The following is a 57,671-nucleotide window of genomic DNA, read 5'->3' as shown; positions in this document are numbered from 1 at the left end:
GGTATCCTTCTTATTTAGCTTCTCCTTTTCTATAATAGACTCTAATACATCAGTGTTCTTATGAGGAGTTATGTATATTCTATCTTTAAAAAAAGCTTCCACTCCTACTATATCTATCTTCTTTTTTTGAGTTTCTGAATTTCCTCCTGTATATAAATACAGGTTATGATCTGCTTTTTCTAAGGCTTGTAGTATGTCCATCATGAAAGGATAAGGCTCAAAATTTTGCTCATAGGCACTTTTGCCTAGGGCTCTTATCCAAAGTTGCTCCTCTTCATTGATTTCTCTTCCAAACTTCTCAGAGAAATATACATAGGTCTTTATTAAGGAATCCTTAAAGTGCTCTGCAGCAAAGCCATGATGAGTTACACCTAATATATCAATTTCTTCTTGCTTCTTTTTAACTTCTTCAATACTTAGGTTATGATTACTAAACCATTCACTTACCTTTTCTGAAAAAGCATCTATAACTGCATGAAAATATTTATTGCAATGAATTAATGTATCATCTAAATCAAATATTATATTCTGTTTAAACATTTATTTCTCTCCCTTGTAATTATTTAAGCTAGTACAATTTCTTTAGTGGCTTTTACCAGCAATTCTATTATACCATCATAGCATTATATGAGCCTATTATTTTTGCTAATTCTAAGTTCATAGTGTAATTCCTTCTGTATATGCAAAAATTAAAGTATATAGAAGCAGATAATCTATATTTATATGTCGCCTTGCAAGTTATTGAAAATAATTGTAAAAATGGTTACAATTATACATAACTGATATAACCAGATGTATTCATTAAAAAAAGGAATGGTGAGGATGAAGAAAATCGTTTTAATAATGTTAAATATAATAGTACTCACATCTTTAATAATAGGATGTGATACTTTAGAAAGCACTAATAGCATTAGTCAAAAGGATATTGTAATTCAACCTAAAGAACCAGTAATTTCTTTAGAACAAACTATAGGTGCTGATATGGCACAACTTGATTATGCTTCCGATGATATTATTATCTTTCATGGGTACTTTGGCCTCTTCATATACAATGTTAAAGAATCTAAAGTAGTTAGGAGCGTGGATTTAAAGGCAATCAATTGTAGTGCCACTCAAGGAGATAACTATTGCGAAGTGTCTGTTAGCATGGACGGTTCCATAATTCAGCTGCATGATGTATCCAGTAAGGAAATGTATATATACTCAGTTATAGATAATTCTTTAGTAAAGACCAGTTACAAGGCTATGGAAAAACCTTTTAACCTAATACCTACAATAGAATTATCTAAAAAAGATACTTATATTTATAGTGCGGAAAGTGTTAAATTTGATAATGGGAATTTAGGATATTTGGTTTGCGAGGACTTTACCCTTGGAACATTAAAATATATTCGTAATGATAAGGTCTACTCTATTTTTAGCAAACAATAAAAAAGGAAGTATCAAAGCATTCTCCATGCCTTGATACTTCATTTTCATTGGTCTATAGGAGGCTGTGAAAAAAGGTGTTCTATAGGTTTCCCTACACCGCGCGTGGAGCCCCACAAGCGGCCCGTGAAAAAGAACACCTATGTTTTTCACGTCCTCCTATAGATTCTCTTTAATTATTTTTTCTACTTCCTTTAAATATCCCTTACGAACCTCATCAGATACATGAGGCACTGCTCCAAAGAAAGCATGACTAACCTGTTCTATGCCGCAGAAATTAAATATTCCTTGGTCTGTAGCCTGCTTCATTGAATTATGCATACCATTGGCAGCATACATTTCACTTGGTGCACCTGTAGTAGAGAACAATAGAGCTTTCTTACCTTTTAATAATCCATTTGGAGTTCCCTCTACATACTCGTAAGCAAAACCATAGGAAAATACTCTATCCACATAGCCCTTTAGTATGGCTGGCATAGAGGTCCACCAAACAGGATAAACAAAAGTTATAACTTCAGCCCATTTTACGTGCTCCTGTTCTGCACCAATATCTTCTGGAACCTTGCCGCTTTGGAAAGCCACAAAGTCTGAGGGCTTCAATATTGGATCAAAGCCTATTTGATATAGGTCTCTAACTCTAACACTGGCTCCTTTTTCCTCTGAGGCCTTTACTACAGTATCGACTATTCCTTTTCCAAAGCTTTTGGGATTTGGATGTGCAAAAACTACTAAATGATTCATATGAATTTCCTCCTATAATATAGAATACTATGTTAGTATTTGCTTGGACATCGACGTTTATTCTAAAAAGTTATTGCACTGTCATTTGCACATCCTTTAAAAATAACTAGCTAATCTAACCGTCTATTTAAACAGCTATTTTTTAAGGCATCTTATTAAAATAAATGTGGCAAGGTAAAACGTCCGAAACCACTGAAAAAGTACCTGTTTCATTAAACTGAAATTAAATTTTCAGCTAAAAATAGAACTCTAGCACTTTTAGCTATCAAAAAGTTTAATATATTTAGCTTTAAAGAGGATACCATGTTAGCTATCCTCTTTAAGTTTACTGCTAACGCAGTTAGCAGAGCTTGCATGGACATACTTCTTAGACCGTACCCCTTGGCACGGTCTAACCCATGGAACCTCTTCATTTCACCATTTTTCCACTCATGGCATGCACGGTTTTTATATTTATCTAAAAACTCCTGTGTCTTTGCTCTTTGACTATATTCGTAGAATTCAGGAGTGTTTATTCCTACTTCGAGTTTCTTTGCTACTATTTTGCCTGAGATACACGTAGACCGATGAGGGCAAATTTTACATATGTTTTTATCGAAAGTATATAGAAAGCTTTTTCTTCCACGCTTATCTGCTTTGGGGGATTTTTTGATTGTACAGTTTCCAAACTGACAGAACCATTGATCTGAATCTTTGTTGTAGCTATATTTACTCTCATCAAGTCTATATACTGATTCACTTATTGGTATATAGCTTTTAGCACCGTCGTGAACTACTACCGCAGTTATAAGCCTTGACTTTCCAGTGGTCATTACAAACTCAGTTTTATATCCAAAGAAATCTTGAGTTTTTGACTTGTGTCCAACTCTTGCATCCTGGTCTATCAAGGATCGTACTCCTTTTTGCTGTATAAACTTTTCATCTTGCATTATATCCCTGGCATTCTTAATAACTTCTGCTACCGCAGAAGTTTCACCATTGTCAATATATTGTTCAGTCTTTTCAATTAGATTCTCTACATAGTTTTGCATTGTTTCTTTTACTTCTTTATGATCTTCAATAGCTTTATAGTCAGGTATATTTTTATCAATATCATCTGGGAGCATACCTATCTCTTGCTCTAGGCCTTTTAGAATATGTTTTGCTATGTGCTTTAGTATTCTTTCAGGTGTTTTCTTCGCAGTATTAGCTTCTGTATGCGTAGCATCAATGCTTATTGACGTTTCTTTTATGAGACCGTTTTTTATGCACTGCTTTATAACTTCCTTTATGATATCGTCCATAGTAACAAGCTGAAGCTTATGTACTCTGAACTTAGCTAAAAGACTTGGATCAGGCAAGTCTTCTTCTGGATTTATACCAATAAACCAGCTATATGCCAGATTGTATCTAGTCTCTTCAATAACTTTGATATCTGACAGATTATATAGATACTGTAACACAAGCAGCCTAATCATCATTTCAGGTTCTTTAGCTGGGCGCCCATAGTATTTACAATATGACTTCTCAAGCATTTCATTTATAAAACTGAAATCAACAGCTTGATTTATTAACTTTAGCATATGATTTTGAGGAATTCTGTTGTATAATATAGAATACAGACTATATTGTTTTGGTTCACATCTTAACATATAGTTTACCCCCTTCTTTTGGTTATGGTTCATGCAAGTCCATTATACCATTTTGAGGGGGTTTTTCCTACGCATTTTCAGCATAATATTACATAAATGTTAATTTTTATTGCATGTTTTTCAGTGGTTTCAAACGTCCCCTTGCCACTTAAAACTAATAAAAGCTCTTATAAATTTTTTCTATACTATGAAAGCCTAATATGCTTATGCCATTTTCCTCCACCAAACTTTTTATACTTTCTTCATCCTTTTTGTCATACTCTATAGATATGCCACAGCAAGTGGACAGCTCCCGAGGTGTAGGAACTATAACATATTTTATTTTTCTTGATTTAAGTAGTTGTTCTAGAGCTAGTCCACTACTGTGAGAGGGAAATAAAATATAGTTTTTAATCATTTAAATCACTCACTACAGCATTTCAAGGAAGGCTTCAATTCTTGTTTTTATTTGTCCTGCATCCTCTGTGGAGTAATCAGTTTCTATATTTATCACAGGAATTCCCGCTTCTTTTAAAGCCTCTTCTACTTTTTTATATTCTACAGAGTAAGTATGGCAGAAGGAAAGATTTGAGTAAACCACTCCGTCCACTTTATACTCTTTTACATATCTTAGTATGTCTTGTATTCTTCCATCATTTGGAGTAAAGCACGCACAGTTGATTTCTAAATATCTATCAGCTAAGTTTTTGATTAGATCTTCTATACTTTCTCCTTCAGTGCTTACTTCATTTTCAAAGTATCTAGTTCCTGTACAAGTTTCTTCTACTACCACTTGTGCTGGAAGATTTTCTATTATATGATGAAGTTTCCAGTTTGGAAGAGCCATAGGCGTTCCTGTAATCATTAATCTCTTTTTATTATTTTGTGCTTCTACTTTTATCCTTTGCTCTAATTCATCGCATAATTCATTTACCTTTTGAGTAAATCTTGCCGGATTATCGTAAAAGGCTATTTGCGATACTAAAAGAGCATCAAGTCCACTTATTGGAGAAGGTGTAAACTTTCTAAGATCATATAATCTTTTAAGGGCCCTTCTCTTCTCATTACAGACTTCCATAGCCTTCTTTAAGCCTTCTACAGTAACCTTAACTCCGGTTAACTTCTCTACTTCCTCTATAAATAGCTTTATTTCTTCCATCCACATATTATAGTCTTTATTTCTCTTCATTTGTGGTAAATCCATCACATGCACTGGCACGTATTCATTTAGGATTTCCCAAGCCTTTTTCTTTCCATCACAAGTAGTCTCTCCTACTATCATATCGCAGGATTGGAAGTAAGGACAAGTTCCGCTTACCTTTGCTCCTACAGCAGCTTTTATAAGAGGGCATAAATTTCTTGGCAATAGTTTTTCCCCATCCTCTACCCAAAACTGAGAACCAGCACATAATCCAACGGAAATAGCGTTAGCTGCCAATATTACTTCATCTGGCACGAACACACAGAAAGTTCCTAAAACTTTTCCGCCTTGAGCCTTATGATCATTCAATTCTTGAACTCTCAATCCATGAACTTCTGATATTACGAAATTAAAGTAATTCATGCCCTCTGGCCTATTTTCTTGAGTTAAATACACTCCTCCATATAGTTCTGGTAAAACAGCACAAAGTTCATCATGCTTCTCCAAATCCATATTCAAGTTTTTCCATAGTTCTCTGTAATCTGCCATTAGTAAATACCTCCTAATATTTTTATATAAGGCATCTCCAAAAAATAGCTAGTCAGTCTACTCGGATATTTGACTAGTTATTTTTTACGATGTCTAAATTTATTTTTTACCCATCAATGCCGCACCTATGGCGCCTGCATACCTAGCTAAACTATTTGTATTTAACGGTTTTCCTAACCTTTTTTCAAGGCTTTCCAGCATATAAGGATTATCACATAAGCCCCCGGTTAAAAAATACCTGTCTGCCCTGCCATGTTTTTGACACAGGGAATTAACCTTTCCAGATATGGACTCTATGACTCCATGAGCAATATTTTCTCTTTTTTCCCCTTGCCCTATTAAGCTTATTACTTCAGACTCTGCAAATACAGTACACATAGAGCTTATGACAACACCTTGTCCACTTTTCCAAAGTTCACTCATTTCCATGATCTCCAGGCCTAAGGTATTCGCCATCATCTCTAAAAACCTGCCCGTACCTGCGGCACATTTATCATTCATAGTAAAGGAGGTTACTCTTCCTCCCTCTAAGGTTATTACCTTTGTATCTTGACCGCCTATATCAATGACAGTACAATCCTCCTTTGAAAGATAATAAGCTCCCATGCCATGACAAGTAATCTCTGTTAAAGTCTTATTAGCAAAAGGTACAGATACTCTTCCATATCCCGTAGCCACAATGAAACAATCCTCTAAGCTATCCTTAACATAGCCATTACTAATTAAATATTCTTTTATGTTATTAGCAGTTTCTTTACTGCTCCACCCTGTTGCAAATACAGAAGTATTAATTAAATTCTTCTCTTCAAAAATTGCTAACTTAGATGCAGTAGAACCTATATCTATGCCAATATATTTCAACTCAGCTTCATCCCTTCAACCACATTGTTAAGTAAGTATCGGATTTTGTAAACATTTGCAATATCCTATTAAATTATACTTTAGTTTATAGTCCAATTCTAATTGATAATTCCTATAGACAATTATTTCACTATCAGGATTATAAATTGATAAAATATCAATACTTCTTTGATATTATCAACTCAAAACTTATTGACAATTTTAAACGATTACATTATACTAAATTTACGTGGTAATAACGTGGCGTTATACATAGTCATTCTTGTAAACCCTAAACTGATGAGCAATCATGGTTTAGGTATTTTTTTTACCTTTATGCAAGCTCTATGCTATGAATTTTCAATCTACAATTCTATAAGCTTTCTCTTATAAATCACATAATTCTCATGTTTACAGTATTCTAAACCTATCAGTGAAAATCCCTCTTTGCCATAATTTATGAAAAATGACTTTAAAATTTGTTATATCTTACGAAAATACTACCATGCCACCAATTATAAGAAAAATCTGTTATAATTTATATAATGCAAAGGATTTCATTATTAAGCACAAGGAGGGTAAGATATGGGCAAGCCTTTATTTAAATTAAAGAAGCCTAAAATAGCCAAGGAAGGTAAATTTAAAGAGACTAAAGAAAAAAGAAATAAAAGTAAAAAGAATTATTTTAAGGGCAAAAACTCTATATTTAAAAATCTTATAAAATCTACCACTACTATTGTTCTATTTTCATTGCTATTATCCAGCATAGTTATATTTTTAATTACAAAAAATACTGTAACCGAAGATTTTAAAAACTCAACTATTCAAATACTTAACCAAAATAAAAATTACATAGAATTAATTAATAAAACCGTAGAGTCTACCTCTATGCAAATTTTTACTAATAATAAATTAGTATCTAAAATTTATGCTAATTACGAAACCTTCTATGATAGATTTAATGCCAAGCAGGAAATTCTTCAAGATGTTAAAGCTATTATAAATTATGGAAATCTAAATCTGATTAAAAGCATTCGTATTTATAGTGATGATTATGACTTCAACTTAGATACCGATGGCACTTTCATGTCTGATGAAAAGCTTGCAAAAGTCAAAGAAGAAGCTTGGTATAAAAAGGCCGTGTCCGATAGTGGTGCAGCTTCTTGGAGCATCCCACATAAAAATATTTTTGCAAATACTGATGAAACCATAATAAGCTATAGCAGAGTTTTAAAAAATGTATCTCTAAATAAGGCAGTGGGTGTACTTCAGGTGAATATTTTAGCTGAAACATTAAATTCTGCACTGAAAAACGCTAAGATAGGTCATAATGGTTATATTTATATTGTTGATGAAAATGGTTATGTTATATCCCACAAAGACCCTAAGCTTTTAGGAACTCAGCTTACAGGGGACTATGTAGAAAAAATCAAAAGTGAAAAGGAAGATTATTTCAAATTCGCTGATGGAAATACAAAGATGTTTGGAGTATTTACCACCTCCGAACTTAGCGGCTGGAAATTTGTTGCTGTAGTACCTGAAGCTGAGCTTTCCTCCTCTGCTAAGACCATTGGGATATTTACTATATTAATAATTTTTGTTTGTCTCGGAGTTTCTATTGTTATGTCCATACTAAACAGCACCAAATTCACAAAACCAATTGGTGAAATAATCGATGTAACAAAAGAACTATCAAAGGGAAATTTCAGAGTGAAATGTAAAGAAAATAAGATTTACGAAATAAATGAGTTAAATAATTATTTCAATGAGATGATAAAAAACTTAAGAGATATGTTCTCTACCACAGCAGAGCTGGCTATTGCTACAGATACCTCAGCTAAGAACCTTCTTAATATCTCAGAGGAGATAACTCACAGCTCTGAAGAAATAGGTGCTGCTTCCGGTGCCATAGCCAAGGGATCTTCAGAACAAACAGAAACTGCCATGATCTGCGTTGAAATATCCTCAAGCTTCAATTATGAACTAAGCAGTGCTGTGGATATATTAAATGAAGCAAATAAAGCTACAGATAATTCTAAGGAGATAATAGCCACTAACGAAGTAGTAATAGCTAATTTAAATAAAACCTCTTATGCAAACTCTCAGGCTATGTCCGAGGTTTCAAAAACCATATCTGAACTAAATAATAATACTAAGGACATTCTTATTATATTAAAGAAGATTCAAGACATTACAGAACAGACCAATCTACTATCCTTAAATGCATCTATTGAGGCAGCTAGAGCTGGAGAGGCCGGGAGAGGCTTCGCTGTAGTAGCAGAGGAAATAAGGAAATTAGCAGAACAATCTCAAAAGGCTTCTAAGGACATAAAAAGCATAATAGATAATGTAAATGGCTCCATAAAATTAACTTTAAATATTTCAGACCAAGCGCAAAATGCTTTCAAGGAAGAGCTTGACCAAGTTAATAAAACCATAGAATCCTTTGATTCCATAAAGAATTCTATAACTCATATAACAGAAGCTATGGAAGATGCCACAAAATCTATTAAGCTTATAGATACTGGCAAGGACATACTAAATAAATACATAAATACCATTGCAGAAATATCTCAAAGAAATACTGCTTCTACGGAGGAAGTTACTGCTTCCATTGATACTCAATCTATGTCCAATAATGAAATGTATCAATTAGCGCAGGTGCTAAATGAAAATGCTCATAAATTAAAGGATGTAGTAGACAAATTTGAGTTTTAAACAGTTCAAGGGAACGATCCAAGGGGACGTTTCCATTGCCACCTATGACAATGGAAACGTCCCCTTGGCACATCTACTCAATTATATAGCAGCTTCCATGCATTCTCTTGCATCTTCCTTTAAGCTCACTTAAGTATTCACTCAAGTCATCGCTAGAAATAAATTTGTGTTTAGCAACATTAGTGCCGGCTATAGATATGCTGACTATAGGGAAACACTCTACTTCACCTTTACGATTATTAGATGTTATACACCCTCTTGCCAGGTCATCATAAGAATAAAAGTCTTTTATTTTACTATCAAAGGCTTCAATTATATTTTTTAATATATCCTCTATTCCTTCACAGGCGATTATAGATATAAAATCATCTCCACCTACATGTCCAACAAAATGATACTTGGTTTCGGCTTCAGATATATTTTCTTGTATTATATCAGCTTGAAGCTTCAATATCTTATCTCCATTTTCAAAGCCGTAAACATCATTATAGGCCTTAAAATTATCCAAATCATAATAAATTACATAGCAATCTTGCCTTTCATGTATAATCCTCTTCAATCTATCCTCAATAATCACATTTCCAGGTAATCCCGTAAGTGGATTGGAATGTTTTGCATTATCTAGCTCTAACTTAGTGGTATAATCTAATAATTCTTTTACCGTTATAACTCCATAATACTTCCCTTCCTTAGTTATAATAATGTAATCATATAGATTTTCATCTTTTCTATTCATAGCGATGTTAGAAACCTGAGCTAAGGGGGTTTGATAGTCTACCTTTAGTGGATTACCATTCATAAGAAGCTTTATTGCTCTATTCATATAAACCGCATTGCCATACTGAGTAGCCAACCTAGCATAAAACCCATTTCTCATAACTAAGCCCACTACGCTGCCTTCATGATCCGCTACAGGTATTCCTTGAATATACGCATTATTTGAAAAAATATCATTCGCTATTTTACTTGGACTTTCAGGGCTTATGAACTTTTCTACTCTTGCTAAATTACCTATAGGTATATTATTAGAACTACAATAGGCTAACATATGCTCAAGCTTTTGAAATTTAGCCATGATATTTTTCACCTCTAGAGTTATCTCCCCTAACTCTTCACTAGGCCTTTGAAGTAAGAAGCCCTGTCCATATTTAACACCTAAATTTATTACGGTCCTTAATTCATTTATAGTTTCGATGCCTTCTGCTATAATATCCATGTTAGTAGCATTGGCAAATTCTCTTAGAGCCTTTACTAAAGCCTGATTTATAGGCTTTTTATCGATATCTCTTATAAGCTCCATATCTATTTTTATATATTGAGGATTGGTTTCTGCGATCATCCTTAATCCTGAATAACCTGCTCCAGTATCGTCTAGGGCAATCTTGTATCCTTGATTAGTGTAATTATCCATAATATTCTTAAAGGTTTTATAATCTTCTATTAATGTTCTTTCCGTAATCTCAAAGATAATATTTTGAGGATTAAGATTATACTCCGTTATAAACTCTCTTGTAAAGCCGCTTTTAAACTTTTCATCATATATTACCTTAGGATCTACATTTATAAATAGCATTTTAGATATCTTTTGCTTTGAAGCATTTTCTAAGGCTTTTATCCTGCAGAGATATTCTAGTTCCCATATTAGCCCATAATCTTCAGCCATTTTAAAGAGTATATCCGGTCTTTCTAAGCTGCTATCCTTAGGTCCTCTGCTTAAGGCTTCATAGCCTAATACATCCCCATCTACCAAGGAAACTATAGGCTGAAATAGGGTTCTTATACTTTTATTTTTTATTATTTTTTTAAGAGTATGTAAATTTATACTTTGTTCTTCTATTTTCATGGTGACACCTCATAAGGCATCTCTAAAAAATAACTAGTCAGTCTACTCGTCTATTTTTTGCGATACCTAAAAAATTTACAAATAACCTTATATTATAAAGTATAGCTAACAAAGTATGAGTAAATGTTAAAATAAGGTTAAGAATATTTTATTTTTAATTAACCTTCTTATATGATACTCTAAATACTTAGTTTAATATTTTTAAATATATTTTAACAAAACTTTTTTAATGTTTTTTACAAAAACTCTCTAGCATTCAGATCTCATTTTCCTTAAGTTTTGTCTATTCGTGTATAATTTTGCAGCTTTTCGAGCAATTGTTCGATAGAACTAGCTAATTTCATAGAATATGGCATAGCGCCTTTGTAAATACTATAATAAGGTTTTACTTTATTTTAAATGATAACTATAATATTTTTGTTCTATTTCTATATCTTAAAGAGGTGAAATTATGTTTTATAAAATAAAAAAATTGCTTATTGGTGAACCTTTGAAATCCTCCCAGTTACATCATGAAAAATTTGGTATCTTTAAAGGTTTAGCGATATTATCTAGTGATGCTATTTCTTCTGTAGCCTACGCTTGCGAAGAAATACTATGGGTTTTAATCCCCATAATGGGCTTGCTAGCCTATCAATCCTTATTTTATGTTACTATATCTATCTTAGTTTTATTAAGCATATTAATATTTTCCTATAGGCAGACCATAAATAGTTATCCTAAGGGCGGAGGCTCCTACATGGTGTCTAAAGAAAATTTAGGCGAGCTTCCAAGCCTTGTAGCAGGATCAGCTCTAACCATAGACTATGTTTTAACTGTAGCGGTAAGTTCCTGCGCGGGCTCTGCAGCTATAATATCCGCTGTGCCTGCGTTATTACCCCATAGAGTAACTTTAACAGTACTCATAATAATAATGATGACCTTAGGAAATCTAAGGGGTGTTAGAGAATCTGCAAGAATCTTTAGCATACCTACTTATTTTTTCATATTTATTACCATAATTATGATAGCTATTGGTATTATTAAATACCTTTTTCTTGGTTATGTACCACAACCTCCAGTAGGTATGCCAGAGGTTTATGGAGATTTAACAATAATACTATTTTTAAAAGCCTTCTCTGCAGGTTGTACTGCTTTAACAGGTATTGAAGCCATAAGTGATGGAGTGGCTAATTTTAAAGCCCCTGCTCCTAAAAATGCTAAGATTGTTTTAGGGTTATTGTTTTTAATAGTAGTAATAATTTTTGGCGGTGTATCCTATCTCTCTACTATTTATCATGCAGTGCCAAACCTTGAAAAAACAGTAGTGTCTCAAATTGCGGAAATGGTTTTTGGAAAAAGCAGCTTAATGTTTTATCTTATGCAAATAGCTACTACTTTAATTTTGATAATGGCTGCTAATACTGCCTTTTCGGATTTACCCCTATTGCTATCCTTTATAGCCAGAGATGGTTACGCTCCAAGGCAGTTTACAAAGCGTGGAGATAGACTAAGTTATTCTAACGGTATACTAGCATTAGCCTTATTAGCTTCCCTATTAGTTATAATATTTAATGGGGAAAGTCACTTTCTATTGCCGCTATATGCTGTAGGCGTATTTATGTCCTTTACTTTATCTCAAACAGGCATGGTAATGAAATGGATAAGGAGTAAAGAAGCTGGTTGGAGACATAAGGCCTTTATAAATGGTTTCGGAGCCTTTATCACTTTGATTGCTACAGTGGTTATAGGAGTAAATAAGTTTGTCCACGGAGCTTGGATGGTGTTTATACTAATTCCTCTAGGGGTGTTTATAATGAAAAAAATTAAAAGACACTACGATACCACTGCTGAACAACTAACCATGGAAGGAAATAAATTCCCTGAGATTGATAAGGACCTAGTTAAACATTTTATAGTACCTGTGGGTGGTTTAAACAGAAGTGTAATTAAAACCATAAACTATGCAAAATGTTTATCTAACGATATCGTAGCCTTTCATGTGTCTACTGATGATGATGAAACGAAAAAGTTAAAACAGAAGTGGGAAAAATACAAAATAGACGTACCTTTGGTAATTGAAAAATCGGAATATAGAGAGATATTAGCTCCCCTCGAGGCTTTTATTAAAGCACAGAATTATTCAGAGCATGATATTATAACCTTAGTTCTGCCTCAGATCACTGCTGAAAAATTACATTACAATGCTCTTCATAATCAAACCGCTACTCTTTTAAGAAGTAGCCTGCTAAAGAGCAGAAATATTGCTGTAATAACCGTGCCTTATATAATATAGCTATAAGTAAATATATAAAAAAATAGCTCTAACCTAAAAATCATAGTTTAGAGCTATTTTTCATAATTAAGATAAGGGTTTTAATTCACTTATCTTAAGCAAAAGGGCTATTTTATTAATTTATAAACTCTGCATTCATAAGGTCTTAATGCTATTTCTTTTATGTCTTCCTCTTCATGTGCTTCATAGTTGCTTATTATAAGCTCTTTTGTGCTAAATTCAATATCCTCTGGCAAATTAAATTCAGGGGTATTTTGTGAAAAGTTGCATATAACAAGCAGCTTTTCATTTTCTAGGGTTCTGGTATAAGCATATATTTCCTCATGCGCTTCTAGAATAATATCATATTGTCCATATATCATTGCTTCATTTTCTTTTCTTATTTTTATAAGCTTTCTATAGTAATTAAGTATAGAATTTTCATCATTAATTTGGCTTTCTACATTTATTTCCTTATAATTTGGATTTAATTTAATCCAAGGTGTTCCTTGGGTAAAGCCTGCATTTTCAGAGGCATCCCATTGCATTGGGGTACGAGCATTATCTCTTCCTCTTTCATAAATAGCCTTCATCATTTCATCATGATCTTTTCCTTTTAGTTGTACTAGCTCCCTGTAAGCATTGAAGATTTCTACATCCTTATAATCTTCTAAATTTTCAAAGGCTACATTGGTCATGCCAATCTCTTCTCCTTGATAAATATAAGGAGTTCCTTGAAGCATATGAAGGCATGTTCCAAGCATCTTAGCAGATTCCTTCCAGTATTTTTTGTCATCCCCAAAACGGGATACTATTCTTGGCTGATCGTGATTATTCCAGTAAAGGCTGTTCCATCCTCCCTTTTCTAAACCTTTCTGCCATTTTGAAAGTATGGCTTTTAATTCTATTAGCTTGAAGGGACCATTGCTCCACTTTCCGTCTTCACCATCACCAAGAGACATATGTTCGAATTGGAATAGCATGTTTAATTCATCTCTTTCCTCTCCAACATAGTCCATAGCAATTTCTGGGGTAGCTCCTGGAGTTTCGCCTACAGTCATAATATCATACTTACTTAATACCTCTTTATTAAGCTCCTTTAAATACTCATGAACTCTTGGCCCATTGATGGAATAAGGTCCAAAGTCACCATATAAAGCTCCTTCCTTCTTTGGTCCATCAGGGAAATCCTGCTGCTTTGAAATAGCACTGATAACATCCATTCTAAAGCCATCAATGCCCTTATCTAGCCACCATCTAACTAAATCTTGAACTTCTTTTCTAATCTTTGGATTTTCCCAATTTAAATCTGGCTGCTTCTTAGTGAAAAGATGTAAGTAATACATATCTGTAGCTTCATCATACTGCCATGCGGAACCGCTAAACACTGATCCCCAGTTATTTGGTTCCTTTCCATCCTTTCCTTCTTTCCATATATAGTAGTCTCTATACTCATTGTCCTTTGACTTTCTGCTTTCTACAAACCAATTATGCTCATCAGAGCTATGGTTTACCACTAAGTCTAAAAGTATTTTTATTCCCCTTTTATGAGCTTCCGCTAAGAGCTTGTCAAAGTCCTTCATGATTCCGAATTCTTGCATTATGTCCCTGTAGTCACTTATGTCGTAACCATTATCATCATTGGGAGATTTATAAATAGGACAAAGCCATATCACATCAATACCTAAGAATTTTAAGTAATCAAGCTTTTCTAATACTCCTCTTAAATCTCCAATTCCATCTCCGTTAGTATCCTTAAAGCTTCTTGGGTATATTTGATATACCACAGCTTCCTTCCACCATTGTTTCTTCATTTTAATACACTCCTTTTTCAATCATTTAAAATGCAAATAAAATTTATAGGTTAAGCGTTTACGCTTTTTTCAATGCACAATTCACAAAGCACAATGCACAATTGAGGAAATTTTTTCTCAGCTTACTGAGAAAAAATAAATTATATTATTTAAAGATTTTTTCGTTTTACGAAAAAATCCTCCTTAATTGTGCATTGTGAACTGTGAATTGCGCATTACATTAAATCTCCCTGACGCTTTCTCTTTCAACTATGCTATGAGGCATTATTATATTCTCTACCTTTTCCCCATGAATTATCACATTAAATAAATTTTCTGCTGCTCTTTTCCCCATATTATAAAGAGGTTGAGCCACCACAGTTAGAGCAGGTATGCTCATTTCTGCTATTTGAGTATTGTCATAGCCTATAATAGAAATCTCCTCAGGTATCCTTATGCCCTTCTTATAAGCTAAGGATAGTGCCCCTACAGCCATATCATCACTGGCAGCAAAGACAGCGGTAAATTTCTTCTTTTCTTCTAATAGATCTTCCATAGCTCTCTTACCACTATTATAGCTAAAATCACCATATTTAATTAAGCCTTCCTCAACCTCTATGTCATAATCCTTTAAAGCCTCAATATAACCATTGATTCTAGGCAGCCCTGCTATGGGATCTTCCTTCACTCCTGCTATCATAGCTATTTTTTTATGTCCTTTTTCTATTAAATATTGAGTAGCAGAATAAGCAGCCTGTTTATCGTCCACTTTTACATAAGGAATTTGGTATTTGTAAGACATGGTAGAAACTAGCATAGTTGGTTTATTTAAATCCATAATAGCCTTGTAATATTCATCCTTTGGAGCAAGGCTGGCTACTATGATGCCATCCACCTGTCTTTCTCCCAGAACTCTGATATAATCTAAGGTTCTTTCTCCATTCATCCCTGTATTACATAAAAAAACACTATAGTTGTTTTTGTGGGCTACCTCCTCTATGGCTTTAATTATTTCTGCATAAACTAGAGTTAAAATGCTTGGCATTAGTACTCCTATGGTATTAGTGCTTTTGGTAACTAAACCTCTAGCTATAGCGTTTCTTTGATAACCAAGCTCCTCCACCACTGCTAAAACCCTATTTTTTGTTTCTTCCGTATAGCCCTCTAGGCCATTTAATATCCTAGATACCGTGGCTACAGAAACCCCTGACCTTTTAGCTACATCCTTTATGGTTAGCTTCATAATTCTCTCCTTACAATTTAACGTAATCGTTTAAGTAAGCTTAATATAGCATAGTTATCTTTATTTGTCCATAGTACATATATTGCATTAAAGTTATTACATTATATCTTTGTCGTAATATGTTAAAGCTTTTGCAATATATATAGAAACTATATGTCACCCTCTCCTAATAACCTGTTACTTATATCATATATAAGTTAATTTTAACTATTGTTTCTCTATAGTCACAAGTGTTAAAATATATATCATATTTAAATAGGGGGGACATTTTTGAGTAAAAAAATTAAGCTATTAATCTTATTATTAGTACTGTTAATAGTAGGTTTAACCTATTGGACTATGAAAAATCCTGATACTAGAGGTTATATAAATAATAAAATCAATGCTTTTCAAGGTAAAACCCTCAATAGCGACTTTTCCACTAAAATAAAGTCAGCAAATCTTTCTACGGACTATAAAATTGAAGTAGCCTTAGAAGATATTAAAAATTTCGATTTAAACACCTTAAACATTCCTGTAGCTGTGGATGTTGATTCTTTATCCTCCAGTGACTTTACTATAAATAAGGCTAGTTTAGATAAGGCTAAAAAGCTTATTAAATCCATAAAAAACAAGAAGCTAAACATAGTCCTAGAACCCTATCCCTGGATTGCCAAGGGTACCTTATCAGAGATAGACTGGGAACCAGATAATATTGATGTATTTTTTTATAATTGGAATAATAAAATTTTAAAGGTTTTAATAGATGAAATTGCTGTCCCCTATCACGTAGATGCTATTTATGTAGGCTCAAACTTTGAGCAGATGGAATTTGCAGAGGACAAATGGGCTGAAACCATAGATTTTGTAAGAGCCTACTATAAAGGACTAATAACTTATAGAACTAATAAATGGGATACCGCTCATTGGAAGCCTTCCACTATAGAATATTATGAAAACAAGTTAAATAATAAGCTCTTTTCTAAGCTAGATTTCATATCCATAGCAGCTTATTTTGAGCTTACGGATAAGGATACTACTACGGTGGAGGATTTAGTACAATGCTTAGGCAGCACTACAAGATATGATAGAAAGCAGAATGTATATCAAGAAATAAAAAACTTTCATGATAAATGGAATAAGCCAATTTTCTTTGGAGAGCTAGGCTTTCCTAAAACAAAAAAAGCTTCCATAGAACCTTGGAATGCCTACCTTACAGATGAGGTCAGTTCTCAAGCTCAAGCAAATTGCTTCGAAGCTTATAGACAGGTCTTTGAAAAAGAACCCTGGCATCTAGGTTTTTCTATATTTGCCATAGGTGAAAGAAGTGAGGATAAAAGATATTATCCTGGTGAGGAAAGCAAAAAAGTTATAAATGAATGGTATAAATAAGTTTTTTTTATCCACAGAGCACTTTTTTTAATTCACAATTCACCATGCACTATGCACAATGAATGTGGATTGTCCATGGTGAATAGATAATCTTTAGAATACTATAGAAATAAAATTAAGGCATCGTAAAAAAAATAACTAGTCAAATGATAAGTCAATTAGAACCAAATGAAGAAATGGTTAATGATTTAATAAGTCTTGTAACTTTTTTAGTGCTAGAATGTATGGTGCAAGAGATGGAAGAAAAATTAAGAAAGATATAGAGAAATCCATCAAAGAATTATCAACAGAAGGGTGCGAGAATAGTGAAGATAACCATGAAAGCAATATTAATAAATGAAACTGATGAACAAAAACAAATTATAGATAATTTAATGTTAGTATTTTGTACAGCTATAAGATACTCATTTAAAAGGTTGTTAGAAAGTGTAAAAGTAAGTGACTTAGAGAAAGCTGTTGCTAAAAAATATAATCTAAATATACGTCAAGCAAAAGATGCAGTAGAATCAGCAAGACAAACTATTCTCTCTCAAAAAGAATTAGCTAAAATGATTTATGAAAATTATTGTAATAAAATTAAAGCTATTGAAAAGATATTAAATGGCAAAAAGAAAATATCAGATAAAAAAAGAAATGCTTTAATAAGTAAATTAGATAAAAGACAAAGAAAAGCTAATTATTTTAAGAATTTCATTGATACAAATACCATTCCTTCAGTGACTTTTGGAACTAAAGAAATGTTTATAAAAAAGTGTAAAGGCTTAATTTCTAAAGAAGAGTGGAAGAGTTGCAGAAATAACAGGATCTATAGTCGTGGAGATAAAACTAAAAGTGGTAATCCTAATTTAAGAGTTATTATAAAAAATGGTATGAGCTATTTAGAAATCTCAACACTTGAAAAAACATCTACTAATAGAGCTATTAAAATTCAAGTACCAATATATTTACCACAAAAGTTATCAAGAAAAACTGGTAAAGTTAATGGTATTAATTACAGAGAATTATTCTTAAAGTATTTAACAACTGGTGAAGCTTATCAAGTTGAAGTATTAAAAAGAAATGGTAAATATTATTGTCATATAACATTTGAATTACCAAAAACAGAAGTAGTTTATACAGGGCATAATGGAATTATGGGAATAGATACGAATCCGAATGGTTTTGCATTAACTATGATAGATAATAAAGGGAACTATAAATGGCATAGTTATTTAAAACAACATGAATTATTATATGCTAGAACTAATAGGCGTGAAAACTTATGTGGAGAACTTGCAAAACAGGTTATATCAATAGCTAAGACTTATAATTGTGGTATTGCCATTGAGGATTTGAAATTTAAAAATGACAAAGATGTTCATAGTAAATTTGCTAGAGTTAAACATCAGTTTATATATTCTAAATTATTAATTATGCTTGAAAATGCTTGCATTAGAGAAGGAGTTGAAATAATTAAAATTAAGCCTCAATTTACAAGTAAAATAGGATTGTATAAATATTGTCATCAATATGGCATGGTGGTTCATAATGGAGCGGCTATGGTCATTGCAAGACGAAGTTATAAATTCAAAGAAAAAATACCTAAAATATTAAAGGATAAACTAGTAATTGATTTAGACAAATTTAATAAGAAAAATGAATGGTCAAAATGGAATGAAATAAATAAAAATATAAAAGGGAAGGTAGGTGAAAATCCTGATTTATGGTTAGTAAATAGGAAGAAAATCCTTGGATTAGTAAGTTAATAATAACTTTAATATAGATTTAAACTGCCAAAGTACACTTAGTTGAAAGGCTTTGGTGGATCATGAATATTAGGGGCTAAGTAACACTCGCAATTCTGTTGTACTTTATAAATATATTAATTTATAAAGGCTATATGGAATTTTAGTATTATGGTACTAACCTAAGTAGTTGAATCCTGTGATACTACCGCTTTATTTAGTTAATAAAGTGAAAAATCATACAAACTGATATCGTTATTATTTGTTATGATTTTAGAAATCAGGCTTAGCTTTTTATGAATAATAAACTAACAGAAGAGAATATAAAAAAATTAAAAGAAGAATTAGAATATAGAATGACAGTAAAAAGGGCTGAAATAGCAAAAGAAAAATTAGTAGCTGCTGCACATGGTGATAGATCAGAAAATGCAGAGTATAAAGAAGCTTGTGCAAACTATAGAGAAAATGATAATAGAATTCAATATTTATTAACTATGATTTCAACAGCAACTTTAATAGATGATAAAAATATAGATAACTCAATATTGGGGATTAATAGTAAAGCTAGAATTAAATTTATAGAGAATGAATATGAAGCTATTGTAACATTAGTAACTACTATGGATGTAGATCCTGAAAATATGCGTATAAGTATAGAATCAGATTTAGGGAAAGCATTATCCGGCAAAAAAGTTGGAGATAAGGTTGAAGTTGATGCTCCAGGAGAAAAATATACAGTAGAAGTACTAGAAATATTATAACCTGACCGAAAAAGCCAATGATTCTTTTATAGGAGGCCGTTACCTTTGTTTCCCTATAATATCATTGGCTTATTTCTTAATATTTTATTTACTTTATATTTTATTTACTTTCCTGTTCTCACATTCAGCCTTCTTACGCTCAGCCAAGCTAGGCCATATAATAATGCTGCAATAACAATATTTTTTATAAAAAACATTATAAAATTATTATAGGAATAAGCATTTATTAAAATATATCTAATTATTCTACTTAAATTATCTATATTACCTACTATCATAACTGACACCCCCAAAACAATCCAAAGCTTATAGCCATATCTATACAATAACGCACCTAGCAGATTAAATACTGCACAAAAAGCCATAAACATTAAGAATACTATTATAAAAATATAAAATATATTATTCTCTTTTGTATTAAAGTATATAAAGTCTTCTAATGGCTCTTTCCCTATGGTTTCAATAATAATATTATCTATTTTTAATAATACTACCTCTATAGCTGTCATAGCTGCACATAATAGACTATTATGAATTATCAATGCCTTATAAAAATCCTTACGGGTAGAACTAAAGCCAATAGCTGTAGGAAAGCTTTCATAATACATTTCCATATTACTAACTATCATATATATACCAATAGCTATAATATTTCCAGCTGCTACATTAATAAGTCTACCTCCATTTTCTGAAATTCCAAATCTACTAGCCCCGAAGCTTATAGTACCATATCTACCAACAAAAATAGCATTTAAGATATAAGCAGCTATATTTACTAAAATTACTACAACCCAAAATACTATAAAAGCACGTTTTGAATCCTTAACCATAAATCTTATCTGTCTTTTTAATGATTCCATGTCTCACCCCTCCTAACTCTCTAACTCTTCTGTTAAATATATAAATAGCTTTTGTAAAGGCATAGCACTTATTTCCACATTATTTTCTCTCAGCTCTTTAATTTCCTTCTCTGTGAAATCTCCTAAAACTCCCACCAAAGCTGTAGCTCCAAAGGCTTCTTTATAAAGAATCTTTTTATTTTTAATCATTGTCTCTATGAATTCATTTCTTCCATTTAAGAATCTGGCCTTTTCTTTAAAGTCAGCCACTTCTTCTTTGGCTTGGACTTTTCCATTATTTAAAATTATAACTTCTTCAAATAAATTGCTTACTTCGTCAATTAAATGAGTGGATAATATAATAGTCCTTTTATTTTCCTCATAATCCTGAAGCAGCAGATTATAAAACTTCTCTCTAACTGCAGCATCTAAGCCTAAGGATGGCTCATCAAAAATAGTTAGAGGAGCTCTTGAACTTAATCCTATGATTAACCCTAGGATGGATTTGTTGCCTCTTGATAGTTTTTTATATATCTTCTTAGTATCTAATTTAAATTCTTTTACTAAGAATTTTTTATATTCTTCATCCCAATTTTTATATAAGGTTCCTGCTATATCTAATATACGGCTTACTTTATAATCTTCTATGGGCATTTCTTTTTCTCTTACTAAGCATATATTCTCCATGGCTCTTGAATTTTCAAAGACCTCTTCGCCATAAAGCTTCACTTCTCCACTATCTCTAATTACTTGACCACAAATTAAATTTAAAACAGTAGTCTTCCCTGCTCCGTTTCTCCCCAGTAATCCATAAATCTTATTTTCTTCTAGCGTTAAGCTGATATTATTAACCACTTGTACTTTATCATAGATTTTAGTTAAATTCTTACATTCTAACATATTACCTCATACCTCCCTTATACTCCTCTATGGCCTTTATAATATCCTCTATGGTAAGCTCCACTCTCTCTCCCTCTTTTACCAGCTCAGGTATAACCTCCTTAAAAAAGCTATTTTGTCTTTTCTTTAAAATCTTCTCTCTAGCCCCTTCTGCCACAAACATTCCTAATCCCCTTTTCTTATAAAGAATTTCTTCTTCCACTAAAATATTTAACCCTTTCCCAGCAGTAGCAGGGTTAATCTGATATACCTTGGCAAACTGGTTAGTAGAAGGTGCCTGCTCCCCCTCCTTTAAATTACCTAAAAGTATCTCATTTTCTATGCTCTCTGCAATCTGTATATAAATGGACTTATCTGAATTTAAGTCTAACAACCTCATCACCTCCCTAATATAATATATACTCCGTTACTTATTCGGTTCATTACTTATATAACTAACTATATAACCATTTCGTTATTTTGTAAATAGCTTTTATAAATATTTTAGTAAATGGAGGAAATATTTTGATTTTACGCCGTATTACTAAATATATGTAAAAAAGGAGGTCTGTAGAAAATTGAAAAGGAAATTTATTATACCTTTAATGTTATTATTAATGCTCTCTGCCATAGCTGGTTGTTCTTTAAATAAAGATGTATCTTCTAAAAATCCAATTAAGGAAAGTAACCTTCTAACAAATATTGAAACCATAGATACAATGGAAATCCTCTTTGACAAGACAGGAGGGCCTATGTGGAGTGGCAGGTACGAAATAATTATAAAAGATAAAAAAATAATACAGGATATTGGCAGCCTCATAAATAAAAGTACCTTGCTTAACCAGGAGGAAAAAGAGGCTAAAGCTAAAAAGCTAAGCGGTGGCGCAAAAAAAGATAATAAAATTAAATTTTCCTATAATAATGATAAGGTAAGAGAGTTTTCTTTTGCTTATGATTCCCCTCCCTTTGAAGTAGGCTTATTGAACTTTGAAAATAAAACCTATGAAATTCCTTATGAGGCTGTAACCTATATGCATGATCTCTCAGAGCATAAAAGTGCAGCAGGAGTTATAAGCGATTCTGCAAATAGTATTTTTAAGAAGTACCATTGGACTGCTGACTATAAAATCAATAGCCTTAGAGAAAAGCTCCCCTCTAATCTTAAGCATAAGGCAGGAGAATATCCCTACAAAATATACTGGGCTTATAACAACGAGCTTTCTAAAGCTATTGGCTTAGATATGTCTGAGTATTTGGATAAAGAAGTAATTGTAGACATATATAGATTAAGAGAAACCCTGCCGGATTTTATGCAAAATAGATCAGGTGCTAGAGGCATCATTGTTCGTCATGAGGATAAAATAATCGGAGCCTTTATTGATGCTGGAAGACACAGCTCCTTTGCCTGTTCCCTTGATAGAAAAAGCCTAGAGAATATAACTAAAAAACCATGGGATCAATGGATATTATCTTATATGGATGAACAGGATGAATTAGAAAATAGACTATCAAAGCTCACTGCTGAAGATATAATAAATGAATATATAAAAGCTTTAAACGAAAAAAATAGCTCCCTTGCAATGGCATGCCTTTCTAGGGATAATATAGTCCGTTACTTATCTATGAATATGGATAACAATGACTTATACAATAGAAATGAAGATATAGAAACAAATAATATTAAAAGTGCAAAACTTGTTAAAATGGAAAAAATTAAAGCTTCTATAGATAAAAATGATGTTATGGAATATAATGTAATCATATCCATGGAATTTGTAAAAGTCATTATAGAAGATGATGGCGATGTATTTAGAATCATTAAATTAAAAAAAGAAGGCCCTAAAGGTGCATGGAAAATATATAGTATGGCTACAGGCTAAAGGAGGAAGTCTTCAATGAGGTTTAAAAAAATATATGTGTATATAATAATAGCCCTATTGCTCCTATGCACACTTTATCTTTATCCTAGAAAATTTAATAATTCCTATAACGCTATAATCTACAGATTGGGAGATAAAAGCCATAGTGAAAATATACAAATCAATATAGAAGGCTGGATTTCTAATAGGTTTTTTAGGAGCCCTAGTTTTAAAGGAACAATTTTTATAGGAGAGAAAAAGCTTTCTGATATAAACATGAAATTTGATAAAAACAATAAGGCAGATATATTTTATTTTGATGAAGCTTCTGGAGAATATAGGTCTTATGGATTTATAGTAGCAAAAAATATAAGAAAACAATTCACAGTAGGCATTTCAGAAGCTAAGAACCCTGACGATTCTGCTAAACATTGGAGCAGTAAAGATGGATTAATGCTCTCCGCTCCAGCTAATAACAGAGATGAAGCCTTAGAAATTTCAAAGAATTTGATGAAACCCTTAATTAATAGTTCTATATTAAAGTAGGTATATACACAATCTTGTTGTTAGATAAGTGAAATCGGTAAATTATTATATACATACCAATAATTTTACTGGAGGGCTCAAATGTGAAGATTAGTAAGGCAATTGCCTCGTTTATGTGTGTATTAGCTTTGATATCTTGTATAGGCTGTAATAAGACTGATAAAAAAAGCGTAGCCTCAGATGACAATAAGAGTATAAATGAACCTAAAGTAATTTCAAAAGAACAACCCCCTAATGAGGATATTGAGGACTACAAAATTAAACCCAATATAATTTTTTATGTTTTGAAGGATGAATATCTTGAAAACAATGACGTAAATAATCCAAATGTAAGTGAATTAATAAGAGTATTTATTTGTTATGACGGAGTGGAAAATCAGATATACTCTCATTCAAGCACAGTGTTTTTTGACAAGGTAGTTAATATTCAAGAACTTAGAGATAAATTATTTCTAAAACATCCTAACACACTTAAATTGCCTCCAAATACTATTGTAAGCAGTAAGGTATTAAAAGTGTGGGAATCTCAACATTATAATGGTTTAGGCAGCTATTCAGATGAATCACCAAGTGGATTAACTTATTCTAAAATACGAGACTGAAATATTCTTTAAGAGGAGACTTTTTCAATGGAGTATAAACAACTAGATGATTATTCTAAAGGATTTTTAGATAGGATATTAATTAGAATTCCTGAATATAAGCAATATGTGAAATTCAAAAAATATAGTTATGAGCGTGATGGCGCCTATGCTTATATAGATATTCCTTGCCCATCCGATGCAGAAAGCAATTTGCGGATTTCAACCTATGGTGATGAGATAACAGTAAGATTTGACTATTTTCATTGTCATTTTGGATATAGCGATAGCCATGAGGAAGATTATGATGAAGTAATCAAAATGATTAAGGAAATCATTAATGAAGACATTATTAATATTACTGGAACAAGAGAAGGAAATTTGGCTTTTAGTTGTTTTATTAAGCCGGAGGAGATAGCCTCTATGGAAATTGACTACGATAACTATGATGCTATCAGTATAAAATCATGGAAGGGTAGCTTTAATGAAATAATTAAATATAGTACAGATTAGTAGAATATATAAAACAAAGACTATTCATATTATGTGAGGTGTAAAACATGTTTAGATTAGGAGTAATCGAAGAAAGCTTAGAGCATAAACAAGCTCTTGACAAATTAATACCATTCTTCTTTTCACAGAGAATTGAGAATGTACCAGAAGACATTGAACCTGTTTGGCATACGAATGAATATCATGTGCCTGATGAAAAAATTGAACCCATATTAGACTTCCTTTCAAATGAAATAAAGCTAACATGGTATATTCACGCTTTTTCTGATAACCAGTTATATGTCACACTAAAAGGAAAAGTGTTCAAGCTTTCTCCACAAAAAGACAGTACATGGAACGAAATGATTGAATACGGAATAGAAAAAGCAAATGTTGAAAGGCGGTTTCTTGAGAATGTACCTCTGCATGTTTGATATAGATTATGAGCCCAATCCGTATTTGCAGTTAAGACACATTCTTCACATATTATTAATCAATTATAAATTTACAATGTTGGATATAGAAAATTTATCTTGAGAGGAAGAAAATGAAAAAGTGGAGTATACTGATTTTTTTAATGTCAATTATACTTATTCCAGGTGGGTGTAAGTCAACAATAAAAAATTCATCTAATTCTTTAAACATCACTAAGGAAGATGAGAAAATAATTCAACAATATCTCGATACAAAAACAAATGATATTAGTTCAACCAAAAGTGGAAAAATGTACAGTGCATTTATCCTATTAGGTACAGATAATGATAAGATATATGTCTGGATGCTAAAGGAGGAATGTATAAAAGATGGCAGCGACGTGATCATGACAAATGGAGTATCCTCACCCGTAGTTCTATATGTTAAGACTGGAGAGACGGGAATAAAAATTAAAAGTCATAAATCCCCAAAGGATGGAGAAGAATATGGTAAAAGTATAAAGAAATTATTTCCCCAAAATGCTATTGATTTAATTTCAAATATTTCTAATGAGCGTATGGCACAACTTAAAGAGGTTATAAAGAATAGAGTTAAGGAAGATATAGAGAATTAAGTAAGAGTTCTTGCTGATTAAATTCACACTTGTAGAATAGGGCGAAATATCGAAAAGGAGCGAGTAATTATGCGGAAAATTCTTATTCCTAAAACGTTCATTGTGATGGTGTTTATACTAATAATATTTACTACAGTAGCTTACGCAGGTGATTTGCCTGAAAGTTTGTTAGGGGATAATAGTGTAAAAATATTTACTGCCACTGTTACGGATGTAAATAAAGAAACAACTACTATAAGAGTTATCCATAAATTGAAAGGAGAGATTTTAGAAAATCAGACACTAAGTTTACCCTACCTTGAGTTTAATGGTAGTAAAGATAACAAACCTAAGGTAAATGATAGTTGTATAATCACCATTCGAGATGATAAGTCGTATTATAGCTTTAAAACAACATCAACTGACCCCAAAACTTTAAAGCTTTTAAATCATACTACAAACATTAGCATGAATATGGAAGGTCGGAGTATGGATGAACGGTTTGAGGAGTATATCAACACAGGTGTATATGAAAAATCAGAGCAAAACAGATTGAATAATAAAATTGAAGTAGGCACTAATGCATCATCAGTTCAATCCTACGCGAATAATAATTATAATCTTAAGTTCATATTGTTGATTTCAGGAGTGATTGTTGTACTTCTAGGACTTATTTGGATGCTAAAAAGTAAAATAAAAAAGCGATTATTGTGATAATGATTAAACTGATAATTCTTAGTATGATCCATTCAAATCATTGAATGAGTATTTACGTTATTATGGCAATATGATGACATAAAAGATACCAAATGATGCCTAAATTAGAGCATCCTTTTATTATTTAACGTCTCAATTGTAAAATATGACAAAATACATAGAGTGAGTTTAATAAAAAGTAACGATTTTAAAACCAGAAAAAAAGAGATGAATATAATAATCCTTGATTAAGATCACAAACAAGCATATCCCAATATCTTATAAAGCACTCAAGTCACCTTAGCTTGAGAAAACAGAGCGAAGGCATCTCTCAGTCTACTCGTCTTAGGAACGTCTTGAGTATAAAATTTTAGCATAATCCGTGCAAGGGGCCTTTTCAATGGAGTACAAGCAATTAGATGATTATTCTAAAGGATTTTTAGATAGTATCTTAATTAAAATTCCTGAATATAAGCAATATGTAAAATTCAAAAAATATAGTGACGAGAGAGATGAAACCTATGTTTATATAAATATTCCTTGCCCATCTGATGCAGGGATCAATTTGTGGATTTCAACCTATGGTGATGAGACAACAGTAGGATTTGACTATTTTCATTGTCATTTTGGATATAGAGATAGTCATGAGGATGATTATGATGAAGTAATCAAAATGATTAAGGAAATCATTAATGAAGGCATTATTAATATTACTGGAACAAGAGAAGGAAATTTGGCTTTTAGTTGTTTTATTAAACCGGAGGAGATAGCCTCTATGGAAATTGACTACGATAACTATGATGCTATCAGCATAAAATCATGGAAGGGTACTTTTAATGAAATAATTAAAGGTAGTACAGATTAGTAGGATAAAACAAATTATTATAAGTACCTTTTCAACGCATTCAATTTGTAAAGGAGGGTCAAATTGCTTAAAAAAGTATCAGTTTGGTTCTTGGTAATAATATTAATCACTTCTTTATTTATTAATTTCCATCAGTATGGTCAAATTCGTAGCTTCAAGGATAAGCAAAATAGTATAGATAAGGAAACTAAAGCACAAATTCAAACACTTGTAAATTATCTTGAAGAGATAGATAAATTAGATAAAAATACGCTTGAAGGGCAGATGAATTTAACATATCTTTCGCTTGCCTTTTCATCTTACAAAAGAAATGAAATTGTATCAGATGCATTCTACAAGTTGCAGCTCTTAATTCATTCAAATGAAAATTTATCTACTGATGAAATTCGACAAATTAACAGCATATTAAAAAAAATTATAAAACCAGAGAAATCAATAATAGATATAGAGGCCTGCAAGGAACTAGATAATTATATTTTATCAACTTTCTTAAGATAATCATTTTATAACCTTTAGATAGGCAATTACAGGATATTATGACTTTATGTACCTTGCTTCGTATTAAATTATAAAAGTACAAGGGGGAATTTAATATGAGGTTACCCAAAAAAGTTATGTATTTATGTCTCTTTCTAATTGGTGCTTTACTTGTAGTCTGTAACCTAACAAGTACAAAAAATAAATTACCTTCAGCAAAGCCAAAAGATTTCAATTTTGTCTTTAGTTACGGGGTAGGTTCTAGAAATCAATTAGATACTATAAAAGGGACGTATACTAAAGACATGGTTGCAGAACCATCAATTAGTACGAATTTAAAGCTATCTGACGAGGAAATGAATACTATTTATTCAGAAATGAGAAATATTAATATTTTAGATTACTCTAAAAATTTTCACCCAGAAAATAACGCAATAAAAACACCATTCTATACTTATTATATAAAAATAATTGCAGATGGTATAGAAAAAAACATATCTTGGGAAGATGAAAATGCATCTCCATCAAAAGAGGCTGTTCAATTGAGAGGACTTTTTAAAAAGATTCAGGAAATAATAGAGAGCAAGGAAGAAGTCAAGAAATTACCTAAAGCAAAGGGAGGATATGATTAATAAACAATATTCTCAAATTATTTATTAATTATAAGTCTAAAATATTTAGATATTAGCATTTTTTTATGCAGCGATTTAGATTTAAACCTGCAAGCATCTGGGTAATTAAGGCTCCTTTTGATGTAGCAGATGAAATCTTTATGGCGTTAGAGCTTGAAAATAGAAGCCTTGATGAAATTACAGGTACTGTAGTTTATGACAAAGCTTTTTTGAATAGAGTTTGAATACTTAGGATACTTTTTTGTCATTATCTCTATAATATGTTTTCTGATAATGTTCCTTAGAATGCTATAGAAATTAAAATTTATGATATAATATGGTTATTAATTAAATATCATAGCATAAGGAGTGGTTCTATGAATTTAGCTCATAAATCTTATGTTTCCTTTGAAGAGTATATAAAAATAAAAGAGTCTAGTGACTTCTTAATAGAATATTTAGATGGAGTTATTTTAATGGCCCCCTCACCTTCTACAAAGCATCAAAGGATTTCTGGTAAACTCAATACTAAGCTCATGATTTTTCTCGAAGGAAAACCTTGTGAAGTGTTTCAAGCCCCCTATGATATAGAGCTAAAAAGAGAAGGAATAGAGGGTAAAAGAATAGTTATACCAGACTTAAGTGTGATTTGTGATAAAGAAGGCTTTACAGAAAATAATTATGTTGGAGTACCTTCTCTAATAATAGAGATTTTAAGCCCTTCTAATCAGTCTCACGATTTAATTACTAAATTGAACTTATATATGCAATATGGAGTTAAGGAATATTGGATAGTTAACCCCATGAAAGATGCTATTACTATATATGTGTTAAATTCAGAAGGTTTATATGAGCAAGCCGATATAAAGGTTGGCAAGGGTATAATAGAATCTTCCTTCTTAGAGGGGTTCACTATAAATTTAGAATATTTATTTAATTAATACTGATCCATGAACTTGATATGACAAAAATAGGATGCTGCCAGCATCCTATTTTTATTTAATTGGTTACACAATGGGCATATAACTTTTACTTTCTTCTTCGCTTTGCAAATCCTTTATGAGATTGCAAAGCTCTATTATTGTACTATTTAGGTATTATTGACCCTCATTTCTATTATTTTTATTATTAGTATAATGATATATTTACCGGTCCTAATAATCCTGTAGGCTCCTGAACAGCAAATTGAGAAAAAGCATCCTGATGAGCCTTAACTAATGTATTTGTAACCTCTACTATTAGGCTATTTGTACCCTTTTGAAGATCACCCGATATATCGAACTTATATGGAGGACATATTCTAACACCAATGCTTTTGCCATTTAGCCAAACTTCAGCTACTTCGTATACCCTTCCTAAATCCAGCAATGCTTTTTCTGCTGCTTCTTTTGCCTCAAAATTAATTTCATATCTAAAAGTTCCAGAAAAATGTGGATATAAGTTAGGTTTAGCCAGGTTCACTAACTCCCTATGCTCTATTTTCTCTTCAAAATTCGGGTATTCCAATGCTGTAGTCATGGACACTTTCCATTCCCCTGATATATTAAGCTTTTGAACTTCCTTCAAGTCCTCCATGTTATCTACAGCAAAATTTTCTGAATCCTCACTATCAAATATTATTATTTTTGACTCATAAGCGGTTAAGCTAAGAGATAATTCAACTCCATCGCCATTTGATTTCGCGCTACATTTCTTTATCTTATTTTCAAAAGCATCATAGTATACTGCCCTCTTCTTTAATGGAATATATACCTTGGTATCTACGCTTTCATAAGGATGCTCGTTAAAGAACATAAATATATCTGCATCATTTTGCTTGTAGTGATAATAAGTTACATAAGGCTCAAAACTATCTAAAGTAATTTCGTTGAAGCTAAAATTCTTTATCTTCTCTGCTAAAATATTAAGTTCTGCTATCACGCAGTTTTCACTTTCCCCTAGAGTGTTAATTAACTTTTGAGCATCAACGCATTCGCTGGCTCTTTTCGGAAGACTACTAATAAAAATAACCTTAAGTCCTTTTTCCATACACTCAGCTATGCTTTCCAAGAAGTATTTCGGCAGTGCCTCTGCATAAGGAATTACAAGACATTTGAAGCTTTCATTGTTTACTGTTAAATTATTATCTTTTACCTCTAAACCTTCTTTGAAAATATCAGCAGGAATAACGTCGCAGTCGATTTGATTCTGAATCAATTTTTTTACTGCCTTTTCAAATGGAATATATTCTCCTGACCATTCTGCCTCTGCATGATAAAGTACAGCAACAGTGGCTACATGGTTTCCGTCTGAAAGCAGATGGCTTATTCTGTTTGTATAATCAGACCATGTCTTCATGTATTTAAATTGAGGATCATTGCCTCCCGCATAAAAATGCGGTGGACAATCCCAGTCCGGAAATGCCTTTGGTGAAAACGCATGTGGTACAAAATTATTTACACCTCTTACAAGGAGATGATCTGTAAGCCACTTCATAAACTTTAAACCTTCAACCCAGCCATAGGCGCCAAAGAGCTCGCACATAGTCCTTCCCTTTTTCTTAGGGTCTATATGACCAAGCGATGCTCCAAGCTTACCAAGTCCGTAATGAAAGAATTCTCCATCCCAGCCTGCTGCAGTAAAACCCCTGTGTTTAAAGTCCATTCCGGGTACGATTTGTCCTCCGATAACATCAATACCGGACATATCTTGACCATTAAGTGCTCTAAAGAAATGTCCAGGTCCATAACCAAGCCTGCTGTGAGAGCCATTATCTTCAATTACATGCCCTATGTACTCAACCCCGTGCTCCCTACACCAATCTCCTATCTGATCAGTAAAGTTTTTGCCGTAAAGTTTGCTTAGGACATTCATATAAGCATATCTAACTGAATGAGTTTTTTCTCCTCCCTCTGTAAATAGAAGCGGCAAATAGATTAGGATATCTTCACTTATTTCATGCTGCAGTATCTGCAGCATATCATTTCTCCAAGGAAGTACCATTTTAGTCTTTCCTATAGCACCCTCAAAACCCTTTATGTTCCCAAACCTAGGCTCATCAGAGAAAAATCCTGCAAGAGTCTTTCCAAAGTAATCTTTGTATCTATTATAGTGAGCTTCATAAACAGTATCTATTAAAACTCTTGTTGCTTCAGGCACAAGAGGATTTAAATACTCCTTAGTCTGCTCTTCTCCTCCGCTGCGTGTCTGGAAAACAATAAATATGCTCCAATGTCCTTCTGGCAAGTCCCAGTAAAGCATACCATCTTGTACATATTTAGAAACATCTATAAGAGTTTTTTCATCAATTGCTCCTGTCTCATCATCTGATATTTTTGCGGCTATTACTCCTAAAACCTTGTCTTCTTCTTCTGCTTCGTATTCCAGGCTTAATGCTGCACGTCCTGAGAAATATTTCACTATAAAAGAAGAATCTTTTAATGGTCCTGCAAAATCCATACGATGAACATTTATATACCACTTTTTAAGTTCTGGATATTTTTCTTTTATCCTTCCCGCAGCATATCCTGTTGGAAAGTGACTGTCATCTAAAACCCAAACCTTCATGCTGCGTTTTCTCGCCTCATCCATTATGATATCCATATCCCTCCACCATAAGGGACCTACAAAATCAGGGTGAGGCCTCGATTCTATGCAAACAGCCTTAATTCCAGCCTCATCTATATTCTTCATATAATCCTTAAGAATCTCTTCATTTTCAGCATGTTGCCAGAAAAAAGGCATTATATAATTTTTAGCTTTATTATCTAAAACTTCTTCTAGCCTTTTCATAATCCACCTTCCTTACGCTAAGACTTTAATATAAGTAAATCATAACATTTTTGTAACTTACTATCATATAAGAACAAAGCTTATACACTAACCAAATTTAATACTGCACAAATTACAAGACTTGCTAGAGCTGAAAGAACAAGTTACGTAGAATTCAGTATCTATACTAATAGGGTAAAATTTTCTTTAATTCCCCTCATTCTTTTAGCCCAGTGCCTCAATCCATTCAATCGCCAGTTCTGACCAGCTTGCTACATGTGAATTAATCTGCGATTCTTTTTTTGCACTTGTTTTATCTGCCAATGATAATCCATGGTCTCCATTAGAATAAATATGTAGTTCACATTGGATGTTCATTTGGCAAAGTTTTTCTGCATAACGAATACTGTGCAATGGTGATACCGCTTCATCTGTAAAAGTGTGCCACAAAAAGGTAGGTGGTGTATATTCATTAATATGCAATATCGGATTGTAAGTCTTTATCTCGTCTTCTGAAGGATGATTATTTCCGAATTGCGCTTTTCGCGACATATCCCAAAACGTTGCTATATCTATCCTTTTTTCTGTAGTCCCTGTTATATTTTTCATATTTACTTCTTTATCAACTTTTTCTTGTATCTCAGAAATATTAAGTTCAAGATCTAACAATGGATAACATAGTACTACCGCATTTGGTTTAAGTTCCTCCGACTTTCCCTTTCCACGTAAAAGAGGTTTATTCCAGTAACTCCCGTATAATCCACAAAGATATGCCCCAGCTGAAAAACCTAGAATAACTACTTTATTTTCATCTATATTCCATTCCTTAACATTATTTCTTACTATACTAATGGCTTCTGCTAAATCATATAGAGGCTTCGGATATGCAGAATTTTCTCCAGCCGTTGCCGCTGTTGAATACACCAAAACTGCTGCATGATAACCCGCAGCATTCATTCTTATTGCAACACTCTCACCTTCATATGGACTACAATCCAAAAATCCTCCTCCAGGGCAAACTAGAATTATCGGCCTTTTTTGTGTCGCATGGACATTATCTAAAATATATGTTGTTAATGTTGTACGTTCATTGTTACCTATTATAATTTTTTCATTAATCAAGTATTATCCCTCCAATTAGTACGCTCTTTCCACATCTGGATGTCTTTGAGAACTTCAGCCTTGTATTTCAATGGAATAGAATATGAAACATATTTCAAATCCCTTGGACCATCCCCAGCATGAACTACTAGCATATCTTGGATACCATTATTCCATAACTCATTGGCATTTTCCAACTTAGTGCAAATTGTTGTTATTAGATAATTTATTTGTTCCTTTGGTAAAAGAAAAAAATCATGTGCCGATGCTATTTGTTGAAAACCGAGTGATTCTAATTTTAGCAAATCATCAAAAAATTTACTCATTGGAAGCTCATGCACATTAGGACAATAGAAACGTCTTCCGATACTATCTCCGGAAATCAGTATCCTACTTTGTTCATCATAAAATAACAAACTGCCTTTTGTATGGCCTTCAGCACCATAAACATATAATCTACGTTTTCCTAAATTAACAACATCTCCCGAGTACAATGGATGCAATATTCCATGGTAGGCGGTAGCCGGCGTTTCCTCGTTTCCATGTAAAAGTATTTCGTCTGCAGGATGTATCCAAAATTCATCAAATTCATCTAAAGCACCTGCATGGTCGTAATGACCATGCGTCAAGAGCAACTCAACAGGTTTTCCTGCCAGTTTTTCTGCATATTTTCGTAGCCCTCTAACCGGAAGACCTGCATCAATAAGAACTGCTTTTTCATCCCCTATTACCATCCAAGAAACTACTGGAGCTTTTTCAGTTTCCCACTCTGGACAAGAAACAAGGTAAAAATTATCTGCTACCTTCCTATGAAAAAAGTGTCCTATTTTTATAGACATTTTCTTTTTTCCTCCTTAGGCATTCCCCAAAAAGCTGTTAATACAAAACCCAAAATTAAACCTAATAAAGAACTTATTATTGCGCCATAAAATCCCATATCAATTCCATTTGGAGCAATAAAATTCAAAAATCCAAAAATACCCGTTGCTCCAAATGCATATACTTTTGTTCCCATTAATGCTGCTGGTATTGCCCCTAAGCTACCTGCAATTATACCAGTAATAAATGGTTTTTTTAGTGGAAGTAACACGCCGTATATTCCTGGTTCACTAACTCCCAAAATACAGGTAATACCTGTCGATATTCCAAGACTTTTTAATTCTTTATCCTGCTTTGATTTTACTGCAACCGCTAATATCGCACCAGCAACTGCAAACTGATTAGCAGTAAACAAACCCGGCATGGAGGTATGTCCAGTTGCTGCGAGCTCAGATATAAACAATGGAATAAAAGCCCAATGTAAACCCAACATTACAAGAATCATCCACGGTCCACCTAATGCAAGTGCACATATCACTGGAGAAAAATTATATATTGCATTAAGAATCGTTGATAGTATTGAGGAAATTGTATTTACAACTGGCCCTATAACTATAAGTGCAAGAGGCACAGAAACAATCATAGTTAATAATGGCACCATAAAAAATTGAATATTTTTATGGCAAACTCTTTTAAACAACTTATATAAAAAAGATGCCGCATACACTGTTATAATTGCAGGAAATACAGTGCTTGTATAATTTGCAATACCCATCGGTATATGCAAGAAAGTAAATTTTTCTACACTTGCAGCCTGAATAATAGATGGGTAAATCATTGATCCGCCAATAACCATTCCTAAATATTTATTAAAACCAAACTTTTCTGCTGCAGCAGCCCCCAAAAGAATAGGCATAAAATAAAATACTGAATCTGCAATTGCATTAAGCACGATATAAACACCCATTTCAGGCTTCATAATACCTGTTGCTATAGCAGCTGCAAGTAATCCTTTTAGTACACCATTAGCTGCAAATACACCTAAGAATGGAGTAAAAATACCCGATATCGTATTTATAATATTATCCCAAAGACTCTTCTTTTTCGTTGCTATTTCACCTGAATTCATATTTTTTTGTGTTCCAATTAAAGCTATTACCGCCTGATAAAATTGATCAACTTCCGTTCCAACAATAATTTGGTACTGTCCACCTTGTCTAACAATACCTTTGACAGTTTTCATTTTCTTAATTTCTTCGGTGGATGCTAATTCTTCATCATTCAATACAAACCGAAGCCTAGTCATACAATGTGTTACACTGTTTACATTTTCTTTACCGCCAACAGCTTTTAATATTTCTGTAGCTACTTGCTTGTGGTCCATAATTAATTCCCCCTATTAAAAGTTTTATACACGATCTATTATCGCTATGTACAAATGATAACATTTTCATACTCATGGTGAAAATATCAAAACAAAAGATGTTGACTGACCAAACTTAATATCATAATATAAATATAAATGCTAAACCTAGAAAGAAGGTTTTTATATGAACCATAAAGAACTAGATGAAAGACTTAGAACTCTAACAGATAGAGAGTTATATTATAGATCAAATCCAGTTCTTCCAGAAAGATATAGCAAGCACAGTTTAGTTGAATACGAAGGAAAAAAAATATATTTATTCGACTCACAAGATTTAATCATTGGGGAAAATATTACTGTTTCTAAACATACACGTTTTGCAGAAGTACCAATGCATATTCACAATTATATTGAACTAAGCTATGTTTATTCTGGCAATATTACCGAAACCATTAAAAATAAAGTTATTACCTTAAAAGAAGGACAAATATGTATTGTAGACACAGGGGTACCACATTCTATATTACCAACTAAAGAAGAAGATATTATTATTAACATACTAATGCGGAAAGAATACTTTACCACCTCCTTTCTTAGCATGTTATCAAGTAAGGGGATTATATCAGAATTTCTAGTTACTGCTGTATCAAATAAAAAAGATCATGATAATTACATTATCTTTAATTCAGACAACAATAAAAGAATATCTAATCTTATGAAAGAACTTCTTTGCGAATACTTCGACAAGTCTCTTTACTCTGATGAAATTATTAACTGCTATATGATACTCATCTTTACTGAACTGATGAAAGTCTTTCAATACGATGCAAACCAAGCTCATACAAATTCAAGTGGAAGCTTATCTATTATAGATATACTTCAATACCTAGAAGAAAACTATATGACTTGTACCTTAGTTTCTACAGCCGAACATTTTAATTTTCACCCAAACTATCTCAGCTCACTTATTAAAAAGACTACAAATAAATCTTTTAAAGAGCTTATTCAGACCCAAAAACTAACACGTTCTTCTATACTGCTTTCTAACAGCGATATACCTATTTATGAGATTGCAAATGAAATAGGGTACCAAAACCTGAATTTTTTCTATAAGAAATTTAAGGACTACTTTGGAGTTACGCCTAATGAATACAGACAAAAATATAATTCGTAAAACAAAGAAACAGGTATTTGCCATACCTGTTTCTTTTAAGTTATTTATCATATAAAAATTCTTCAGGAAGCATTACTTTAAAATCCTTAGCTAAGTCTCTGAGATTCTGAGGAGTAATAGTCTGAAGTTTATCCGGTCTCATGGATAACGTTTTTACAAGTATCTCTGCAGATTTTTCTACTGTATGCATCAATCCAAAGGTTATATCAAAATCCTCGCCTGAACAGAACATGCCATGATGCGCCCATATTGCAACATCATATTTCTTCATCAATTCGCTAGTAGCTACTGCAATATCACGTCCTCCTGGAACTATCCATGGTACTACACCTACACCGTCAGGGAAAACAACAGGACATTCAGTAGCCATTTCCCAAAGTTCCCGGGTAAATACCTTGTCTTCTAAAGGAAGTACAAAAGTAAGAGCAATAACATTAGTTGTATGAGCATGGTATATTACTCTATGCTTTCTACTAGAAGCAATCATTTTCACTTCATGATTCATGAGGTGAGAAGGTAGTTCGCTGGTTGGGCGATCACCATTAACAAGTCCCCAGCAGATCCTATAGCTTTCCCCTCTATCATCAAGTTCTATCACTGCAAGAGAATCCTCAGGTTTAACTATTATATTTCTAAAATACTTTCCGCTGCCTGTTACAAGGAAATATTCTCCTGCCAGCTTTGGCACGCTCGTACCAATAGCCTTCCACTCACCATTTCTATTTAGATTTTCGGCAACAGATTCCACTTCTTCTTTCTTTATTCTATAGGTTAAGTTACCGCCGTTTCTCTCATGCCAGCCCTGTTCCCATCCGTCGTTTGCCATTCTGATAAAGCCTTGTACAAATTCTGCATCTAATATTCTCATGTTACATCCTCACTTTCTAACCTTAGTTTCTCTTACTCAAAACGTCTTTCTCATATTTATTTACTTCTTCAAACCAGCCTTCTTTCTGAGGAACGATATTTATTTCACAGAAGTAGTTCCATACATCGCCTACAGGATATAGCTTTAGCTCCTCCTGTAACATCATAAGCTCTGTAAACTGTCTGTCATTCTGCAGTTTGGCTAATCTTTCATTGGGAAGTAAAAGTGCATTAAGCAGTGCCTTCTGCATATTTCTCATTCCAACAACCCAGGCCGAAATTCTGTTTATGCTGGCATCAAAGAAATCAAGTGCCAATATTACTCTGCTTGCATCGTTTCTTATAATTTCCTTAGCAATTTCCTTTGTTTCTTCATCGAATAAAACTACGTGGTCGCTGTCCCAGCGAACAGGTCTTGTTACATGGAGAGCTACCTTATCTGAGAACAGCAGCATTGAAGATATTTTATCTGCAACAGATTCTGTGGGATGATAATGTCCATTATCCAATAGACAAAGCAAATCATTCTTAGCAGCATAATTCATATAAAATTCATGAGAACCTACTGTATAGCTTTCAACGCCTATTCCAAACACCTTTGATTCTACTGCTACATATACCTTGCTCTTATCGTAAGGAATAGAGAGAATCTGATCTAAAGAATCTTTTAACCTTGCTCTCGGTGTCATCCTATCTGTCGGTACATCCTTAAAGCCGTCTGGTATCCATATATTCATGGTACAGGGTTTTCCTAGCTCTGTGGCAAAATATTCTGATATACGGAGACAGCACTTTCCATGCTCAATCCAGAACTTTCGTAAATCCTCATCCTCACTGGATAAAGTTGCATTTGAAGCCTTGGTATGTGAAAAATATGTTGGATTAAAATCTAATCCCAGGTTTCTCTTTTTCGCGAATTCCACCCATTTTTTGAAATGCTTTGGCTCAAGCTTATCCCTGTCTACCATCTCACCATCTTCAAATATTGCATAGCTTGCATGCAGGTTTATTCTGTGAACTCCAGGGATAAGGCTCAGCGCTTTATCTATATCCTCCATAAGTTCTTCTGGGTTTCTGGCCTTTCCGGGATAATTTCCTGTAGCCTGAATTCCGCCGGATAACGCCCCATCTCCCTCAAAACCGGCCACATCATCTCCCTGCCAGCAGTGCATGGATATCGGAATTTCTTTGAGAGCCTTTATAGCAATATCTGTGTCTACGCCTATTCTTTTGTATATTTCTCTTGCAGATTCATAACGTTGTTTCGTTGTCATATTCATAATACTAACCTCCTTCTATTTCTTATTCTACACATAAAGATTATTAATCTTTATGCTCCATAATTTTCATATTCTTTTATTTCAAATGATTTATATACACAGTTTCTTGCATCATTTAAATCAGTGAATTCTTTATTTTTCATCATCTGAACCATTATATTTCCAATGGCTGTGGCCTCCGTTGGGCCTGCAAAAACTTTTCTGCCAGTATACTTTGCAGTAAGTTGATTCAGATATTCTGCATTTGCTCCTCCCCCTATTACATGGATGTGATCATAGGAACATCTTGTCATCTTCTCTATCTCTTTAATTGTGTTGCCATAGCATACAGCTAAACTGTTATATATTACTGAAGCAATTTCAGCATCAGTAACCGGTTCCCTTTGATTTGTTTTTCTGCAAAACCACTTTATTTCGTTAATCATACTTTCAGGCGCTAAAAAGCAATCATCATTGCAATCAACTATGGAATCTATAGTTTCTGTCGATGCTAGCTCACATACTTCCGCAAATGAGTAGAATGTGTTAAACTCTTTTTTTGCAAATTGAATCATCCAAAGTCCCATAATATTTTTCAGGTATCTGAACCTGTAATTGTAGCCACCTTCATTTGTAAAGTTATGCTCTCTGCTTTTTAAAGAACAATCTGCTTCCGTTGTCTCTATCCCCATCAATGACCAAGTTCCTGAACTAATATATAAGGAATTGTCCTTATTAGAAGGCATTGCTATCACCGCTGAACCCGTATCATGTGTTGCAGGGAGCACAACTTGACAGTCATATCCTACTTTCTTCTGAACTTCCTCAGTCAAACTGCCAAGCACTGTACCCGGCAAAACAATATCTTCAAATATCTCCTGTGGAAACCCTAACAATTCTATTAATTCCTTATCCCATTTTTTTGTTTTGGGACTAACAAGCTGAGTAGTAGTGGCATTGGTATATTCCGTTTTCTTAACTCCGCTCAAAAGAAAATGCAGATAATCTGGAATCATCAACATACTCTTGGCATTTTTCAGTTGCTCCGAATGCTTTTCTTTCACTGCCATCAGTTGATAAATAGTATTAAAAATCTGTTTTTGTATTCCGGTTCTTTCATAAAGCTTTTCTTCAGAAATAATGGAATACACTTTTCCATCTATCCCTTTTGTACGGCTGTCTCTGTATCCAACTGTATTGCCCAAAACTTTATCATCTTTATCAAGAAGTACGAAGTCAACACCCCAGGTATCGATACCTATGCTCTCAGGTATCTTTCCTATTTTTTTGCACTTCTTCATACCAACTTTAATTTCATTGAATAGTCTTTCCAGGTCCCAGCAGAGCTCTTCATCTTTCATCTTCATTCCATTTTCAAAACGGTGAACTTCTTCCAATATCATTTTTCCATCTTCGAGATGCCCGAGCATGTGTCTTCCGTTGGATGCCCCGATATCTATGGCCAAATAGTATTTAACCATTACCCTCCTCCTTTCTCTATATCAATATTTTAAAGCGAAAAAAAACATAAAAAAAGAACACTATTTGCCAAAAAAAGTGTCCTTATTTGCAAAACTATTTTATTTTATTTTGCGATAATCTATATTGCTTTGGTGAAACTACATACCTGCTTTTGAAAATGCGGTGGAAGTAGCTTAAATTATTATAACCTACAGCATAGCCCACATCAGCTACAGACATATTTGTATTAATCAGTAAAAAAGCAGCTTGATTTAGACGCTTTGTTTGCACAAGATCAGTATAAGTTTTTCCTGTAAGCTTCTTAGTCACTCTGCTCAGCCAATATAAATCGTAATGTAATTTCTCTGCGAGACTTGATAATTCACCGTCTTTATAGTGTTCCTCTATAAACCTGAGTACAGTGAGCATCAGTTCATGTTCAAAGTGATTTTTTCCTGCGGTGACTTTGTCTGTATGATTCATAAGTTGTAAAAATAATAGTCCCATTGTAACTTGATTAATACTCCGCTTATTCTGCTGATTATTGATAAGCGTCCATATAAGATTCTCAACAAGATTTTGTATAGGCAGGATATCTGTAACTTTAAAATGCAGGTATCCAATATCATAGTCATTACCTCTGAGACATCCTATAATAAAACTCCTCACCATATTCTCTTCCTCACCGATCATTTTTAGTGATTGGTCAAAGAATTCGGGGAGGATGATAAAGTTCACCGCAATGTCATTCTCGCCTGCAGGAAGAATTTCTTGGGTGGCATTCTGATTGAGGAAAAGAAGCTCACCTTTATTAAGTTTAACCTTATCCCCGTTAATAATATGCTCCGTATGCCCTTCACACATATATACAACCTCTACATAATTATGTGTGTGTTTGGGGAAATGAATGAACCGAGTATGTATTCTAATCTCAATGAGCTTACCGCTGTCTAAAAGTTTCTTACTGTCCACTATTGATGCCTGTGAACTCATATATAATTCCTTGTTAATTTCATTTCTTCCGTGTACAATATCCAATTCTTCCTGTGTAAGTTGTTTTAGCTTATCTAAAATTTCTTTGTTCATCTTTCCATCTTGCCTAGCTTTCTCTATATTGTATTATATTCCAAGCAGCGCATCAAATTTAAAATTGAATACGCTGCTGTTATTATTATTTAATCACTGTCATACCACCCATATATGGTTGTAATGCAACAGGAATATTCACAGAACCATCCTCATTTAAGTTATTCTCTAAAAAGGCAATCAACATTCTTGGAGGTGCTACTACAGTATTATTTAGTGTATGAGCAAAATATTTACCCTTTTCACCATCTACACGGATTTTTAGACGGCGTGCTTGTGCGTCTCCTAAGTTTGAGCAGCTTCCCACTTCAAAATATTTTTTCTGTCTAGGAGACCAAGCTTCCACATCTATTGATTTTACTTTTAAATCTGCTAAGTCCCCTGAGCAGCACTCTAAAGTCCTTACTGGTATATCTAAAGAGCGGAATAAATCTACTGTATCTTTCCACAACTTATCAAACCACATCATGCTTTCTTCTGGTTTACATAGGACGATCATTTCCTGCTTTTCAAACTGATGAATCCTATATACCCCTCTTTCTTCCAAACCGTGAGCTCCTTTTTCCTTTCTAAAGCAAGGTGAATAGCTAGTGTAAGTTTGAGGTAGAGAAGCTTCTGGCAATATTGTGTCTATAAATTTACCAATCATGGAATGCTCACTAGTTCCAATCAAATATAGATCTTCCCCTTCGATTTTATACATCATAGCATCCATCTCTGCAAAGCTCATAACACCAGTTACAACCTCGCTGCGAATCATAAAAGGCGGAATGCAATATGTAAAGCCACGATTTATCATGAAGTCTCTTGCATAAGAAATCACTGCAGAATGAAGTCTAGCCACATTACCTAATAAGTAGTAAAAGCCATTACCAGCAACCTTTCTAGCGCTATCCAGATCAATACCACTTAGCTTTTCCATGATTTCAGCATGATATGGAACCTCAAAATCAGGTACAAAAGGCTCACCGTAACGCTCTACCTCTACATTTTCACTATCATCCTTACCAATAGGAACACTAGGATCAATTATATTTGGAATTACCATCATAATATTTTTAACTTTTTTCTCTAATTCAGCTTCTTTTATTTCTAGCTGAGCTAAATGTTCAGAATCCGCAGTTACTTGCCTCTTCATCCCCTCTGCTTCTTCCTTTTTTCCTTGAGCCATTAATGCACCAATCTGCTTTGAAATCTTATTTTTATTAGCTCTTAGGGCTTCTGCCTCGTGCTTTGCATTTCTTAGCTCAACATCCAAAGCTATTACTTCATCTACTAGATCTAGCTTATTATGTTGAAACTTATTTTTTATGTTTTCCTTAACAATTTCGGGATTTTCCCTTACAAATCTTAAATCTAACATATTTTTTCCTCCTCATAAAATATATATATTATTATTAATTAAAATCAAAATAAAAAAACCTCCATCCCATATAGAGAAACAAGTTCAACTATTAATTTATACATGCACCCTAATGGCTTAAAGCTGCCATTTTGGAGTATGCACAAGTTAAGTTTCACCGTTGTTTCCCTGTAAATGGGACGGAAGGAATCCGCGTTGCCACCCAAATTGCTGGTAAATAATAAAAACCAGCCACTCTACTTTAGTAAAATAAAGGTTACTAACCTTTCGATTCATCACCGACAGCTCCAAAAGTGGAAGGATTTATTCTTTCACCGACTCTCACCAACCATCGGCTCTCTGAAGAAATTTATAAATCGTAGCTTTTATAATCGCTGTTTTTGCTATATATCATTTTATTAATTATATATATTTTTATTCTGATTTTCAAGTAAAGTTTGTCTTTAGTTTACTTTTAATAGGACTATTAACATTAATAGTGTTACTTATTAAAAAAGTTCACTTATTTGTGGCACGCTTCTCCATATCAGTTATAGGTGCGGTTTTTACATTGATATATTTCTACTGATAAGATATTTTCATATCAGTACTATTAAAGTAAATAAAATCTCCACTACTATAATTCCATACTGCTTGAAATTTTGTTGGTACATTAATTCCGTTGATTACTTTATAATCCATTGCAATAGCAGACCATTTTTCATAGGTGTTAGTCTCAGCACATAGTCTTTTATCAACTACAAAACTTGTCATCTCATAATTTTTATTAAAATAGAAAATTCCACTAGTTTCTGCACCGTTCTTTTCTATTGTTGCTTCTACACTATATTCATCGATTTGTTTATATTTAATTTTTTCTTGAAGAGCAAGGCTAGGATGCATTAGGCATTCAGATAAATAAGCCGAATCTATAATATCAAAGGAATTGTTAAATAAAGTTATATGTTTTGCAACAACGCCTTTCATAGAGCCTCTTCCATCTTTACACATATCAATCCCCTGGAATGGTATTCCGTACATTTTTGAGTCTATTAAAGCCAGTCTAGTGGGCTCTTTTACAAAATCATATGCCATATAGTCAATTTTCAATGTAGGTTTGCCAACACCCATGGAAAAATCAACATCCTTAAAATTAAATATTACAGCACTTGCACTCTCTATGCCTATATAGCCATTTTTAATAAAATACTTCTGTAATACTTCAGGTAATATCTTTAAATCATCCTCTGTAATTTTATCCTTTGGCAGCCTATACTCTTCACTAAACTTTTTAATATTGTTCCAATATTCCTTTTTTACTGGTGAATACGGAATCATTAAATATATAATAATTCCCCCAACTACTAATAATATGCTAATTAAAATCATTTTTCTTTTCCCCCCTTTTTTCATATAACACTCCCCTCTCTAATCAAAATTTAATATGTTTTTTTCAAGCTTCTTCATAGTTGAAAACATATCACCTATTTCATCATCACTTAATCCATCATATAAACTTTCAAGAAATTCTTCTTCTCTACTTTGTCTACTTTCCAAATAAGAAAGGCACCTTTCTGTTAAATTAATTCTTAAGGCTCTACTATCATTAACATCCTTTTGAAGCTCTACAAATCCCACTTTCTCTAAATGCAATGCAAGCTTCTTTACGTTTTGCCTACTATATCCAATAATTTTTGAAACCTCAGTAAGAGTTGGATTTTCAATTCCACTTCTTATTATGGAGATTAATAAAAACCATTGTTTAGTTGTGATTTCAGAAAACAACTTATCTCCTGCGTTTTGTATTCTATTAGAAAGAAAAAATATAGCTCCAAATATATATGCTTTCTTTTTCATCATTTTACCATCTCCTTAATAGGTAACTAGTTACCTATTACTAATATATGCCTTTGGAAAATATCTGTCAACATTTTTCTATAATATCCCTGCTATTGTATTTTCAGTAATCATATGCTACATTATAATTAAAGCTTAATAGTAAAATTTAGGCGAAGGGAGTGAATTTTTTATATGCAAAAGTTACATGAGGTGGTCTTAAAATAATTGCATATAGGTTCAAAAGGAGTTTTTTAAGGGTACCTTGTATACTCTTTATTTGTTTTGCCTTTTGAACAACTTTAATTTAACCTTTCAGCCTTAATATATAGTATTAAAGTGCACGGTACAGGTTATCGTGTATTTTTTGTGCCCAAATATTAGGTATTCCGCAGTAGGTTAATTTTACTGTGGTATTTTTATATACTTTTTTAAGCTAATTTCTTCAAAACTTCATAGTAACTCTATTTCAAATACATATTAGGCTTTAAAATCTCAGTAAACTTAAGATTGGGTTACAACAGGAAGTAGAATAAATAAAATTTATAAGAAGTGAGGTATGTTGAATGTTAAAATTAAAATATTTATTTGATAATAAAGATTTAGCCAATATGATCCTTAATAATTGGGAGTATGATTATGATGACCCTAATTTTCTAAAGTATTATAGAATTTCCTCCAATGCAGTTTATTGGTGTAAGTATCAAGGCAATACTTTTTTTCTTCGATTTGCACCTGCTGAAGAAAAAAACAAAGAAAAAATACTTGCTGAGCTTGAGTTTTTAACCTATTTAAGAAATAATGGCTACCCTGCAGTAGAAACTATATTATCTAAAGCCGGCAAGGAACTTGAAGCAGTAAATACCCCTTGGGGAATCTATTATGCTGTTGCATTTAAAAAGGCATCTGGTAAGCAAATATCAGGAGTAACTTTGACAGAGGATATAATCTTCGGATTAGGTAAATCTTTAGGAAAATTGCATAAATTGAGCAGTGAATATGGCCCAGCAAACAATAGACGTGATGATTGGAAAGAAACAATGAACTGGATGGAAGATGTGTTATCAGCTTTTCCAGATGAGGTTGCCGCTAAAAGCGAGTTAACTATACTTAAAGATTACTTTTCAAAGCTACCAGCTACAAAAGAAAACTTTGGACTTATTCATTACGACTTCGAACCTGACAATGTATTTTATGATGATATTACAAAAAACCATACACCCATAGATTTTGATGATGCAATGTATCATTGGTACGCAATGGATGTTGAGCAATCCTTAGACAGCATAAAAGAAGATATACCAGAAGAGCAAGTGGAGTCTGCTATAAATCAATTCATTAATGGTTATCGCTCAGAGTATGATTTTTCTGATGATATGCTTAAATTATTGCCTGTTTTCAGAAGATACGCTGATTTATATGGGTATGTGCGTGTGCTTCGCTCCGTAGAAGAAAAATGGGACAATGAGCCTGATTGGATGGTAAATTTGAGAGTTAAGCTGGAGAATTTATCAAATAGCGGAAAAGACGACTTTGCAAAGCCAATTTAATCTCAAAATTTAGACATATTTAACTAGTCAACTAAGATGGATTGAGCTCTGCATGATACAGGACTCAGTCCTCCTTAGTTTTCACTTAATTCTTTTCTTATTTATAGTAAATCATAGTATGAATGGAATAAACATTTTAGTCTTCTTCATGTACATGATATATTCTTCCCCAAATTCTTCAATCATATTTTTTTCTTCTTTTTTTGCAAGTTTGTAGTACATCCATACTACAAAGGGCCACATAATAAGCATTGGTAGTGTTGCCCATTCAAGAATCATTCCTATAGTCAAAAGTATAAATCCCGTATATTGAGGATGACGAATATATTTATATATCCCTGTTTTTACCACCTTGCCCTTTCCGCCTTCCTTTGACCAGTATTTATGATATATGTTGTACCATCCATTACTGATAAGCAATAATGAAACTACTGCACATAGTATATTTAAATACATACCAGTATATCCTATTTTGCTAAAAAGAGTGTGACCCCATAAAACCCCTTCTGGTAAGTTCTTTCCAATTATCCATGAAATAAGATACATACTCATAGGAATGCCATGCATTTCTATTGCAAAGGCAAGAATAAAAGCAAAATAAGCTGTAGCAGGCTTTCTATCCATTTTCTTATAAAAGGGTATAAATAGCAGCGCTATTGAGTAAACAATAGTAAAAAATAATACTCCCCACCATTGATGGTAATGACTTTGTAATGTCTCCATAAGCAGAACCTCCTGAAATATTATATCTACATTTTACACTAGAAAAACCCAAAAAAAGCCTAACCTAGGTTAGGGCTCAGGTTAGGTTTTTAGTTATACTGTAAGATGTTATTTAATATTGGTGTGGTTTAAGAAATCTCTCCTAGGGTTTTTGCTTTATCAATTGCCTGCACTCTGTTCTTTACTTGGAGCTTGCTGAAAATATGGTTTATATGCCACTTTACAGTGCCAACACTGATAAAAAGTGTTTTACTTATTTCATCATTACTCTTTCCTAAGGCAATGTGCTGCATAATTTCTTTCTCTCTTATTGAAAGTAAAGACTCCTGATAGCCAACCTCCTTTGAAATGTACTTATTCTCCAAAATTTTATACAATTTCTTGTCAATGGTTTTTAAAAGATCAACGGATTTCATAGGGAACATATAAAAATTAGCACTTATACCGTACTCCTTGTAAATAGATACAGCTTCCTTGAGACATAATTCAGTTTCCCTTTGTTTATCCTCAATAAAATGAATTTCAGCTAGTAGAACTAAAAACATCTGAATATATGATACAAGACCAATAAAACGTAATTTTTTTAAGCTCTCTAATATATCATCTATTGTAATCAAATCGCTATATCCCTTTAGCTTTAAATAGCCAAGAGTTTCAAGAAGTATAAACGGACTTTTTTCTCCGCCCTTCATATATTCAACTTCAAATCTTTCAATATCAGGCTGAATTAATTTTTTATTCTCTTCTTTGCAGCACATTATCCTAAACATTGAAAGAAGTAAATCAGTCATAGTATAATGCATCTTTCCAAAGTCACTCTCTGATTGTTTAAGAATATCCTCCATACCAGTTTTATCATTAAGAATAAAATATGCTTTAAACAGATAAAGCTCAGTTATCCCATGCATATGAAGTAAATTCATTTTATCAATGCTTGACTTGGCAAGTTTTAAATGATGAATAGCAAGATTAGGTTTATTTAAATCAAAATAGCACATACCTAATGGTAGATGTATTATATTCCAATAATCTTGAATCTCTTCTTTATAACTGGCATAGGTAACTAGCATTTTATTACATTCATCTATAACATAAGAAACCTCTCCTAGTTTATATTTATTAAGGGCCTTATTCACAAAGGCTACCACTGCAAGAAAAAACATATCTAATAATTTAAATATTTGAAATGATTCATCAAACATTTGTGCAGCATCACGATATTTATCAAAACCAGAAAGTATCTGTCCATATGTAAGCTTTGCATTTGCCATAAAAAGCCCCTTATCATCCTTTGGAAGGATATCAATAGATAGTTTTGCATATTTAAGTCTTTCCATATGGTCTATAGAAAACCCTGTCAATGCTTTTAGAGAGTAATAGAAGGAGTTTTCATAGCATCCTCTAAGCTCTGCTTCATCAATATACTTTACAGTTGCTGTAAATCCTGCATTGTCTCCACTTAAAAAGGCTAACCAAGCTTTAGTAAGTACAGGCATCATTTTACTTGAAGTTGATATATCTATATTCTTAAGCATATGGTAATACTTGAAAATATTTGGTGTTGAGAAAAAACTAACTACATTCTCTTCCATATAATCAAATACATCCTTAAGAGATCCAGCATTAAGTACCTTATGAAGACTCTTCTGGAATTCATCATTATTATCCAACATCCTCACCCCATAAACTTATTTGCATAATAATATATTAATTCTAATATTTAACATCCATATATTTATCTTATCAGACTATTGAACATATAAACAAGCCTTTTCCCAAAAGGTCCAAGTGGCAAGGGGACGTTTCCAATGCCACATATGGCACTGGAAACGTCCTCTTGCTACAACATATCATTCAAGAACTTCTCGTAAAAATTTTCCCGTATATGAAGCTTTAACCTTTGCCACCTGTTCAGGAGTGCCCTCTGCCACTACATGTCCGCCTCCGTTACCTCCTTCTGGTCCCATATCTATGATATAGTCTGCGGATTTGATCACGTCTAGATGATGCTCAATAACCAATACCGTATGTCCCTTGTCAACAAGCTTGCTTAAGCAGTCTATCAGCTTTTGAATATCTGAAAGATGAAGGCCTGTAGTTGGTTCATCCAGAATATATAAGTTATGTGCTCCCCTCTTGATCTTTGACAGCTCATAGGCTAGCTTTACTCTTTGAGCTTCGCCGCCAGACAGAGTTGTTGAACTTTGACCAAGGCGCATATATCCTAACCCTAACTCATTAATGATTTCTAGCTTGTGCTTTAGATACTTATGTTCCTTAAAGAAATCCAACGCTTCTTCCACAGTCATTTCTAGTACATCTGCAATGCTTTTGTCCTTATATTTAATCTCAAGACCTTCATTGGAAAAACGCATGCCTTTACACACAGGACATATGGTTTCAATATCTGCCATGAACTGAAGGTTTGTAACTATGATTCCATCACCACCACAATGTTCACATCTGGTTCCATTAGCATGGGTTAAACTGAAATCTATCTCCCTATAGCCGCGAGCCACCGCTTCAGGCTGCATTGTAAAGATTTCACGTATCTTGTCATAGATACCTATATAGGTTGCCGGATTGGATTTGCTGTTTCTGCCAATGGGAGACTGGTCAATGTTTATTACGTTATTTAGTAATTCAGCTCCGAAAACAAAATCATGCTCTCCGGAAACAATCCTAGCCCCTGTTTTATTAACCTTAAGCTGCTTATAAAGTATCTCATTAATCAATGAACTTTTACCAGAGCCTGACACTCCCGTAACACAGATAAAGACACCTAGAGGTATATCAAGGTCTACATTCTTTAAGTTATTCTCCCTTGCGCCCTGAATAGACAAGAAAGTATCCCCTAGATTCCTTCGCTGCTTCGGTACAGGTATATGGGCTTCGCCAGACAAATACTTACCGGTTATGGATTCAGGTTCACCCATAATATCTTCAACCCTACCAGAGGCTACTATATTACCACCATGTACACCGGGACCTGGCCCTATTTCTATGATGTGGTCTGCACTCTTTATAGTATCCATATCATGCTCCACCACAATAACAGTATTTCCTATGTCCCTCAGCTTTTTCATTGTATCTATTACTTTCATAGAATCTCGTGGGTGGAGTCCAATACTAGGCTCATCCATTACATATAGCATGCCCATAAGCTCACTACTAATTTGTGTGGACATCTTAATTCTTTGCATCTCGCCACCTGAAATGCTATCACTTCTTCTGCCAAGGCTGATGTAATAAAGTCCAATGTCAATTAAAAGCTTTAGCCTGGCGCTTATTTCACGGATAATGGTACTGGCAACTTCCTCGATATCTTCACCAAAGCTTAAAGATTGTAAAAACTCTAATAGCTCTGGCAGCTGCATTCTGCTTAGCTGATCTATATTTTTCCCACCAACGGTAACCTGTAGCCTTTGTCTTTTTAGTCTAGCCCCCTGGCATTCAGGGCATATCTTTTCTATCATGCACTCTTTAATAAAATTGGGTTCAAAAGCCTCACTGGTGGACGTCTTTCTTATGTAATGCTTATACCAACTCTCTAGTTCATAAACAAAACCTCTAAAGGGCCTAGCCTTTCCAGTTAACCAATTCCTCTTATTAGAAAAAGGTGGTTGAAGCATTTCTACAACTTCTCCCTTTGTCCCATAGAAGAGAAGCTCATGAATATGCTTTGGAAGATCTTTAAAGGGTGTATCAAGACTAAAGTCATATTTTTGAGATAGACTATACATCATTACCGTACGGTAGCTATCTTTGCCCGATGGATTAAACACTGTGTTTTTCAGAGCTCCCTTGTTTATACTTTTTTCCGGTGCAACAATTAAAAAACGTGGTTCCACAACATAGGACATCCCTACACCTAGGCAGGTATGGCATGAACTTGCAGGAGAATTAAAGGAGAAATGAAAGGGTTGCATTTCACAAAGGGAATAATGATGCTCTCTGCATCCGAAATCTTTATAGAATCCTGGATTTACTCCCCCTATAACCTCCACCTTTATCATAATATCTTCATCCAGCGCAATCATAGCAGCCTCAATGGATTTTGTAAGTTGAATATAGGTATCCTTCTTTAATGTAAAACGATCTATTATCAATTCTATTTTGTAAGTCTTGTTCTCATCCAGCTCCCTTTTTTCAGCTAGTGAAAAAGGCTCTCCGTCAATCAGCAGATTTTTATAGCCTTTTTCTCTTAATGTGTGAAAGGTATAATCATAATCTTCTCCAAATATCTTGTATATGGGTGCTCTAAGCTCAATAACCTTACCTTCTGGAAGGGTTGAAATATGTTCTGCAATCTGTGCCGCTGACAACTGCTTAAGGGGCTCACCACATTCAGGACACCTTCCTACACCTGCTGTAGAAAACAGTAATCTCATATAATCGTTAATGTCTGTAACAGTACCTACTGTTGAGCGGGGATTGTTGTTGCCTTTTTTCTGCTCGATGGCAATAACAGGAGATAATCCGCGAACATAGTCCACCTTAGCTTTTTTTAGCTGACTTATACGACTTTTAGCAAAGGTAGAAATAGAATCAAGGAATCTTCTCTGGCCTTCTCCATAAATAACATCAAAGGCCAATGAGGATTTTCCTGATCCAGATACACCAGTGATAACGGTCAGCTTATCTCTAGGAATCTCTACAGATATGTTCTTCAGATTATTCTGCTTCGCTCCTGATATTTCAATATTGGTTCTAATAGACATATTACCTCTCCTCTCTACTTTATAGTTATACTCGATGGTTTTATTTATGGAAACTTAACTTATGCATGAATCATAAGTTATTAGTTAAGTTAGAAATCCTATATTAAGGAATATAAAGATAACCAAGCTCCTCCACAGCCATCTTACTTTTAGGCGTTATACGAATGGTCTGTGATACCTTTTCAATAACCCCTTTCTCTGCTAAATAGTCAAATATATTCACAATAAAATGTCCTTGCACATGAAAATGCTTAGCTATAAGAGTACTGGTTTTAACTTGCTCGTCAGACATAAATTCAATTACTGGCTTCTTCAATATATCAAGGTGCTGCTCTAAATATCTATCAATGCTTTCTATAGCTTTTGAAATCTCCTCTTCACTAAAATGGTGAGACATTGCCACTTGGTAAAAAGGAGTGATCGCCTCAGGATTCAGCTTTAGAGCTTTCTGTATGGATTCCCTTGATGCCGGTTCCCCCTTCAGGCATAGTTCCATATCTGCAATAACCTCCGCAGCCTTCAAAAGAAAATATTGCGCATAAAGCGGGTCCTTTCTAACAGTTAACCACTTTTGACACTTCTCATATATGCCAACAAGCATGCTGGCTTTGTAAAAGAGTGATAAGGCAATATCATCACTGCCTAGATTTTTCAAATCCTCGAAATACTCATAGAGACTGTCATCGGTGGTATAAACAATTTTACCTTTTGAGAAATATGACTGGGAAAATGATCCTCCAAGGTTTCTTTCTAGCCCTCTTTTAAAGTGGCTTCTTACCATGAGGTCAACATTGATTGTTATACCATCTTCTATAATACAATAGGAAGTATTCTTAAGAACCTGATCCCGAATAACCACCGTCATGTCCACATCGCTTTTTTCCCATACCAAGTCATAAGCAAGGCTGCCGCAGACAATAACTGCGATGACATTAGGATCACTCTTTATTTTACTTACAAAGCTATTTACCGCAGCATTATAGCGCTCTTTTAATTCCGCCTGTAGTATATCATCCATACTCTCAAATCCTTTCTTTAATTTCTTTAATAAAGAAACAATTGTTCCTATCTTTAAGGTCATGGTATAATTATACTTGTACATTTTTATCAATACAGGACAAAAATTGCTGGAGTTGAGAAATATGGATAACTATTTATTGGAAATAATAAAAAACACCACTGAATATATTGAAAATAATATTTTAGAGTCCTTAAATCTTGACAATATATCAGAGAATGTGAATATTTCAAAATTTCATTTACTGCGAATATGGAAGGGAGCCACCTCTACCGGCTTAATGGAATATGTTCGAAGAAGAAGGATTGCCCTGTCTTTAGGCGATTTAATCCATCACCAGAATAGTATTGAATTTATATCTTCAAAATACTCTTTTGGCTGTGAACGAACCTATAACAGAGTTTTTAAAGAGGAGTTCAAAACCACCCCAGCAAAATGGCGAAGAAGCCCCTGCGCTTTAGAGATTCTAGACAGGTTTAATGCAGATTTTATGAATTGCTCAGGGGAAGGACTTATATTTTTCCGCTCCATAAGCGTATTGCCTACCTTTTCAATTGCAGGACTTGAATACAATGTGGATATTGAAGAAAACTTGAAATCTCAAATAGCAAATAAATATGGTGTTGACTTCTTTTACAACCATCGTCTACGAGTGTTCAATCCTATAGAAAAAGATGTATATATTGGATTTACTACAATTCCCCAGGAAATAAGCAGCTATACCCTCTACCAATCTTCTATACAAATAAGCGAAAACAGCATTATTCCTCCAGACATGAAAGTGAAGTGTGTGTCTCCTCATAAATATGGTGTTTTTACTTATATGGGGCTCCATCGTCCAGAAGAAATCTCATCAAAGAATTTATCAGAAATCTGGAACTATGTTTTTAACACTTGGATGCCAACAGTTCAATTTGATCTAAGAGAGAAATTTAGATTTGAATACATAAACTACGCAAAGTGCAATAAGCACTACTGTGAATGTGATTTGTATTTTCCAATTTCCTATCTATGAAATAGAACTCTTTATATAGATAAATAAAATTTTTATCTTTAATATGTGTAACAATTGAAAAATTGTCAAAAAGCTTAATACTACTGTTAAAACTACCTATGCGCTTAAATAAAGTAATGTTAAACTTTACCTTAAACTTATACTTAAGCATAGCTTTATTTTTAAAGGGGGAGAATTTTATGAAAAAAGGCATGGCAATTATAATAATTAGTATTTTGCTTATGGTGACAACTGCCGGTTGTGGAGCAAAAGATAATGCTAAGAGCACAGCCGTTTCTCTAGAAAAACAGAATCTTACAGAGGTGAAAAAGAAACTTGACAAAGAATTTACTGATTTATTAGGACCTGATAGATTTAGCGGATATGTGTTTATCTCTAAAAAGGGCAATGTACTTTTGGATAAAGGCTATGGTAAAGCTGATTTTGAGAAAGGTACTGAAAATACAAAACAAACCAAGTTTGACATAGCCTCATTAACAAAACAAATTACTGCAGTTGCTGTAATGCAGCTTCAAGAAAAGAAGCTTTTGGATGTAAATGATAAAATTGATAAGTATTTGTCTAGTTTTCCTCATGGCAATGAAATTACTATTCATCAGTTATTAAGCCATACTTCTGGGTTACCTGAACATTCTCTTCAGTTTGATATTAGAAAATTCAGGCCATCAAATAAGAACTTTGGTATTGAAGGCAGCACTGAGAATGTTACTCTTGCTTTTGCACCAGGAAAAGGCTTTCAATATAGCAATACAGGTTATATTTTGTTAGGCTATATAATAGAAAAGCTTTCAGGCAAAACTTTAGATGTATATTTTAATGAAAATATATTTAAACCACTTAGCATGGCGAATACAGGATTCAAGGATGAAAATGGTCAGTTAAATAATTTAGCTATAGGATATCAAAGTCAAAACAAGGATAAAGCAGAAAAATCATGGAATTTTTTAAATGTGGGTCCAGTGCTCGGATCTTCCGGACTTTGCTCCACCATAGAAGATTTGATCCTATGGGATAAAGCATTAACAGAAGAAAAATTAATAAGCAAAGAGTCCTATAATAAGATCTATACTCCTAATCAAAGCTCTTATGGCTATGGGTGGTACTCATATAAAGATTCAGAAGGAAAAAGAAGCTATGAGCATTATGGGAATGCCTCAGGATATAGAAGCTATATTCTCAGAGCAGTGGATGAAGATATAAGAGTGATAATTGCAAGTAACTACCAAAATATACCCATAGGAGATATGGTAGGAATGGTAAAAGACTATATAAAATAAATTCCTTCTTTAATGTACTTCCAAAGTTTTTGCTATAATATAATTCCATCTAACCTTTAAAAATCCTTTTTGATACAATTAAAGGCTGTTGACATTTTATATGCCAACGGCCTTTTTATTAAAAGGATTATTTAAAATATTGTAGAATACAATATTTAAGGTAAAAGATAGGGGGTTATATTATGACATTATATTCTAAACACAGCATTACAAATGTAGCTATTCCACTATATATAAGCTTAGAAGATGCATTTTCTAAGGAAAATAACTCAATGTTTAGAATCATTTTAGTTGAAGCAGGTACAGGAATATTAAAAGTTAATAACTATTCCTTTGTATTTATGTCCCCTTCTGTGTTTTGTCTTAATGAAAAAGATATAGTTGTACTTGAAAAGGAATGCGGTGTAAAGGCACAAGTTATATACTTTGACCCAACCATAATTAATAGCTCCTTTACCCTTGAAAAAATATACAATATAAATAATTTTGATAAATTTACATACATACAGGATTATTTTTATCTTAATCCCTTTCTTAATCGTACAGAAAAAACAAGCTTATATTTTGAAATGGGACTTATGATGTTTAAAAGAATCTCTCAACTTTATAAAATGCTCTATGAAGAGACCAATCCATGTAAAGGTGACTATTGGGCATGTCGCTCCCGCTCCTTCTTTTTGGAAATATTATTTTTAATTCAATACATCTATACTAATTTTGAAGAAGAGGATAGATTTCATCTTCCTAAGGCTTCCGATGATTTAAATGAAATTATTTTATATCTACATACAAACTATCAAAATAAAATTACAATTGAAGAGTTAACAAAAACCTTCCATATCAATAGAACAACCTTATCAGAAAAATTTCGCGCTTCAACTGGTATGTCGATTAAAGATTATCTTATTAAATTGAGAATTAAACTATCAGCTGTAATGCTAAGAGATACTATGCTTCCAATATCCGAAATTATGTACAGGGTAGGTTTTAATGAAACAACCCATTTTTGTAGAATGTTTAAAAAATATATGGACTGTTCTCCATCAGATTATAGAAAGCAGGTTTATTCATAACAAAACATTCTCAAATGAATTATTTATCCCAGTGTGCAGGACGGATTATGGATATGGGCAGCTTTGTATTAGAGTCTCCCTTAGCCGAATTAATCTGGCCTTGTGTAATAAATATGCTATTTGAGAGATTAGCCCCTCTTATATCTGCATCTCTCAAATCAGCTCCAATGAGATCCGCACCGCTTAAATCCACCCCTCTAAGGTCAGCTGCAATAAGAAATGCCCCTCTCAAGTCTTCTCCTTTTAGATTGATTTTTTTAAGGTCTGCACCAATAAAATCTAATCTTCCGGCAATCCTCTTCTTAGCCTTCAAGGCAGTTTTTTTTCCTCTGCAGGCTTCAGCTCTCAAAGCCTCACTAGTCTTTGAAAGTAGAGGGTTAACCTTGCTTCTGTGCACTACTAAATCTATTCTTATCAATGAATCCGCATCCAAATCAGTAAGCTTCCTCGTTTCACTTATCATAGAACTAATCTTTTCTTGCATATTACTATCGCACTGTATTCTAAGTGCCTCTGTTAAATACCATAACATTTCATGAAGTCCTCTCATAACTAAAAACACATCAAACATTTGCTTTGCAGTCTCTGGATTTCTTCTCCAATCTTGTCCACCGTATGTACTTTGAGCAACCCTTTGACCTGCTCCAAAGCAATCATAGGCAGTACATCCTTTAAGGCCCTTATCTTTAAGATTTCTATGAACAGCACACTTAAAATCAGATTGTAAATTTATACAGGGTTTACCTGCATCCTTATCTATTGGAAACCCTTCAGAGGCTGAAAAATACAATGCAACACAGCAAAAGCCAAAGCACTTTTGGCAGTCAACTCTCAGATTTTCATAAAGCTCTTTATCATACTTAACTCTATTTTCATAGGTCATATTTACTATCACCTCGTACTCTTATCATATAAATAAATTAACTTTTAAATTATAACACAAACTTATATGAAATTTCAGTACCTATTTCCTAATAAATATCCCTATATGCTAATACATAATTACGATACAATATCCAGTAAAACATAATCTTTTTCTTATAATCCTACAAGGATTTCCTCATGCTATATGATAAGGAGGAATATCTTTTGTCAATACGCATTATTTAAATTAAATTTTACGTTAATTATGATATAATATACGTAACGTATTGGGGGTGTTTTTATGAAGGTCTGTGATACATTCAGCTCTAAAGCAGCTTGCTCCTTGCAAAGACTACAACAAAGTCAGCTATGCTTTGTTTGGAGCCTAAACTATTAAGTTGGCTGCAATGCGTACATGTTTTAGGCCCTGTAACACATAGCTTTTTTTGTATTCTTTGCTTTAATACTTTGATAAGAATAA

Annotated in this window: 51 protein-coding genes and 1 other annotated feature (1 of these 52 cut by a window edge); of the genes, 23 read left to right on the top strand and 28 right to left on the bottom strand. The window is 33.3% G+C overall.

Annotated elements, in window-relative coordinates; genetic code table 11:
* Window positions 1-540, bottom strand: partial view of an HAD family hydrolase gene (locus BN2665_RS06130; RefSeq protein ID WP_055666230.1) — the 5' portion only. The gene continues 195 nt to the left of window position 1, outside the view; only the first 540 of its 735 coding nucleotides appear in the window; the start codon lies at window positions 538-540; its stop codon lies off the left edge, out of view.
* Window positions 541-822: 282 nt separating this feature from the next.
* Here BN2665_RS06130 and BN2665_RS06125 point away from each other — a divergent pair, with 282 nt between their 5' ends.
* Window positions 823-1,431: a hypothetical protein gene (locus BN2665_RS06125; RefSeq protein ID WP_055666229.1), complete on the top strand. Its 609-nt coding sequence runs from the start codon at window positions 823-825 to the stop codon at window positions 1,429-1,431.
* A gap of 156 nt (window positions 1,432-1,587) precedes the next feature.
* On the opposite strand, the gene BN2665_RS06120 is transcribed toward BN2665_RS06125, so the two are convergent.
* The 5 genes from BN2665_RS06120 to BN2665_RS06100 all read right to left on the bottom strand — a co-directional run bounded on the left by BN2665_RS06120 (window position 1,588) and on the right by BN2665_RS06100 (window position 6,330).
* Complete coding sequence (locus BN2665_RS06120) at window positions 1,588-2,169, bottom strand: NAD(P)H-dependent oxidoreductase (protein WP_055666228.1); 582 nt, start codon at window positions 2,167-2,169, stop codon at window positions 1,588-1,590.
* A 212-nt stretch (window positions 2,170-2,381) separates the two neighbouring features.
* Window positions 2,382-3,800 (bottom strand): IS1182 family transposase, encoded by a 1,419-nt coding sequence (locus tag BN2665_RS06115; RefSeq protein WP_055666227.1) that lies wholly within the window; start codon window positions 3,798-3,800, stop codon window positions 2,382-2,384.
* Between the two features lie 154 nt (window positions 3,801-3,954).
* Window positions 3,955-4,197, bottom strand: a complete 243-nt coding sequence (locus BN2665_RS06110; protein WP_055666226.1) for a putative Se/S carrier protein — start codon at window positions 4,195-4,197, stop codon at window positions 3,955-3,957.
* Between the two features lie 12 nt (window positions 4,198-4,209).
* A complete protein-coding gene (locus tag BN2665_RS06105) occupies window positions 4,210-5,469 on the bottom strand; it encodes a double-cubane-cluster-containing anaerobic reductase (protein WP_055666225.1) in 1,260 nt (419 codons plus the stop codon).
* Window positions 5,470-5,568: 99 nt separating this feature from the next.
* Window positions 5,569-6,330 carry an acyl-CoA dehydratase activase gene (locus BN2665_RS06100; protein ID WP_055666224.1) on the bottom strand — a complete coding sequence of 254 codons (762 nt, stop codon included), beginning with the start codon at window positions 6,328-6,330 and terminating at the stop codon, window positions 5,569-5,571.
* A gap of 564 nt (window positions 6,331-6,894) precedes the next feature.
* Here BN2665_RS06100 and BN2665_RS06095 point away from each other — a divergent pair.
* Window positions 6,895-9,027, top strand: coding sequence for a methyl-accepting chemotaxis protein (locus BN2665_RS06095; RefSeq protein WP_055666223.1), 2,133 nt, complete (start codon window positions 6,895-6,897; stop codon window positions 9,025-9,027).
* Between the two features lie 73 nt (window positions 9,028-9,100).
* On the opposite strand, the gene BN2665_RS06090 is transcribed toward BN2665_RS06095, so the two are convergent.
* Window positions 9,101-10,870, bottom strand: a complete 1,770-nt coding sequence (locus BN2665_RS06090) for a GGDEF domain-containing protein (RefSeq protein ID WP_055666222.1) — start codon at window positions 10,868-10,870, stop codon at window positions 9,101-9,103.
* A gap of 451 nt (window positions 10,871-11,321) precedes the next feature.
* Between BN2665_RS06090 and BN2665_RS06085 the strand changes: the two genes are divergently transcribed.
* Window positions 11,322-13,145, top strand: coding sequence for an APC family permease (locus BN2665_RS06085; protein ID WP_055666221.1), 1,824 nt, complete (start codon window positions 11,322-11,324; stop codon window positions 13,143-13,145).
* Between the two features lie 107 nt (window positions 13,146-13,252).
* On the opposite strand, the gene BN2665_RS06080 is transcribed toward BN2665_RS06085, so the two are convergent.
* Entirely contained in the window at window positions 13,253-14,938 is a 1,686-nt protein-coding gene (locus tag BN2665_RS06080; RefSeq protein ID WP_055666220.1) for a glycoside hydrolase family 13 protein, read from the bottom strand.
* Window positions 14,939-15,158: 220 nt separating this feature from the next.
* Window positions 15,159-16,160, bottom strand: coding sequence for a LacI family DNA-binding transcriptional regulator (locus BN2665_RS06075; protein ID WP_055666219.1), 1,002 nt, complete (start codon window positions 16,158-16,160; stop codon window positions 15,159-15,161).
* Window positions 16,161-16,430: 270 nt separating this feature from the next.
* Here BN2665_RS06075 and BN2665_RS06070 point away from each other — a divergent pair, with 270 nt between their 5' ends.
* The 3 genes from BN2665_RS06070 to BN2665_RS06060 all read left to right on the top strand — a co-directional run bounded on the left by BN2665_RS06070 (window position 16,431) and on the right by BN2665_RS06060 (window position 20,016).
* Window positions 16,431-17,531, top strand: coding sequence for a glycoside hydrolase family 113 (locus tag BN2665_RS06070; RefSeq protein WP_055666218.1), 1,101 nt, complete (start codon window positions 16,431-16,433; stop codon window positions 17,529-17,531).
* A gap of 305 nt (window positions 17,532-17,836) precedes the next feature.
* Complete coding sequence (locus BN2665_RS06065) at window positions 17,837-19,276, top strand: IS200/IS605 family accessory protein TnpB-related protein (protein WP_055666217.1); 1,440 nt, start codon at window positions 17,837-17,839, stop codon at window positions 19,274-19,276.
* A gap of 275 nt (window positions 19,277-19,551) precedes the next feature.
* Window positions 19,552-20,016, top strand: a complete 465-nt coding sequence (locus BN2665_RS06060; protein WP_055666216.1) for a GreA/GreB family elongation factor — start codon at window positions 19,552-19,554, stop codon at window positions 20,014-20,016.
* 104 nt (window positions 20,017-20,120) lie between these two features.
* On the opposite strand, the gene BN2665_RS06055 is transcribed toward BN2665_RS06060, so the two are convergent.
* From BN2665_RS06055 to BN2665_RS06045, 3 genes are read right to left on the bottom strand one after another with little or no spacing between them, the layout of a single operon-like run.
* Window positions 20,121-20,876 carry a hypothetical protein gene (locus BN2665_RS06055; RefSeq protein WP_055666215.1) on the bottom strand — a complete coding sequence of 252 codons (756 nt, stop codon included), beginning with the start codon at window positions 20,874-20,876 and terminating at the stop codon, window positions 20,121-20,123.
* A gap of 12 nt (window positions 20,877-20,888) precedes the next feature.
* Entirely contained in the window at window positions 20,889-21,755 is an 867-nt protein-coding gene (locus tag BN2665_RS06050) for an ABC transporter ATP-binding protein (RefSeq protein WP_055666214.1), read from the bottom strand.
* Between the two features lies 1 nt (window position 21,756).
* Entirely contained in the window at window positions 21,757-22,128 is a 372-nt protein-coding gene (locus BN2665_RS06045; protein WP_423229845.1) for a GntR family transcriptional regulator, read from the bottom strand.
* Window positions 22,129-22,312: 184 nt separating this feature from the next.
* On the opposite strand from BN2665_RS06045, the gene BN2665_RS06040 reads away from it, so the two are divergent.
* The 12 genes from BN2665_RS06040 to BN2665_RS05990 all read left to right on the top strand — a co-directional run bounded on the left by BN2665_RS06040 (window position 22,313) and on the right by BN2665_RS05990 (window position 29,829).
* The gene (locus BN2665_RS06040) at window positions 22,313-23,614 is read left to right on the top strand and encodes a DUF4830 domain-containing protein (RefSeq protein WP_055666212.1); all 1,302 of its coding nucleotides are present in this window, start codon (window positions 22,313-22,315) and stop codon (window positions 23,612-23,614) included.
* 15 nt (window positions 23,615-23,629) lie between these two features.
* A complete protein-coding gene (locus BN2665_RS06035; RefSeq protein ID WP_055666211.1) occupies window positions 23,630-24,139 on the top strand; it encodes a hypothetical protein in 510 nt (169 codons plus the stop codon).
* An 83-nt stretch (window positions 24,140-24,222) separates the two neighbouring features.
* Window positions 24,223-24,741: a hypothetical protein gene (locus BN2665_RS06030; RefSeq protein WP_055666210.1), complete on the top strand. Its 519-nt coding sequence runs from the start codon at window positions 24,223-24,225 to the stop codon at window positions 24,739-24,741.
* Window positions 24,742-24,768: 27 nt separating this feature from the next.
* On the top strand, window positions 24,769-25,233 hold the full coding sequence (locus BN2665_RS06025) for a hypothetical protein (protein WP_055666209.1): 465 nt from the start codon (window positions 24,769-24,771) through the stop codon (window positions 25,231-25,233).
* 47 nt (window positions 25,234-25,280) lie between these two features.
* Entirely contained in the window at window positions 25,281-25,646 is a 366-nt protein-coding gene (locus BN2665_RS06020; RefSeq protein ID WP_055666208.1) for a hypothetical protein, read from the top strand.
* A gap of 113 nt (window positions 25,647-25,759) precedes the next feature.
* Window positions 25,760-26,260: a hypothetical protein gene (locus BN2665_RS06015; protein WP_055666207.1), complete on the top strand. Its 501-nt coding sequence runs from the start codon at window positions 25,760-25,762 to the stop codon at window positions 26,258-26,260.
* Window positions 26,261-26,329: 69 nt separating this feature from the next.
* Window positions 26,330-26,953: a hypothetical protein gene (locus tag BN2665_RS06010; protein WP_055666206.1), complete on the top strand. Its 624-nt coding sequence runs from the start codon at window positions 26,330-26,332 to the stop codon at window positions 26,951-26,953.
* Window positions 26,954-27,335: 382 nt separating this feature from the next.
* Window positions 27,336-27,800: a hypothetical protein gene (locus BN2665_RS06005; RefSeq protein WP_055666205.1), complete on the top strand. Its 465-nt coding sequence runs from the start codon at window positions 27,336-27,338 to the stop codon at window positions 27,798-27,800.
* A 63-nt stretch (window positions 27,801-27,863) separates the two neighbouring features.
* Complete coding sequence (locus BN2665_RS06000) at window positions 27,864-28,298, top strand: hypothetical protein (RefSeq protein ID WP_055666204.1); 435 nt, start codon at window positions 27,864-27,866, stop codon at window positions 28,296-28,298.
* A gap of 95 nt (window positions 28,299-28,393) precedes the next feature.
* Window positions 28,394-28,909 (top strand): hypothetical protein, encoded by a 516-nt coding sequence (locus BN2665_RS05995; protein WP_242865901.1) that lies wholly within the window; start codon window positions 28,394-28,396, stop codon window positions 28,907-28,909.
* 65 nt (window positions 28,910-28,974) lie between these two features.
* Entirely contained in the window at window positions 28,975-29,133 is a 159-nt protein-coding gene (locus BN2665_RS26915) for a hypothetical protein (RefSeq protein ID WP_154674874.1), read from the top strand.
* Window positions 29,134-29,265: 132 nt separating this feature from the next.
* Entirely contained in the window at window positions 29,266-29,829 is a 564-nt protein-coding gene (locus BN2665_RS05990) for a Uma2 family endonuclease (RefSeq protein ID WP_055666203.1), read from the top strand.
* A 187-nt stretch (window positions 29,830-30,016) separates the two neighbouring features.
* Here the strand turns inward: BN2665_RS05990 and BN2665_RS05985 are convergent, their stop codons facing one another.
* The 4 genes from BN2665_RS05985 to BN2665_RS05970 all read right to left on the bottom strand — a co-directional run bounded on the left by BN2665_RS05985 (window position 30,017) and on the right by BN2665_RS05970 (window position 35,942).
* The gene (locus BN2665_RS05985) at window positions 30,017-32,659 is read right to left on the bottom strand and encodes a glycosyl hydrolase (RefSeq protein ID WP_055666202.1); all 2,643 of its coding nucleotides are present in this window, start codon (window positions 32,657-32,659) and stop codon (window positions 30,017-30,019) included.
* 204 nt (window positions 32,660-32,863) lie between these two features.
* Window positions 32,864-33,760, bottom strand: a complete 897-nt coding sequence (locus BN2665_RS05980) for an alpha/beta hydrolase (protein ID WP_055666201.1) — start codon at window positions 33,758-33,760, stop codon at window positions 32,864-32,866.
* Window positions 33,757-34,578 (bottom strand): MBL fold metallo-hydrolase, encoded by an 822-nt coding sequence (locus BN2665_RS05975; RefSeq protein ID WP_055666200.1) that lies wholly within the window; start codon window positions 34,576-34,578, stop codon window positions 33,757-33,759. Before BN2665_RS05975 ends, BN2665_RS05980 begins: the two co-directional genes overlap by 4 nt.
* Window positions 34,569-35,942, bottom strand: a complete 1,374-nt coding sequence (locus tag BN2665_RS05970) for a PTS transporter subunit EIIC (protein ID WP_055666199.1) — start codon at window positions 35,940-35,942, stop codon at window positions 34,569-34,571. The genes BN2665_RS05975 and BN2665_RS05970 overlap by 10 nt, the downstream gene beginning before the upstream one ends.
* 166 nt (window positions 35,943-36,108) lie before the next feature.
* Here BN2665_RS05970 and BN2665_RS05965 point away from each other — a divergent pair, with 166 nt between their 5' ends.
* Window positions 36,109-37,098: an AraC family transcriptional regulator gene (locus BN2665_RS05965; RefSeq protein WP_055666198.1), complete on the top strand. Its 990-nt coding sequence runs from the start codon at window positions 36,109-36,111 to the stop codon at window positions 37,096-37,098.
* 40 nt (window positions 37,099-37,138) lie between these two features.
* On the opposite strand, the gene rhaD is transcribed toward BN2665_RS05965, so the two are convergent.
* From rhaD to BN2665_RS05930, 7 genes are all read right to left on the bottom strand, one after another.
* Window positions 37,139-37,966: a rhamnulose-1-phosphate aldolase gene (gene rhaD, locus BN2665_RS05960; protein ID WP_055666197.1), complete on the bottom strand. Its 828-nt coding sequence runs from the start codon at window positions 37,964-37,966 to the stop codon at window positions 37,139-37,141.
* 22 nt (window positions 37,967-37,988) lie between these two features.
* Window positions 37,989-39,239 carry an L-rhamnose isomerase gene (locus tag BN2665_RS05955; RefSeq protein WP_055666384.1) on the bottom strand — a complete coding sequence of 417 codons (1,251 nt, stop codon included), beginning with the start codon at window positions 39,237-39,239 and terminating at the stop codon, window positions 37,989-37,991.
* Window positions 39,240-39,295: 56 nt separating this feature from the next.
* Entirely contained in the window at window positions 39,296-40,705 is a 1,410-nt protein-coding gene (gene rhaB, locus BN2665_RS05950; protein ID WP_055666196.1) for a rhamnulokinase, read from the bottom strand.
* A 94-nt stretch (window positions 40,706-40,799) separates the two neighbouring features.
* Window positions 40,800-41,771 carry an AraC family transcriptional regulator gene (locus tag BN2665_RS05945; RefSeq protein WP_055666195.1) on the bottom strand — a complete coding sequence of 324 codons (972 nt, stop codon included), beginning with the start codon at window positions 41,769-41,771 and terminating at the stop codon, window positions 40,800-40,802.
* An 85-nt stretch (window positions 41,772-41,856) separates the two neighbouring features.
* Complete coding sequence (serS, locus tag BN2665_RS05940; protein ID WP_055666194.1) at window positions 41,857-43,134, bottom strand: serine--tRNA ligase; 1,278 nt, start codon at window positions 43,132-43,134, stop codon at window positions 41,857-41,859.
* 172 nt (window positions 43,135-43,306) lie between these two features.
* Window positions 43,307-43,515: a binding site (T-box leader), on the bottom strand.
* Between the two features lie 180 nt (window positions 43,516-43,695).
* On the bottom strand, window positions 43,696-44,502 hold the full coding sequence (locus BN2665_RS05935) for a DUF6544 family protein (protein WP_154674873.1): 807 nt from the start codon (window positions 44,500-44,502) through the stop codon (window positions 43,696-43,698).
* A gap of 39 nt (window positions 44,503-44,541) precedes the next feature.
* Window positions 44,542-44,973 (bottom strand): MarR family winged helix-turn-helix transcriptional regulator, encoded by a 432-nt coding sequence (locus BN2665_RS05930; protein WP_055666192.1) that lies wholly within the window; start codon window positions 44,971-44,973, stop codon window positions 44,542-44,544.
* 542 nt (window positions 44,974-45,515) lie between these two features.
* Between BN2665_RS05930 and BN2665_RS05925 the strand changes: the two genes are divergently transcribed.
* Entirely contained in the window at window positions 45,516-46,499 is a 984-nt protein-coding gene (locus BN2665_RS05925; RefSeq protein WP_055666191.1) for a phosphotransferase enzyme family protein, read from the top strand.
* Between the two features lie 111 nt (window positions 46,500-46,610).
* Here the strand turns inward: BN2665_RS05925 and BN2665_RS05920 are convergent, their stop codons facing one another.
* The 4 genes from BN2665_RS05920 to BN2665_RS05905 all read right to left on the bottom strand — a co-directional run bounded on the left by BN2665_RS05920 (window position 46,611) and on the right by BN2665_RS05905 (window position 52,961).
* Window positions 46,611-47,222 carry a methyltransferase family protein gene (locus BN2665_RS05920; RefSeq protein ID WP_055666190.1) on the bottom strand — a complete coding sequence of 204 codons (612 nt, stop codon included), beginning with the start codon at window positions 47,220-47,222 and terminating at the stop codon, window positions 46,611-46,613.
* A gap of 128 nt (window positions 47,223-47,350) precedes the next feature.
* Window positions 47,351-48,895 carry a response regulator transcription factor gene (locus tag BN2665_RS05915; RefSeq protein WP_055666189.1) on the bottom strand — a complete coding sequence of 515 codons (1,545 nt, stop codon included), beginning with the start codon at window positions 48,893-48,895 and terminating at the stop codon, window positions 47,351-47,353.
* A 177-nt stretch (window positions 48,896-49,072) separates the two neighbouring features.
* Window positions 49,073-51,943 (bottom strand): excinuclease ABC subunit UvrA, encoded by a 2,871-nt coding sequence (gene uvrA / locus BN2665_RS05910; protein WP_055666188.1) that lies wholly within the window; start codon window positions 51,941-51,943, stop codon window positions 49,073-49,075.
* A 103-nt stretch (window positions 51,944-52,046) separates the two neighbouring features.
* Window positions 52,047-52,961: a nucleotidyltransferase gene (locus BN2665_RS05905; protein ID WP_055666383.1), complete on the bottom strand. Its 915-nt coding sequence runs from the start codon at window positions 52,959-52,961 to the stop codon at window positions 52,047-52,049.
* Between the two features lie 124 nt (window positions 52,962-53,085).
* Between BN2665_RS05905 and BN2665_RS05900 the strand changes: the two genes are divergently transcribed.
* The 3 genes from BN2665_RS05900 (at window position 53,086) to BN2665_RS05890 (ending at window position 56,326) form a co-directional block, all read left to right on the top strand.
* A complete protein-coding gene (locus tag BN2665_RS05900) occupies window positions 53,086-53,976 on the top strand; it encodes a helix-turn-helix domain-containing protein (RefSeq protein ID WP_055666187.1) in 891 nt (296 codons plus the stop codon).
* A gap of 179 nt (window positions 53,977-54,155) precedes the next feature.
* A complete protein-coding gene (locus tag BN2665_RS05895) occupies window positions 54,156-55,253 on the top strand; it encodes a serine hydrolase domain-containing protein (RefSeq protein WP_055666186.1) in 1,098 nt (365 codons plus the stop codon).
* 182 nt (window positions 55,254-55,435) lie between these two features.
* Window positions 55,436-56,326 carry an AraC family transcriptional regulator gene (locus BN2665_RS05890; protein WP_055666185.1) on the top strand — a complete coding sequence of 297 codons (891 nt, stop codon included), beginning with the start codon at window positions 55,436-55,438 and terminating at the stop codon, window positions 56,324-56,326.
* A gap of 19 nt (window positions 56,327-56,345) precedes the next feature.
* Here the strand turns inward: BN2665_RS05890 and BN2665_RS05885 are convergent, their stop codons facing one another.
* Window positions 56,346-57,209, bottom strand: a complete 864-nt coding sequence (locus BN2665_RS05885) for a pentapeptide repeat-containing protein (RefSeq protein WP_055666184.1) — start codon at window positions 57,207-57,209, stop codon at window positions 56,346-56,348.
* Between the last annotated feature and the right edge of the window lie 462 nt (window positions 57,210-57,671).

The sequence above is a fragment of the Desnuesiella massiliensis genome (assembly GCF_001403615.1).
In the GTDB taxonomy this organism is placed as follows: Bacteria; Bacillota; Clostridia; order Clostridiales; family Clostridiaceae; genus Desnuesiella; species Desnuesiella massiliensis.
The sequence above is the reverse complement of the archived record's forward strand: the minus strand, read 5'-3'. Positions and strand labels throughout refer to the sequence as shown.

Bases quoted from the DNA above. Each gene is read 5' to 3' on its own strand.
- rhaD (WP_055666197.1), bottom strand. From the start codon at position 37,966: ATGAGAATATTAGATGCAGAATTTGTACAAGGCTTTATCAGAATGGCA.
- uvrA (WP_055666188.1), bottom strand. From the start codon at position 51,943: ATGTCTATTAGAACCAATATTGAAATATCAGGAGCGAAGCAGAATAAT.
- BN2665_RS05925 (WP_055666191.1), top strand. From the start codon at position 45,516: ATGTTAAAATTAAAATATTTATTTGATAATAAAGATTTAGCCAATATG.
- BN2665_RS05895 (WP_055666186.1), top strand. From the start codon at position 54,156: ATGAAAAAAGGCATGGCAATTATAATAATTAGTATTTTGCTTATGGTG.
- BN2665_RS06115 (WP_055666227.1), bottom strand. From the start codon at position 3,800: ATGTTAAGATGTGAACCAAAACAATATAGTCTGTATTCTATATTATAC.
- BN2665_RS05975 (WP_055666200.1), bottom strand. From the start codon at position 34,578: ATGTCTATAAAAATAGGACACTTTTTTCATAGGAAGGTAGCAGATAAT.
- BN2665_RS05965 (WP_055666198.1), top strand. From the start codon at position 36,109: ATGAACCATAAAGAACTAGATGAAAGACTTAGAACTCTAACAGATAGA.
- BN2665_RS06025 (WP_055666209.1), top strand. From the start codon at position 24,769: ATGGAGTATAAACAACTAGATGATTATTCTAAAGGATTTTTAGATAGG.
- BN2665_RS06080 (WP_055666220.1), bottom strand. From the start codon at position 14,938: ATGAAGAAACAATGGTGGAAGGAAGCTGTGGTATATCAAATATACCCA.
- BN2665_RS06055 (WP_055666215.1), bottom strand. From the start codon at position 20,876: ATGGAATCATTAAAAAGACAGATAAGATTTATGGTTAAGGATTCAAAA.
- BN2665_RS06050 (WP_055666214.1), bottom strand. From the start codon at position 21,755: ATGTTAGAATGTAAGAATTTAACTAAAATCTATGATAAAGTACAAGTG.
- BN2665_RS06005 (WP_055666205.1), top strand. From the start codon at position 27,336: ATGGAGTACAAGCAATTAGATGATTATTCTAAAGGATTTTTAGATAGT.
- BN2665_RS05955 (WP_055666384.1), bottom strand. From the start codon at position 39,239: ATGACAACGAAACAACGTTATGAATCTGCAAGAGAAATATACAAAAGA.
- BN2665_RS06075 (WP_055666219.1), bottom strand. From the start codon at position 16,160: ATGAAGCTAACCATAAAGGATGTAGCTAAAAGGTCAGGGGTTTCTGTA.
- BN2665_RS06020 (WP_055666208.1), top strand. From the start codon at position 25,281: ATGTTTAGATTAGGAGTAATCGAAGAAAGCTTAGAGCATAAACAAGCT.
- rhaB (WP_055666196.1), bottom strand. From the start codon at position 40,705: ATGGTTAAATACTATTTGGCCATAGATATCGGGGCATCCAACGGAAGA.
- BN2665_RS05970 (WP_055666199.1), bottom strand. From the start codon at position 35,942: ATGGACCACAAGCAAGTAGCTACAGAAATATTAAAAGCTGTTGGCGGT.
- BN2665_RS06125 (WP_055666229.1), top strand. From the start codon at position 823: ATGAAGAAAATCGTTTTAATAATGTTAAATATAATAGTACTCACATCT.
- BN2665_RS05930 (WP_055666192.1), bottom strand. From the start codon at position 44,973: ATGATGAAAAAGAAAGCATATATATTTGGAGCTATATTTTTTCTTTCT.
- BN2665_RS06060 (WP_055666216.1), top strand. From the start codon at position 19,552: ATGAATAATAAACTAACAGAAGAGAATATAAAAAAATTAAAAGAAGAA.
- BN2665_RS05990 (WP_055666203.1), top strand. From the start codon at position 29,266: ATGAATTTAGCTCATAAATCTTATGTTTCCTTTGAAGAGTATATAAAA.
- BN2665_RS05995 (WP_242865901.1), top strand. From the start codon at position 28,394: ATGAGGTTACCCAAAAAAGTTATGTATTTATGTCTCTTTCTAATTGGT.
- BN2665_RS05985 (WP_055666202.1), bottom strand. From the start codon at position 32,659: ATGAAAAGGCTAGAAGAAGTTTTAGATAATAAAGCTAAAAATTATATA.
- BN2665_RS06015 (WP_055666207.1), top strand. From the start codon at position 25,760: ATGAAAAAGTGGAGTATACTGATTTTTTTAATGTCAATTATACTTATT.
- BN2665_RS06110 (WP_055666226.1), bottom strand. From the start codon at position 4,197: ATGATTAAAAACTATATTTTATTTCCCTCTCACAGTAGTGGACTAGCT.
- BN2665_RS05945 (WP_055666195.1), bottom strand. From the start codon at position 41,771: ATGAACAAAGAAATTTTAGATAAGCTAAAACAACTTACACAGGAAGAA.
- BN2665_RS05935 (WP_154674873.1), bottom strand. From the start codon at position 44,502: ATGATTTTAATTAGCATATTATTAGTAGTTGGGGGAATTATTATATAT.
- BN2665_RS06035 (WP_055666211.1), top strand. From the start codon at position 23,630: ATGAGGTTTAAAAAAATATATGTGTATATAATAATAGCCCTATTGCTC.
- BN2665_RS06085 (WP_055666221.1), top strand. From the start codon at position 11,322: ATGTTTTATAAAATAAAAAAATTGCTTATTGGTGAACCTTTGAAATCC.
- BN2665_RS26915 (WP_154674874.1), top strand. From the start codon at position 28,975: ATGCAGCGATTTAGATTTAAACCTGCAAGCATCTGGGTAATTAAGGCT.
- BN2665_RS05885 (WP_055666184.1), bottom strand. From the start codon at position 57,209: ATGACCTATGAAAATAGAGTTAAGTATGATAAAGAGCTTTATGAAAAT.
- BN2665_RS06105 (WP_055666225.1), bottom strand. From the start codon at position 5,469: ATGGCAGATTACAGAGAACTATGGAAAAACTTGAATATGGATTTGGAG.
- BN2665_RS05915 (WP_055666189.1), bottom strand. From the start codon at position 48,895: ATGTTGGATAATAATGATGAATTCCAGAAGAGTCTTCATAAGGTACTT.
- BN2665_RS05900 (WP_055666187.1), top strand. From the start codon at position 53,086: ATGGATAACTATTTATTGGAAATAATAAAAAACACCACTGAATATATT.
- BN2665_RS06120 (WP_055666228.1), bottom strand. From the start codon at position 2,169: ATGAATCATTTAGTAGTTTTTGCACATCCAAATCCCAAAAGCTTTGGA.
- BN2665_RS06090 (WP_055666222.1), bottom strand. From the start codon at position 10,870: ATGAAAATAGAAGAACAAAGTATAAATTTACATACTCTTAAAAAAATA.
- BN2665_RS06095 (WP_055666223.1), top strand. From the start codon at position 6,895: ATGGGCAAGCCTTTATTTAAATTAAAGAAGCCTAAAATAGCCAAGGAA.
- BN2665_RS06010 (WP_055666206.1), top strand. From the start codon at position 26,330: ATGCGGAAAATTCTTATTCCTAAAACGTTCATTGTGATGGTGTTTATA.
- BN2665_RS05905 (WP_055666383.1), bottom strand. From the start codon at position 52,961: ATGGATGATATACTACAGGCGGAATTAAAAGAGCGCTATAATGCTGCG.
- BN2665_RS05920 (WP_055666190.1), bottom strand. From the start codon at position 47,222: ATGGAGACATTACAAAGTCATTACCATCAATGGTGGGGAGTATTATTT.
- serS (WP_055666194.1), bottom strand. From the start codon at position 43,134: ATGTTAGATTTAAGATTTGTAAGGGAAAATCCCGAAATTGTTAAGGAA.
- BN2665_RS05890 (WP_055666185.1), top strand. From the start codon at position 55,436: ATGACATTATATTCTAAACACAGCATTACAAATGTAGCTATTCCACTA.